44 protein-coding genes and 5 pseudogenes (1 of these 49 running past the window's edge) are annotated in these 57,121 nt (G+C 54.8%); 30 read left to right on the forward strand and 19 right to left on the reverse strand.

Going from position 1 to position 57,121, the window contains the following annotated elements; all coding sequences use genetic code 11:
• Window positions 1–1,100, reverse strand: the 5' portion of a protein-coding gene (locus Q5Y71_RS03510) for a TonB-dependent siderophore receptor (protein WP_306040136.1). It extends 1,021 nt beyond the left edge of the window; only the first 1,100 of its 2,121 coding nucleotides appear in the window; its start codon is at window positions 1,098–1,100; its stop codon lies beyond the left edge, outside the window.
• Window positions 1,101–1,772: 672 nt separating this feature from the next.
• Window positions 1,773–1,961 carry a carbon storage regulator CsrA gene (csrA, locus tag Q5Y71_RS03515; protein WP_306040138.1) on the reverse strand — a complete coding sequence of 63 codons (189 nt, stop codon included), beginning with the start codon at window positions 1,959–1,961 and terminating at the stop codon, window positions 1,773–1,775.
• Between the two features lie 636 nt (window positions 1,962–2,597).
• Between csrA and Q5Y71_RS03520 the strand changes: the two genes are divergently transcribed.
• From Q5Y71_RS03520 to typA, 4 genes are all read left to right on the forward strand, one after another.
• Window positions 2,598–2,867, forward strand: a complete 270-nt coding sequence (locus Q5Y71_RS03520) for a TfoX/Sxy family DNA transformation protein (protein ID WP_306040139.1) — start codon at window positions 2,598–2,600, stop codon at window positions 2,865–2,867.
• Window positions 2,868–3,389: 522 nt separating this feature from the next.
• Window positions 3,390–3,794: a DUF6632 domain-containing protein gene (locus Q5Y71_RS17495; RefSeq protein WP_371876990.1), complete on the forward strand. Its 405-nt coding sequence runs from the start codon at window positions 3,390–3,392 to the stop codon at window positions 3,792–3,794.
• A gap of 307 nt (window positions 3,795–4,101) precedes the next feature.
• Complete coding sequence (locus tag Q5Y71_RS03530; protein WP_306040142.1) at window positions 4,102–5,322, forward strand: bifunctional alpha/beta hydrolase/OsmC family protein; 1,221 nt, start codon at window positions 4,102–4,104, stop codon at window positions 5,320–5,322.
• Window positions 5,323–5,795: 473 nt separating this feature from the next.
• On the forward strand, window positions 5,796–7,604 hold the full coding sequence (gene typA / locus Q5Y71_RS03535; RefSeq protein ID WP_306040215.1) for a translational GTPase TypA: 1,809 nt from the start codon (window positions 5,796–5,798) through the stop codon (window positions 7,602–7,604).
• An 87-nt stretch (window positions 7,605–7,691) separates the two neighbouring features.
• Here typA and dtd read toward each other — a convergent pair whose 3' ends face one another.
• Entirely contained in the window at window positions 7,692–8,132 is a 441-nt protein-coding gene (gene dtd / locus Q5Y71_RS03540; protein ID WP_306040144.1) for a D-aminoacyl-tRNA deacylase, read from the reverse strand.
• An 85-nt stretch (window positions 8,133–8,217) separates the two neighbouring features.
• On the opposite strand from dtd, the gene Q5Y71_RS03545 reads away from it, so the two are divergent.
• From Q5Y71_RS03545 to Q5Y71_RS03565, 5 genes and pseudogenes are all read left to right on the forward strand, one after another.
• Window positions 8,218–10,326 (forward strand): prolyl oligopeptidase family protein, encoded by a 2,109-nt coding sequence (locus Q5Y71_RS03545; protein WP_306040146.1) that lies wholly within the window; start codon window positions 8,218–8,220, stop codon window positions 10,324–10,326.
• 191 nt (window positions 10,327–10,517) lie between these two features.
• Window positions 10,518–11,507 carry an SDR family oxidoreductase gene (locus tag Q5Y71_RS03550; RefSeq protein WP_306040148.1) on the forward strand — a complete coding sequence of 330 codons (990 nt, stop codon included), beginning with the start codon at window positions 10,518–10,520 and terminating at the stop codon, window positions 11,505–11,507.
• A 169-nt stretch (window positions 11,508–11,676) separates the two neighbouring features.
• Window positions 11,677–12,279 (forward strand): DNA-3-methyladenine glycosylase I, encoded by a 603-nt coding sequence (locus Q5Y71_RS03555; protein ID WP_306040150.1) that lies wholly within the window; start codon window positions 11,677–11,679, stop codon window positions 12,277–12,279.
• Window positions 12,280–12,618: 339 nt separating this feature from the next.
• Window positions 12,619–15,477, forward strand: coding sequence for a pitrilysin family protein (locus Q5Y71_RS03560; RefSeq protein WP_306040151.1), 2,859 nt, complete (start codon window positions 12,619–12,621; stop codon window positions 15,475–15,477).
• Between the two features lie 116 nt (window positions 15,478–15,593).
• Window positions 15,594–15,722: pseudogene (locus Q5Y71_RS03565) on the forward strand (helix-turn-helix domain-containing protein); the annotation flags it as partial.
• Between the two features lie 8 nt (window positions 15,723–15,730).
• Here Q5Y71_RS03565 and Q5Y71_RS17500 read toward each other — a convergent pair.
• From Q5Y71_RS17500 to Q5Y71_RS03585, 5 genes and pseudogenes are all read right to left on the reverse strand, one after another.
• Window positions 15,731–15,874: pseudogene (locus Q5Y71_RS17500) on the reverse strand (transposase domain-containing protein); the annotation flags it as partial.
• Between the two features lie 878 nt (window positions 15,875–16,752).
• Window positions 16,753–18,447: a flotillin family protein gene (locus Q5Y71_RS03570; RefSeq protein WP_306040153.1), complete on the reverse strand. Its 1,695-nt coding sequence runs from the start codon at window positions 18,445–18,447 to the stop codon at window positions 16,753–16,755.
• Window positions 18,448–18,462: 15 nt separating this feature from the next.
• Window positions 18,463–19,116, reverse strand: a complete 654-nt coding sequence (locus Q5Y71_RS03575) for a YqiJ family protein (RefSeq protein WP_306040155.1) — start codon at window positions 19,114–19,116, stop codon at window positions 18,463–18,465.
• On the reverse strand, window positions 19,116–19,766 hold the full coding sequence (locus Q5Y71_RS03580) for a PspA/IM30 family protein (RefSeq protein ID WP_306040157.1): 651 nt from the start codon (window positions 19,764–19,766) through the stop codon (window positions 19,116–19,118). Before Q5Y71_RS03580 ends, Q5Y71_RS03575 begins: the two co-directional genes overlap by 1 nt.
• Before the next feature lie 334 nt (window positions 19,767–20,100).
• On the reverse strand, window positions 20,101–20,556 hold the full coding sequence (locus Q5Y71_RS03585; RefSeq protein ID WP_306040159.1) for a hypothetical protein: 456 nt from the start codon (window positions 20,554–20,556) through the stop codon (window positions 20,101–20,103).
• Window positions 20,557–20,845: 289 nt separating this feature from the next.
• Between Q5Y71_RS03585 and Q5Y71_RS03590 the strand changes: the two genes are divergently transcribed.
• The 10 genes from Q5Y71_RS03590 to Q5Y71_RS03635 all read left to right on the forward strand — a co-directional run bounded on the left by Q5Y71_RS03590 (window position 20,846) and on the right by Q5Y71_RS03635 (window position 34,974).
• A complete protein-coding gene (locus Q5Y71_RS03590; protein ID WP_301415295.1) occupies window positions 20,846–22,228 on the forward strand; it encodes a nicotinate phosphoribosyltransferase in 1,383 nt (460 codons plus the stop codon).
• Window positions 22,229–22,457: 229 nt separating this feature from the next.
• On the forward strand, window positions 22,458–24,089 hold the full coding sequence (locus tag Q5Y71_RS03595) for a TldD/PmbA family protein (RefSeq protein WP_306040162.1): 1,632 nt from the start codon (window positions 22,458–22,460) through the stop codon (window positions 24,087–24,089).
• Between the two features lie 38 nt (window positions 24,090–24,127).
• Complete coding sequence (locus Q5Y71_RS03600) at window positions 24,128–25,459, forward strand: TldD/PmbA family protein (protein ID WP_306040164.1); 1,332 nt, start codon at window positions 24,128–24,130, stop codon at window positions 25,457–25,459.
• Between the two features lie 27 nt (window positions 25,460–25,486).
• The gene (locus Q5Y71_RS03605) at window positions 25,487–27,118 is read left to right on the forward strand and encodes a TldD/PmbA family protein (RefSeq protein ID WP_306040165.1); all 1,632 of its coding nucleotides are present in this window, start codon (window positions 25,487–25,489) and stop codon (window positions 27,116–27,118) included.
• A gap of 123 nt (window positions 27,119–27,241) precedes the next feature.
• On the forward strand, window positions 27,242–27,967 hold the full coding sequence (locus Q5Y71_RS03610) for a DUF4159 domain-containing protein (protein WP_306040166.1): 726 nt from the start codon (window positions 27,242–27,244) through the stop codon (window positions 27,965–27,967).
• 2 nt (window positions 27,968–27,969) lie between these two features.
• Window positions 27,970–28,968 (forward strand): MoxR family ATPase, encoded by a 999-nt coding sequence (locus tag Q5Y71_RS03615; RefSeq protein WP_306040168.1) that lies wholly within the window; start codon window positions 27,970–27,972, stop codon window positions 28,966–28,968.
• Window positions 28,969–28,973: 5 nt separating this feature from the next.
• A complete protein-coding gene (locus tag Q5Y71_RS03620; RefSeq protein ID WP_301415303.1) occupies window positions 28,974–29,876 on the forward strand; it encodes a DUF58 domain-containing protein in 903 nt (300 codons plus the stop codon).
• Window position 29,877: 1 nt separating this feature from the next.
• Complete coding sequence (locus Q5Y71_RS03625; protein ID WP_306040170.1) at window positions 29,878–31,080, forward strand: BatA domain-containing protein; 1,203 nt, start codon at window positions 29,878–29,880, stop codon at window positions 31,078–31,080.
• Window positions 31,061–33,283, forward strand: coding sequence for a hypothetical protein (locus Q5Y71_RS03630; protein ID WP_306040172.1), 2,223 nt, complete (start codon window positions 31,061–31,063; stop codon window positions 33,281–33,283). The genes Q5Y71_RS03625 and Q5Y71_RS03630 overlap by 20 nt, the downstream gene beginning before the upstream one ends.
• Window positions 33,280–34,974: a hypothetical protein gene (locus Q5Y71_RS03635; RefSeq protein ID WP_306040175.1), complete on the forward strand. Its 1,695-nt coding sequence runs from the start codon at window positions 33,280–33,282 to the stop codon at window positions 34,972–34,974. The genes Q5Y71_RS03630 and Q5Y71_RS03635 overlap by 4 nt, the downstream gene beginning before the upstream one ends.
• Here Q5Y71_RS03635 and Q5Y71_RS03640 read toward each other — a convergent pair.
• The gene (locus Q5Y71_RS03640) at window positions 34,963–35,514 is read right to left on the reverse strand and encodes a lipocalin family protein (RefSeq protein WP_306040177.1); all 552 of its coding nucleotides are present in this window, start codon (window positions 35,512–35,514) and stop codon (window positions 34,963–34,965) included. The two genes, Q5Y71_RS03635 and Q5Y71_RS03640, sit on opposite strands and share 12 nt — an antisense overlap.
• A gap of 135 nt (window positions 35,515–35,649) precedes the next feature.
• Window positions 35,650–36,426: a ferredoxin--NADP reductase gene (locus Q5Y71_RS03645; protein ID WP_306040179.1), complete on the reverse strand. Its 777-nt coding sequence runs from the start codon at window positions 36,424–36,426 to the stop codon at window positions 35,650–35,652.
• A 124-nt stretch (window positions 36,427–36,550) separates the two neighbouring features.
• Here Q5Y71_RS03645 and Q5Y71_RS03650 point away from each other — a divergent pair, with 124 nt between their 5' ends.
• Window positions 36,551–37,432: a LysR family transcriptional regulator gene (locus Q5Y71_RS03650; RefSeq protein ID WP_301415313.1), complete on the forward strand. Its 882-nt coding sequence runs from the start codon at window positions 36,551–36,553 to the stop codon at window positions 37,430–37,432.
• Window positions 37,433–37,976: 544 nt separating this feature from the next.
• Here Q5Y71_RS03650 and Q5Y71_RS03655 read toward each other — a convergent pair.
• Together Q5Y71_RS03655 and Q5Y71_RS03660 are read right to left on the reverse strand one after the other, a co-directional pair.
• Window positions 37,977–38,507 (reverse strand): PadR family transcriptional regulator, encoded by a 531-nt coding sequence (locus Q5Y71_RS03655; protein ID WP_306040182.1) that lies wholly within the window; start codon window positions 38,505–38,507, stop codon window positions 37,977–37,979.
• An 853-nt stretch (window positions 38,508–39,360) separates the two neighbouring features.
• Window positions 39,361–39,648, reverse strand: a complete 288-nt coding sequence (locus Q5Y71_RS03660; RefSeq protein ID WP_306040183.1) for a hypothetical protein — start codon at window positions 39,646–39,648, stop codon at window positions 39,361–39,363.
• Between the two features lie 309 nt (window positions 39,649–39,957).
• On the opposite strand from Q5Y71_RS03660, the gene Q5Y71_RS03665 reads away from it, so the two are divergent.
• The 9 genes and pseudogenes from Q5Y71_RS03665 to epmA all read left to right on the forward strand — a co-directional run bounded on the left by Q5Y71_RS03665 (window position 39,958) and on the right by epmA (window position 50,352).
• Window positions 39,958–40,221, forward strand: coding sequence for a helix-turn-helix transcriptional regulator (locus Q5Y71_RS03665; protein WP_306040185.1), 264 nt, complete (start codon window positions 39,958–39,960; stop codon window positions 40,219–40,221).
• 116 nt (window positions 40,222–40,337) lie between these two features.
• Window positions 40,338–40,893: pseudogene (locus tag Q5Y71_RS03670) on the forward strand (IS3 family transposase); the annotation flags it as partial.
• Window positions 40,894–41,553: 660 nt separating this feature from the next.
• Window positions 41,554–42,195: pseudogene (locus tag Q5Y71_RS03675) on the forward strand (reverse transcriptase domain-containing protein); the annotation flags it as partial.
• 86 nt (window positions 42,196–42,281) lie between these two features.
• The gene (locus tag Q5Y71_RS03680) at window positions 42,282–43,115 is read left to right on the forward strand and encodes a transposase (RefSeq protein ID WP_306040186.1); all 834 of its coding nucleotides are present in this window, start codon (window positions 42,282–42,284) and stop codon (window positions 43,113–43,115) included.
• Window positions 43,116–43,596: 481 nt separating this feature from the next.
• Window positions 43,597–45,048: a response regulator gene (locus Q5Y71_RS03685; protein WP_306040189.1), complete on the forward strand. Its 1,452-nt coding sequence runs from the start codon at window positions 43,597–43,599 to the stop codon at window positions 45,046–45,048.
• 54 nt (window positions 45,049–45,102) lie between these two features.
• On the forward strand, window positions 45,103–45,456 hold the full coding sequence (locus Q5Y71_RS03690; protein WP_306040191.1) for a hypothetical protein: 354 nt from the start codon (window positions 45,103–45,105) through the stop codon (window positions 45,454–45,456).
• Between the two features lie 359 nt (window positions 45,457–45,815).
• The gene (ppc, locus tag Q5Y71_RS03695) at window positions 45,816–48,479 is read left to right on the forward strand and encodes a phosphoenolpyruvate carboxylase (RefSeq protein WP_306040193.1); all 2,664 of its coding nucleotides are present in this window, start codon (window positions 45,816–45,818) and stop codon (window positions 48,477–48,479) included.
• Between the two features lie 298 nt (window positions 48,480–48,777).
• The gene (gene efp / locus Q5Y71_RS03700; protein WP_306040194.1) at window positions 48,778–49,350 is read left to right on the forward strand and encodes an elongation factor P; all 573 of its coding nucleotides are present in this window, start codon (window positions 48,778–48,780) and stop codon (window positions 49,348–49,350) included.
• 48 nt (window positions 49,351–49,398) lie between these two features.
• Window positions 49,399–50,352, forward strand: coding sequence for an EF-P lysine aminoacylase EpmA (epmA, locus tag Q5Y71_RS03705; protein ID WP_306040196.1), 954 nt, complete (start codon window positions 49,399–49,401; stop codon window positions 50,350–50,352).
• A gap of 12 nt (window positions 50,353–50,364) precedes the next feature.
• On the opposite strand, the gene Q5Y71_RS03710 is transcribed toward epmA, so the two are convergent.
• From Q5Y71_RS03710 to Q5Y71_RS03735, 6 genes are all read right to left on the reverse strand, one after another.
• On the reverse strand, window positions 50,365–51,165 hold the full coding sequence (locus tag Q5Y71_RS03710) for a GNAT family N-acetyltransferase (protein WP_306040198.1): 801 nt from the start codon (window positions 51,163–51,165) through the stop codon (window positions 50,365–50,367).
• Window positions 51,166–51,245: 80 nt separating this feature from the next.
• Window positions 51,246–52,073 (reverse strand): serine O-acetyltransferase, encoded by an 828-nt coding sequence (gene cysE / locus Q5Y71_RS03715; RefSeq protein ID WP_306040200.1) that lies wholly within the window; start codon window positions 52,071–52,073, stop codon window positions 51,246–51,248.
• A gap of 1 nt (window position 52,074) precedes the next feature.
• Window positions 52,075–53,061 (reverse strand): serine/threonine protein kinase, encoded by a 987-nt coding sequence (locus Q5Y71_RS03720; protein ID WP_306040201.1) that lies wholly within the window; start codon window positions 53,059–53,061, stop codon window positions 52,075–52,077.
• A 163-nt stretch (window positions 53,062–53,224) separates the two neighbouring features.
• On the reverse strand, window positions 53,225–53,698 hold the full coding sequence (locus tag Q5Y71_RS03725; protein WP_306040203.1) for an ankyrin repeat domain-containing protein: 474 nt from the start codon (window positions 53,696–53,698) through the stop codon (window positions 53,225–53,227).
• Window positions 53,699–53,750: 52 nt separating this feature from the next.
• Window positions 53,751–55,250, reverse strand: coding sequence for a catalase (locus Q5Y71_RS03730; protein ID WP_306040205.1), 1,500 nt, complete (start codon window positions 55,248–55,250; stop codon window positions 53,751–53,753).
• A gap of 136 nt (window positions 55,251–55,386) precedes the next feature.
• A complete protein-coding gene (locus Q5Y71_RS03735) occupies window positions 55,387–55,794 on the reverse strand; it encodes a DUF6632 domain-containing protein (RefSeq protein WP_306040207.1) in 408 nt (135 codons plus the stop codon).
• On the opposite strand from Q5Y71_RS03735, the gene Q5Y71_RS03740 reads away from it, so the two are divergent.
• A complete protein-coding gene (locus Q5Y71_RS03740; RefSeq protein ID WP_306040209.1) occupies window positions 55,784–56,050 on the forward strand; it encodes a hypothetical protein in 267 nt (88 codons plus the stop codon). The two genes, Q5Y71_RS03735 and Q5Y71_RS03740, sit on opposite strands and share 11 nt — an antisense overlap.
• A gap of 739 nt (window positions 56,051–56,789) precedes the next feature.
• On the opposite strand, the pseudogene Q5Y71_RS03745 reads toward Q5Y71_RS03740, so the two are convergent.
• Window positions 56,790–57,121, reverse strand: a pseudogene (locus Q5Y71_RS03745) (hypothetical protein); the annotation flags it as partial.

Genomic DNA, 57,121 nt, shown 5'->3' on the forward strand with positions numbered 1-57,121 from the left:
GTCAGGGTGTGCGCCTCGCTCACTATCAGGTTGTTGCGCCAGTCGAAGTAAAAGAGGTGGTCGGTCGCCGCATAGTCAAACCCCTCGTAAAAGGAATCCTGTCGGTGTTCAGACCAGGCCAGGGTGACCATGGCATTGTAGTGTTCACTGAATTCCCGCAGCCAGTTGGCGGAAACCTCGGTGCGCTCTGTATCGATCCACTCGGTGGTCTCCCAGGGTTTACCAGTGAACTTGGCGCGTACATCGTCATTTTCGAACAGGTGCTCGGATTCCACACCGTCAAAACCCCGCAGCACTGTGCCGATGCTATAGCCCTGGGGGCCGCCGAAGATGGTGGAGTCGGTGTAGGCCAGGCGCAGCACCAGGTTGTCGCGTTCAGTGAAATCATGGGAGACACGGCCAACGTAGCTGGTATTTTCCTGCAACGGGGCTTCGCTGACGCCGTTGTTATCGTTGTCCATCTGGTGATGCTTGTCACCCTGGTACACCAGGCTGGTGCGGGTGCGGTCATCGTCGCTGACATGGCTGCCCATCATACCGACGAAGAAGCTGTCGTTATCCTCCCAGGAAGCGTTGATATTGAAGCCGGTTTCCTGTGGCTCCTTGGAAATCACGTTGATGGTGCCGCCAATGGCCTCGGGGGCAAGCAGCGAAGCACCGGCGCCACGCGCCACTTCGATACGCTCCACCCCGGTAGTGGCGAGGGCGTCCACCGCATAGTAGCCGGCCATCATGGTGTGCAGGGGGATCCCATCGGTGAGGATGGTGGAATGCTCACCGCGCATCCCGTTGAGCATAATGCGCTTCACGCCGCACATGGAGCACTCGTTCGAGACCCGCACGCCGGGGGATTTCTCAATGGCCTGGGTCAGGTTGACCGCCTGCATGGCCTTTATGCGGGTTTCATCCACCACCTCGGTTTTCTGGATGGCGTCCAGCAGGGTACCGGCGTCGTACAGGCGTTGGCGCACGCCCACAACCACCGTTTCCTCGATAACGTCATTTAAGGACCCCTCGGCCAGGGGTTCGGCCGCGAAGGCGGTTGGCAGGGCTGCGGCAAAAATCGCCGATGACAGCAAAGTGCGATGATAAGCGGGCATGGCCTACTCCGGATTCCTGTTACGATACTTCTAATAAATACGAATGATAAACTTTCTCATTCTGAGTCGCAAACAATAATCGCGGAGTCAACGGGACTGTCCGGCACAGTCATCCACGGTTTGAATTTCTACAGGCAATGAATTTCATCAGCCCACCACGGCGGCCAGGCAGGCCGCCGCTACTTTCAGGGTTATGTTTGGAGGAAAATTTCCGGCTGGGCGCAGGTTTGGCAATTGATCCAAATCAATTTCAAGCAACCTCAGGTCCCTGTATAACGATACGTTCAACAGCCTGCCAGGGCATTGCCATCACTGATGGCTGTTATCCTTCCTTGGCGTTCAGCATTTCTGAATCCGGCACTATGGATTTCTTTGGACCCGGTCCAAGCAATTGGCAAATTTCTGTAAAAATAGCTTCCGCAGTTTGCCTGGTGGTTGGTTTTTTGAAGGTTTGTTTTTTCTCCAACCAAAACCAACGGATACCATTTTCTCCACCCGCAAGAGGATCACCCTTATGCGCCTATTCTGCATAGTCAGTGAAAATCATATCCGGCGCATCGCCCCACTCAATGAATAGCCCTGCATCGAAAGGCTATTTTTTCATGGAGCATTGTGGCTTCACCAGGCCATTGAGATCCCTGTCGGGTCGCCCCTACCGGAAAAATCCATTGCTCAGCGGTTGTCATTGTCCAGCGTCCGTTCCTTTTGGATGCGCAGATACACTTCCTCCCGGTGCACAGGCGTGGATTTGGGGGCCTCTATGCCCACTCTCACCTGGTTACCCGAAATACCCAATACGGTGACGGAAACATGGGTTCCAATTCTGAGGTTCTCGCCTGGCCGGCGCTTTACCACCAACATAAGCCTTTCCTTCCGGGTCGCAAATCCCGGGGTGATTTTTAGAGAGGGGGACACCTGGAAAAAAACGATTGAAGGCAAGGCAGGGGAGGTGCACGGGAACGGTAGGCGGTAAAGCAGAACCGGCGGACGCAACGCTCCCAAAGCCTGGGCAACCGCGCCAGGTACCTGCAGGGACTCCGCTTTATTGAAGACGAGCGGGCTTCTAGCGTATTATCCATATAGCCATTTTGATAGTTCACTTATCAATTTGGTTAGCTGGCCCTTGGTGTCCTACCACCTTGGGTCAGCGCCTTTTACTTACGCTTAGGTCACACTACCGTTCTCCTGTGGAAAGAATGGCGCTTTGAAAAAATGCCTGGGGGTTTGGGGCCTCTTGCGCTATTGGTGCGCAGAAACTGGCCCAAATATTCATCAATAACTATGGATTTTACGCCGCTTTACCCCTGAAGAAAACCGAATGCAATCCAATAAGATCATTTTGGTGCCTATATTTCCAGGCATGTACGCCTAGAAAAACCGCAGTTGCCCCTTTAAAAAATGCACATTCAGTTGGCACTTCTCAGTGCCACTCACATTCGAATGCAACTATAAAATGTGGCGATTCTTAGCGTGGTGAAACGGCACAAGGATAGGGCAATGTCAAACAGAACACTTTTAGAGTTAAAAAACATTGGAAAAACCGTGGCATCCAGGCTGTATCAAATTGGTATCACCAATGAAGCCGAATTGCGAAAGCTCGGTTCGGCCAAAGCCTATCGATGGCTCTCGGAGAAAAATACGGAAAAACAACTTCCCGTTTGTTATTATCTGTATTCCCTGGAGGGCGCAATCCAGGACAGACATTGGGATGTGTTTTCTGAAAGGGAGAAGACAGCGCTGAGGTTGTCGGCGAGACTCACGAAGTAAACAAGCTCCAAATCGAATGGAGTCACGGCAGGTTTCAGCTCCCCACACCCACAGACCTGTACCACCCAGGTCCTGATCACTCAATAAGTCCCTTCAGGATGGGCAAGCGTGCAGTGACCTGATATTTTCCCGGGCCCTTCCCAAAAAGCCCATGCCCCTGGTGTTTTATCCCTAGGGGCTGTCATTGATAATCCGTCCAGGGTAAACCACTGTCCGATGGACGATCAGAATTACTGACAGGAGGTCGGGATTGGGCATTCTAGATATTGTGTGATCCCGAAGCGGGAGACTATACACTAATCCCCGAGTTCGCTTTTAGTGCCCGTCATTAGCGCGTGCGGGGACATCCGTAGCTGCATGGTCAAATTCTAGGGTTTTACCGGGCGGGAATTCCATACACCGTCTTCTTGGTGATACCGGTGACAGGCGCATGAGCATATTGTGCATTCGCTGACTAACCCAGGAAGAAACTGCAGGTGTCATTGAAATACCCAGTCATTTTTACACTACACCGGAGAACGTATGGATGACCTAACCCGCATAAAGTATCTCCCAATTGCGTTGAAACTTATAGGCCTATTTTTTATTTTTGCCATTTACCCGATGATGGTATGGATATGGCCTGCTGGATGGGGATGGACACCACCGCAGCCTGAGTATGAGCAGATTTTGATGGGCATATTCGCAACACTGGGTGTTTTTCTGTTTCTCGCCGCGGAGAATCCTGCCGCCAATGTCAGCCTGATTTGGTTCACCATCTGGTTGAACCTGGTCTATGCCACCATTATGTTGTTAATGGTGTTGGCTGATCGAGCTGAACTGGCAAATCTGATCGGCAATATCCCTGTGCAATATTTAATAGCCGGCGTTCTCTGGTATTTGATGCCCGCACACAATTTCAAAAAGAAAAAGAATACTGATGACTAGAATACCCTCAAGATTTACACTGTATGGCGCCGTGGGATTCCGTGGGTGTTTTTGATGCCTATAAAACCCAGGTTTTATTTGCGCTATAGGCTGGCAGAGGGCGATGCGCATTCCAACCCTTTTGCAAAGCTGCCGAAAAAGTCCCTGCCACTATGCCCTACCGTCAAAGCACTCAGGACTACACCCTGTTGCCTCCCGGAATATCCGGCTCGATTGGAAGCCGCAGATGCGCCGTGCTGTTCTATAGTAAACATCAGCGGCGGTACTGTAGAATAGGATCTGCCAACAAATAAAGAGGGAAAGTACCATGGGCAGACGCATCAAACTGGAGTTTGCTGCTACGGATGGATTGATGGTGGCGGGCCTATTGGAGATGCCTGATGTCAACCCACATTCCTTTGCCCTGTTTGCCCATTGCTTTACCTGCGGTAAGGATGTGGTGTCGGCCTCACGCATTGCGCGTGCACTGGTCACCCGGGGCTGCGCCGTGTTGCGATTTGATTTTACCGGGCTCGGTGGCAGTGATGGTGACTTCGCCAATTCCAACTTTTCGTCGAACGTGAATGATCTGGTAATGGCTGCCAATTTCCTGCGCGATCACTACCGTGCCCCTTCTTTATTAATTGGCCATAGCCTGGGGGGCGCTGCGGCTCTGGCAGCCGCCCATTCGATGCCAGAGGTCAGAGGGGTGGTCACCATCGGTGCCCCGGCAGACCCGCACCATGTCGTGAAGCAGTTTGGCTGCAAGCTCGATGAGATCAATACCCGGGGTGTGGCGGAGGTAACATTGGCCGGCAGGCGCTTTACCATTAAAAAACAGTTTCTGGATGACCTGGATAACCACTACCAGTCAGAAAAAATTGCAAAATTGAAAAAACCCCTGCTGATATTTCATTCTCCAGTGGATGCCACAGTATCGATCCACGAAGCTGAAAAAATTTTCCGCAGCGCCAAACATCCCAAGAGTTTCATCAGCCTGGATAACGCCGATCATTTACTGACCAAGGCCAGGGATGCCGAGTATGTTGCAACTACATTGGCCGCCTGGGCAACACGATATATTGAGGAACCGGAGAATATTGAACAAAAAGACTCTGCCATACCCAGCGGACATGTGCTGGTTAAAGAAAAGAACAGGCAGTTTACCCGCACAGTGATCAGTGATTCCCATGTATGGCTGGCCGACGAACCCACGGCAATGGGTGGCAACGACCTTGGCCCCGATCCTTATGAACACTTATTGGCGGCACTCGGCACCTGCACATCAATGACAATTCGCATGTATGCCAGGCACAAAAAAATTCCCCTGCAGGACGTCTCGGTGCACTTGAGCCACAATCGCGAACATGCCCGTGACTGCGAGGATTGCGAATCCAGCCCACAGAAAATTGAAGTGATCAACAGAGTGGTCACCCTGGTCGGCGATTTGACCGATGAGGTACGGGATCGTCTATTACAAATTGCTGACCGGTGCCCGGTCCATCAGACCCTGCACAGCGACCTCAAAATCATCACGAAACGGGATTAACTTGCCGCAGTTTGACCCTGTTGTGGCAGTTATCTCTCCCCAAGGCGTGCGCTCTGGGTTCAGGCCCAATTATGTAGGGTGGTATAGGCAAATTTCCATTCTGCAATGCATAGCCTGTAACCTCATCCCCGTTACAAGAATCCCCTTTCCAGATCACAGGTCATGCATTGCTCACAGCCTGTATTGCACCTGCTCCAGGCCAGTGTGAACCCGGGATGGAGGAGGCATTACCGCTGCAGATAGCCACCTACCACAATACCATCCTCAACGCGCCCATTGACCGGGGGCCCCCGTGTTCTTCGTGCAGGAGCGAGACAGAATCGCGCTTGTAAGCCACCTCTTACGTTATCAAAAGTTGGGGCTATAATTGGCAACTTTTCCGTTTGGCTCCTGCAGGAGATAGCGTTACGAATGTGTACATTGCTGTGTACAAATTCTGTTTTATTTAAGGTGTTATGCAGTAAATGTCCAATATTATCAACAACTTAAGAAATGTGGCCATCATTGCCCATGTAGACCACGGCAAAACCACGCTGGTGGACAGGCTCTTGCAGCAGTCCGGCACACTGGATCGCCGCGACGCCGACGCAGAGCGGGTGATGGACTCCAACGATCAGGAGCGAGAGCGCGGCATTACCATACTGGCCAAAAATACTGCCATCCGCTGGCGTGATTACCGCATCAATATTGTTGACACCCCCGGGCATGCCGACTTCGGAGGCGAGGTGGAGCGCGTGCTGTCCATGGTGGACTCGGTTTTGCTACTGGTGGATGCCGTCGACGGCCCCATGCCACAGACCCGCTTTGTCACCCAGAAAGCGTTCGAGCAGGGTCTCAAGCCCATTGTGGTGATCAACAAAGTCGACCGCCCCGGCGCACGCCCCGACTGGGTGATGGACCAGGTTTTTGACCTGTTCGACAACCTCGGCGCCAGCGACGAGCAGCTCGACTTTCCCGTGGTTTACACCTCCGCCTTAAACGGCATTGCCGGCCTGGATGACACCGCTATGGCGGACGATATGGCCCCGCTGTTCCAGCTGATTCTGGATAAGGTACCCCCTCCCAAAGTGGACCTCAACGGCCCTTTCCAGATGCAGATCTCCGCGCTGGACTACTCCAGTTATGTGGGTGTGATCGGCGTGGGCCGTATTACCCGCGGCACCCTCAAGCCAAACCAGCCGGTGGTGGTACTGGACCGCGATGGCAAGGCGCGCAAGGCCAGGGTACTGCAGGTGATGGGTTATCTGGGGCTTGAGCGCACCGAAGTGGAGCAGGCCAGCGCCGGCGACATTGTGTGTATCACCGGTGTGGGCGCACTGAATATCTCCGACACCCTGTGTGACCCGGACACCCCGGAAGCCCTGCCCGCCCTGAGTGTGGACGAACCCACCGTGAGCATGACCTTTCAGGTGAACGACTCCCCCTTCTCCGGCCAGGACGGCAAGTTTGTCACCTCCCGCAACATCCGCGAGCGCCTGGAGCAGGAGCTGATCCACAACGTGGCCCTGCGTGTGGAACAAGGCGATTCCCCGGACAAGTTCAAGGTCTCCGGCCGTGGCGAACTGCACCTGTCCGTGCTGATCGAGACCATGCGTCGGGAGGGTTTTGAGCTGGGTGTGTCCCGCCCGGAAGTAGTGCAGAAGGCGGTGGACGGCGACATCCACGAGCCCTACGAGGCTGTGGTCATCGACGTTGAGGACCAGCACCAGGGTTCGATTATGGAAGAACTGGGCCTGCGCAAGGCGGAGCTGACCAATATGGAACCGGACGGTAAAGGCCGCGTGCGCCTGACGTTTATCGTGCCCTCCCGCGGTATGATTGGCTTTCGCAGCCAGTTCCTCACCCTCACCAGCGGCTCCGGCATTATGACCAGCATATTCGACCACTACGGCCCGGTAAAACAGGGTGAGGTAGGCAAACGCACCAATGGCGTGCTGGTCTCCATGGTCAACGGCAAAACCCTCGCCTATGCCCTTTACGCCCTACAGGATCGCGGCCGCCTGTTTCTTGGCCACGGAGAGGACATCTACGAGGGCCAGATCGTCGGCATCCACTCGCGCGGCAATGACCTGGCGGTAAACCCTACCAAGGCCAAGCAGCTTACCAATATCCGCGCCGCCGGCACAGACGAGGCCCTTACCCTTACCCCACCGATTCGCCACACACTGGAACAGGCTCTGGAGTTTATCGAAGAGGATGAACTGGTAGAGGTAACCCCCAACCATATCCGCCTGCGCAAGAAGATTCTGCAGGAGAATATGCGCAAGCGGGCGAAGAAGTAGGCAGGCACGTTGTGTTAGAAAAATGCTAGAGACCCCACAGCTCTTTTCACAGCCTGCTCGCGTGGTGTCCCGGCATTGCCAACCGGGTTAACCGGTTTCCAGCAGGAACGTCACGGGACCATCGTTGACCAGGGTAATCTGCATGTCCTCGGCAAACACACCACAGGCCACGGGCGCAAACCGGATTCGCGCCTGGGCAACAAAGTGGTTGTAGAGGACTTCGGCCTGCCCGGGGCTGGCGCCACGGCTGAAGCTGGGGCGCAGGCCGCGCCCGGTCTCCGCCACCAGGGTAAACTGGCTGACCACCAGCAGCCCCCCACCGGCCTGCTGCAGGTTACAGTTCATTCTGCCGCTTTTATCGGGGAATACCCGGTAGTTCAGCACCTTATGCAGCAGTTTGTCGGCATCCTCAGCAGTATCCCGGGCCTCTATGCCCAGCAGCAACAGTAGGCCGCGATCAATAGCACCGACCGACTCCCCGGCGACATCCACCCGAGCGTGACTCACCCGCTGAATCAATCCTTTCATCTCACACCTCTTCGCCCCTCTGGAACCCTGCGTATAAATGCCCTAGATTAGCGAACTGATTCGCAGAGAGAAACCGGGAGGGGGTATGAGAAAACAGTTGACTTTGCTACTGGCCGGAGCCGTGACCGCAGTGACTGTACAGGCAGCGGACCGCTATCCAGACAGTAAGACCGTCTCACAACAGGATATATACTTCGGCACCAAAGTGGAGGACCCCTATCGCTGGCTCGAAAACACGGCCACAGGGGATGTCAAAGACTGGGTAGCGGTACAGAACGCTTACGCCCTACCGCGCCTGAAGCAATTGCCGGGCTGGCAGAAAATCAATGACCGTCTCACCAAGCTGTGGCGCTATGAACGCTATGGGGTGCCGTACAAGAAAGAGGGCAGTTACTACTACAGCTACAACAGCGGTGACTGGGATCAGAATGTCTTTTACCGCACCGCAGATCTGGCCCGGGAAGGCAAACCCATCCTGGATCCACGCAGCCTGAGCGAGGACGGGACTATCGCGACCAAGCGCCTCACGGTCAGCCCCAAGGGCCGCTACCTGGCCTATGGAACCTCCGATGGCGGGACCGACTGGACCGACTACCACATTCGCGATTTGCGCACCGGCAAAGACCTTGAGGACCGGCTGACCGGCATCAAGTTCAGCGGCGCCAGTTGGGCGGCCGATGAGTCCGGCTTTTATTACAGCCGCTACCCATTCAACAAAGCGGGCCGTGCCGATGACAGCAAACAGGTAGCGGTGTATTTCCACCGCCTGGGGGAACCGCAGAAACACGACCGGCTGGTATATCAGATTACCGACCACCCCACGCGCAACCCTGATGCCATGGTAAGCGACGACGGCCATTACCTACTGTTGAACATCTTTGACGGTTACGATTCTAACGGCTTCTATTATCGGGATCTGCGCGACGACAGTCACAAGGTGGTAAAGTTGCTGGACGAATGGGATGGCCTCTACCAGTTTCTCGGTAACAAGGGTAAAACCTTTTTCTTCGAGACCAGCGCGGGGGCGCCTTTGGGGCGGGTGATCGCCATCGACCTCGATAAGCCACAGCGCAAAAACTGGCGCGAGCTGGTACCGGAAAGTGACAGCGTGCTGCAGAGCGCAAGTTTTATCGGCGACCGCTTCGTATTACATTACCTGGAAGATGCCAAATCACGGGTGCTGGTGACCGACACCAATGGCAAGCAGCAGTACGAGTTGAAACTGCCCGGCGTGGGTTCGGTGACCGGCTTCTATGGTGAACCGGATGAAGTGGAAACCTTCTTCTCGTTCAGCAACTTTATTACTCCGCCGAGCATTTATCACCTGAATGTGCAGAACGGGGAAACCGAGCTGTTCAAACAGCCCGAGTATGCCGCTGATTTCTCCGACCTGACGGTAAGCCAGCACTTTTTCAAGAGCAAAGACGGCACCCGTGTGCCCCTGTTTTTGGTACACAAAAAGGGCATGAAACGCGATGGTGCCAACCCGACACTACTGTACGGGTATGGCGGCTTTAACGTCTCAATTCTGCCGCGTTTCTACAACCATTTCGCCGGCTGGTTGGATATGGGGGGCACCCTCGCCCTGGTGAATTTGCGTGGTGGCAGCGAGTACGGCGAAGCCTGGCACCAAGCGGGCACCAAGACGCAAAAGCAAAATGTTTTTAACGACTTTATCGCCGCGGCGGAATGGCTGATCGCAGAAAAAATCACGTCACCTGCAAAGCTCGGAATCAATGGCCGCTCGAACGGTGGCCTGCTTGTGGGCGCTACCCTGGTACAGCGCCCGGATTTATTTGCTGCGGCTCTGCCGGCAGTGGGCGTATTGGATATGCTGCGCTACCACACCGCCTCCGCGAACGCGCGACAATGGTCCAGCGACTACGGCTTGAGTGAAAACCGCGAAGAATTTAGCGCCCTCCACGCCTACTCCCCGGTGCACAATACCCGTGAGGGCACCTGCTACCCAGCCACCCTGATTACCACGGCGGACCGCGATGACCGGGTGGTACCCTGGCACAGTTACAAGTTTGCCGCCGCACTGCAGCAAGACCAGGGTTGCGACAACCCCGCCTGGCTGGCTGTGGAAACCCGCGCGGGCCACGGCGCCGGTAAGCCCGTGTGGATGCAGGTGGAAGATTATGCCAATCAATGGAGCTTCCTCGCCGATCGACTGGGTATGGAGATCAAGTAATCTGATGTTGCAGGTGGCTGCCGGCTGTGGCCGGCGGCACCTGTCGCGGATTGCGCTTGTTTTGCTCGAGCGATACACCCGGCCTGTATACGGGCAGGTAGGACTACCGGGTGATTCCAGCCGTGTTGGACAGGGCCAACCACAGAGACTGTGAGTGGTAAGGCTCATCTTCAGTTACGTTCGGTGGGAACATGAATCATGCATTCGTAACCGGTGCTAACGGTTTTCTCGGCACCAATCTGGTTGAACAGCTCTGTGCTGATGGCTGGCAGGTGACCGCCATGCACCGGCACACCTCCGATATCCGCAAGCTTCGCTCCATGGGGGTGGCTCTGGTGGAGGGCTCTCTGGATGATCCCGATGCACTGCGTAGCGCGATTCCAGGCAATATCGACGCTCTTTTCCATGTCGCCGCCAATACCAGTATGTGGCGCGGTGGCAATGCCCAGCAGTGGCGAGACAATGTAGTGGGCTCGGCCAACATTGCCCGGGTAGCCAGGGAGAAAGGCGTTGGGCGCATGATTGTTACCAGTTCCATCTCCGCTTACGGCTACCATAGGGAAACCATCACCGAAGAGAGTGAAAAACGGGCAGATAACCCCCACCACCACTATCTGTACACCAAGAAGCGCGGGGAACTCGCCGTGCAGAGGGAGATTGCGCAGGGGCTGGATGCCGTATTCTTGAATCCCTGCGCTATTGTGGGGAAATACGATACCCACAACTGGGCGCAAACCTTTTTTTTAATTGATCAAGGCCGGTTGCCGGGTGTACCGCCCGGTTACGGGTCTTTTTGCCACGCCGGTGCTGTGGCGCGGGCACATATTGAGGCCGTAGAGAAGGGCCGCTGTGGCGAGAACTATATCCTTGCCGGCATTGATGCCAGTTTCCTGGAGTTCTTCGGGAAAATAGCTGAACTGCGGCACAAGCCGATGCCCAAGCGCACCACACCGGCGTTTGTGATACAGTCAGTCGCCTGGTGCTCTGATCTCTGGTCGCGGGTGAGCAAACGCGAACCCGTGATTACCCCGCAAAAAGCCACTCTGGTGACGGGTCAGGTTGTGGCGAGCAGTGCCAAGGCGGAGCGGGAACTGAATTACCAATCGGGTGTGGCACTGGAGACTATGTTGTGCGAATGTCACGACTGGTTGGTACAACAAAAATTATTGGAGCCAAAGTGAATCGCAGTCATATCGTTTTTATCCTGGTTGCCCTCCTATTGATTCTGCAATTGATCCAACACTATTTCTTTTCCGGTGCGCCGTAAATGATTTGCAAGCCCTCAAGCCAAGTGGCCCTGGCCGGCACCGCCACACCACTGTGACCTGAACGCTTTCCAAGGAGTCATCAATGCACGAGAAACGCTGCGGCTGGTGCCTGTCTACACCGCTTTACCGCCGTTATCATGACGAGGAGTGGGGACGCCCGGTCACAGATGACAAAACCCTGTTTGAGTTTCTATTGCTGGAGGGAGCCCAGGCGGGCCTGTCCTGGATTACTGTGTTGAACAAACGGGAAAATTACCGGCGTCTGTTCAATGATTTTTCGGTGGAAAAGATCGCACGCTATACACCAAAAAAAGTGGAAAAACTGCTGCAGAATCCGGGCATTATCCGCAACCGTCTCAAGGTGGAGTCCGCGGTAAAAAATGCCCGCGCCACCCTGGCCCTGCGGGATAAGGGGACTTCGCTGTCGCAGTTTCTCTGGCAGTTTACCGATGGCCGGATAATCGTAAACCGCCCCGCTTCTCTCGCACAGGTGCCAGCCAGTACACCCGAGTCCGATGCCATGAGCAAGGCGTTGAAAAAGGCCGGCTTTAGCTTTGTTGGCTCAACCATAATGTATGCCCATATGCAGGCCACCGGGATGGTGAATGACCATTTGCACAGCTGCCCGGCCCACCAGCACTGTGTGGATACGGCGCGGGCGGCGGGCCTGGCAACGAGTCGATGAAGCGACTCATGATCAGAAAAACCTTCACCAGGAGTATTCGGGAAGACTGAAAAAAGTGATCGACTCAGGCATCATCAGCCTAAAAATTGGGGATTTGATTAGTAAACAGCCTCAGGAATTTCGAGTAGAATATTTCAAATCAAAAAAATAGATAGTTGTTAATTCCTGTACTCCAGTTATCATAAAAATAGAAGATATTTTGAGCCTATTACAAAATTGATTATAAACAAGAGCACCAGATACTTTACTACCAAAGCCTAATCGCGGGTGTATCTTGCGCTTTTTAGTAAACCTGGGCCATGAAAGGCCATTCGTAATCTTTGTTGTGAGGAAACTACGTTGAAAAAAGTTCTTGCTATCGGGCTAGCAGCGTCATTAGCTGCTTGTCAAAATAATTACTTGAGCGGTGATACGTCTGCTCACTCTGTGCTGCCTCAAGGGGTTAACTTAATTGAAGAGGTAAAACGTCAAGGTGACGAAATAGTTATTCCTTATAAAAAGTACCAATTGGCCAATGGATTAACAGTTATTATCCATGAGGATAAATCAGATCCATTGGCACATGTTGATGTAACTTATCATGTTGGTTCAGCCCGTGAGCAAATTGGAAACTCAGGCTTTGCCCATTTTTTCGAACATATGATGTTTCAGGGCTCAGAAAATGTTGGGGATGAAGAACACTTTAAAATCGTTTCAGAATCAGGCGGCACTTTAAACGGAACCACCAATACTGACAGAACCAACTATTTCCAAACGGTTCCCGTAAATCAGCTTGAAAAAATGCTCTGGCTGGAAGCTGATCGTATGGGGTTCTTACTGGACGCCGTGACGCAAGAAAAATTTGAAGTGCAGCGTGAAACTGTTAAGAACGAGCGTGGGCAACGAATTGATAACAGACCCTACGGGCGTTTATCTGAGACAATGTCAGCGGCACTTTATCCCGAGGGCCACCCATATTCTTGGCCAGTAATTGGCTACACCGAAGATTTGAACCGTGTTGATGTTAACGACTTGAAGAAATTTTTCTTACGCTGGTATGGTCCAAATAATGCAACGCTTACAATTGGCGGTGCGGTGGACCCAATAAAAACAATGACCCTGGTAAACAAGTATTTTGGTTCGATTCCCAGAGGCCCTGAAGTCATTGATGCAAAGAAGCCTTCGGTTACATTGAATGATGATCGTTATGTATCTTTTGAAGACAACGTTACTTTGCCACTAGTGTTCATGACTTTCCCTACGGTACATGCACGTCATGAAGATGAACCTGCTTTGGACATTTTGGCTGAAATCCTAGGTGGCGGTAAAACCTCTATCTTGTATAAAAATCTGGTAAAGAATGGCTTAGCCGTTGAATCTCAAGTCTATCACCGTTGCCAGGAGCTGGCATGTACTTTCAATATGCTGGCATTGCCCAATCCGGCTGCCGGGAAGTCTTTGGCTGATTTAGAGTCTGTGATTCGAGCCTCTTTCTCAGAGTTTGAGCAGCGTGGAGTGAGAGAAGATGACCTGTTAAAAGTTAAAGCAAAATTAGAATCTAGTGCAATTTTTGGGTTGCAATCTGTTGAAGGTAAAGTAAGTCAACTGGCCTTCTTTGAAACCTTTGCAGGTACGCCTAACTATATCGGGAAGAACATTAAGCGGTACAATGATGTAACTAAGGAAGATGTTGTTCGTGCTTACAATCAATACTTAAAAAATAAACACGCTGTCATTGTCAGCGTGGTTCCCAAAGGGCAGCCTGACGCCGTTGCGAAAACTGATAATTTTAGCATCCCACAAAGAAACATACCTGAAAGAACCCAAGTTAAAATGTCGAATTTGGATACACGACGTGCAACTGACAGCTTTGATCGTTCGGAACAACCCATTGCGGACGCCAATCCGCTTGTCAATGTGCCAGCGTATTGGGAAACACAGCTCAGCAATGGTATTAAGGTTTTAGGTTCGCAAAGTCAGGAAACACCAACGACAAGTATATTAATCAAAATACAAGGCGGTCACTTCGCTGAACCTGTTGATAAAGCTGGATTGGCAAACCTCACAGCTGACTTGTTGAACGAATCAACGACTGCTCGCACTAACGAAGATATGAGTCTTGAATTACAAAAGCTAGGTAGTGATGTAAGGATCTATGCTCGCGACGAAACAATAAATATATTAGTCAGTAGCTTGAGCAAGAATCTAGATGAAACATTGGCATTAGTAGAGGAAAAACTTGTTAAACCAGCATTTAATGATATTGATTTCAATCGCCTCAAGTCTCAAATCATCCAAGGTATTCAGCATGCTCGCAAGGATGACAATGCACTAGCTAATGAAGCCTGGAGTAAGCTTTTGTATGGGGATAGTATTGCAGGTATACCAGCGACTGGCAGCGTGGATAGTGTTAGCAAGCTAACTGTTGCTGATGTAAGGGATTTCTATAACAACTATGTAAAACCTCAGGATGCTGAGTTGATTGTTGTGAGCGATTTACCGCAATCAGAGATTAACAAATCCTTAAATAGGCTGACTTATTGGACGGGTAAAGGAAAGTCATTCAATCGTACTTTTAAGCCCGTGAGCTTTGATCCGCAATCGGTATATATTGTCAACAAAGATAAGGCCGCACAGTCTGTTATTCGCATTGGCAAACCTAGCCTGAAGCGAGATTTCACAGGAGAATTCTATAAATCCGACTTGATGAACTTTAATCTTGGCGGTGCGTTTAACAGCCGTATAAACCTTAATCTTCGCGAAGACAAAGGTTATACCTATGGCGCTCGCAGTCAATTTAGGGCGAGTAAAAACAGTGGCCACTATCAAGTTGGTGCCAATGTAAGAGCAGATGCAACTGACAAATCATTTATTGAATTTGAAAAGGAGCTTAGAGCCTATCGTAACCACGGCATGACTAATGAAGAGCTGGAATTCATGCGCAAAGCGGTTGGACAACGTGATGCAAGAAGCTATGAAACACCCAATCAGAAACTACGGTTTTTAGGTAACATATTGGAATACGATTTACCAGCCAACTTCACTCAAAAGCAAGCCGAAATTATCCAAAATACCAGCCTTGCTGAGCTCAACTCATTGGCTGAAAAGCATTTGGATATTGATACAATGGCAAAATTGGTTGTCGGCGATGTTGAAAGCCTGAAACCACAATTCGAGGAACTTGGCTATAAAGTCAAAGTTATTGATTTAGACAAATAACTGTTTATTTAGGTGTATTAGTTCAGACCAAATCTGACACATCTCCTTGAAAAGGGGGGGTTTACCGGTTTTGATGAAGGTGACGAAACCTGAAACCAAAACCAAGGATAAACCCCATGATTCATACTAACGATCGCATCATTAAACACAAGACCGGTCTGCTCAATCTGGCGGAAGAACTCGGAAATATCCCCAAAGCCTGCAAGATGCTCGGCGTATCGCGAGACACCTTCTATCGTTACAAAGTAAGCGATCAAGTAACCTCGCCCTTTGGTTCATTCGGCAGGTCTGCTTCCGTTGCGCTCTGAAGATTCCATGGCAACAGGGCTTCAATTTCTCCGACGGTCTGTGCTCGCGGTAAGTCGGTGTAAACTCGGCGCAGGTAATCGTAGGGCTGTAAGCGATCAAGTCTGAACTACTACACTTAAAGCTCTGCTGACAGAATGAACGATTTGGATTTCAATATCGAAATCGCACACTGGAAGATACATCCAACTCCATTGATACGCACAGCCTGTACTGCCCCTATACAAACGGGAAATAGGACATAAGTATCAATAAGGGTTTGTAACGCTAAAGGAATGACTTACAAATCTTATCGTTAGCGCCGACTATTGCATCGGCGCCAACTACACAGACTAAAAACCGGTTTCGTAATGCATACTGGCCTCCACATACTCGATAGTGCCATCGTCGTAGTGGATATAGGCTTCCGCCAGGTTCGGTGTATAGGCATGCACAGTCACATTACATGACAATCCTGAATTACAGCCTTTTATCCAGTTGATTCGATCAATCGACTTGGTAATGTTGGTAATTGCCCAGCTTCCCGAAGTGGAATTGCCAAAACTGAAATCTATTCCTTCACAATGGGAAGTCCCATTACCAAAGACATTCCCGCCTGGTTGCACATTGAGTGTGCATACAAGATCCGCAGAGAGCGCGGGGAGTACTGTCAATGAACCAATTATAACCAATGATGCTAATAGCAATTTTTTAGTAAACATTATCCTAACCTTATTATTTCCAATCCGTTGATATCGCCATATAATTGACGACAACTGCGAGCTTATCACTGGCGTAATCTATTTCCCACCTGTTAAAAAACCCGAGCACAATAAAATGTGGTCGGGTTAACAAAAAATCCATTTTTAGAAATCAGGTGTTTGACCTAGTCAAGCCACCAGGATACCTGTCAATCACTCAATTCCTCCAGCACCAATCATTACGATAACTCTGCGGTTTTTTCTCAATTAAAAATGATCGCTACCGTCCTCACGTTTTTGTCTCAACAGTCTGGCTAAGATCTCCGACACCGGCTTCTTTCAGCAGGGAGTCCACCAGGGGCGCCATGGCGCGGTGTTTGAGCGCACTGCCTACCAGGGCTTCCGGCAGGCTTTGTCCCTTGGCTTGCACATCACTGTCGAGAATACCGCTACCATTACGACCATCCACGCCGTTCAGCCCTTCCACAGAGATTATCTTCATCCCCTCTATGGCCTCCAGTGGCTTGACACTTTCGCGGATAATATTTGGTAGATTTTCGTGCAAACTGAGTACTTTCTTGAGGGCAACCTGTGCTTCGCTGAGACTGTTGAGGGCCTCGTTCATCAGGTGTTGACCCTCGGCATCCACGGCGTACTTCTCACGGTCCGCGGCCACCTTGATACGCACGGACTCCGCTTCGGCTCCGGCTTGTAGCCGCAGAGCCTCGGCGCGGTCTTCCGCCGCGGCTTTCTCAGCCTCAGCCGCCACCTTGATCGCGGTGGCCTGACGCTCGGCAACTTTTTGCGCCTCAATAATCTCGATACGCTTGTCCCGCTCCGCCACTTCCACATTCTTGGCCGTGTGCACCTGCTCCTCGGCTTTTACCGCCTCGGCCAGGGCTACGTTGGCCTGCTGGTCGGCAAGGGACTGCTCCTTGGATTTTTCCGCGATGGCAATGGCGCGTTCCTGCTCGGCAATCTCCACAGATTTCTGCTTGGAAATACGCTGCTCTTCCAGAAACCGCTCGCGCTCAATCTCCTGTTCCTGCAGGCACCGCTCTTTCTCAATTTCCAGCAGCTTGGTGGCCTGTTCGGCAGCGATCTGCGACTGGCTCACCTCGCGCTGGGCTTCGATCTCAGCCTGGCGGGCGGCGCGTTCCTGCGCCGCCTGCTCGCGGGCAATATCGGCCTGTTGTGCGGCCTCCCGGTTTTCCAGCTCACGCTGCTGCTCCAAATGGGCATAGCGTTTTTCCTTATCGATCTCCAGCTTCTGGCGCTCTGCCTCGAGATTTTTCTTCTCGATCTGCACCATGGTTTCCTGCTCGACATCATTGACTTCTTTGCGGCGCGCTTCGATAGAGCGGGTCATGCTGGCGAGACCCTCTGCGTCGAACACATTGTCCTGGTTGAAAAACTCCTTGTGGGTCTGGTCCAGGCCGGTCAGCGATACCGATTCAAGCTCAAGGCCGTTTTTCAACAGATCCTCAGAAACCACCTGCTGTACTTTTTGCACAAACTGGCTGCGCTGCTCGTGCAGTTCGGCCATTTCCATCTCTGCGGCCACAGAGCGCAGGGCATCCACAAACTTACCTTCGATCATGTCCTTCAGCGCTTCGGGGTCGAGGGTGCGCAAACCCAGGGTCTGTGCGGCATTGGCAATGGCATCGGTATCCGGCTTCACCCGCAGATAAAATTCGGCGAGCACATCTACGCGCATGCGGTCCTTGGTAATCAGAGCCTGCTGCTCCTTGCGCGATACCGCAAGCCGCAGGGTGTTCATATTGACCGGGATAATTTCATGCAGTACCGGCAGTACTAGGGCTCCGCCGTTCATAATGACTTTTTGCCCGCTCAAACCAGTGCGTACAAAAGAGCGCTCTTTGGAAGCGCGGGTGTAAAGGCGTGCAAAAATCGTTCCGATAACAATCAGGGCTACCAGCACTGCACCGGCAATAAAAATCATGCTGGAAAGGTTTTCAATCACTGAGTAATTCTCCATTTAATTGTTGTTAATGAGATGCTGGCTGGCAGGGCGTGTCACTCGGAAGTGCGCTCCATGTGACTCTACCAGCAACACCTTTTCCCCTTGTTGAAAGGTTTCATGTTCGTCCGGCTCCACCATCACATAATGGGTCGTGCCATATTCATCCCTGAAGCGCGCTTCAGCAGGGGAGCCCGCCTCGGCCACACCAATCGTGATGGTCGCCACCCGGCCCACGAAGGTACCGCGTTCCAGCGCCTCACTCTCGTCACCGAGGGCAAAGCGTCGCAACAAGTTCCCCACAAAGCGCACCTGTGGCAGCGCCAGGAAGAAGACTCCCAGCGCTGCCGGGCCACCGGGTAGAAGCCAACCAAAAGTGGACTCGAAAAATCTCTGTATCAGTAGGCCTGTTGCACCAAAGCCAGCCAGAAAGGTCACCAGTAGGATTAATGCTGGCACTTCACCAAAGCGCAACCAGCCGAGGACCTTGGTCAGCCCGCCGGACAAACCGGTATCCGGTACCTCTATATCAACGTTCGGCAGCAGGTTATCGAGCAAATCCGAAATACCAACACCGATCAGTGTCATCACACCCTCGAGCAGCGCGATCATTAGCATCAATATCAGTGCGCCGGTAAAGATCAGATTCTGGTCCTGTAACAGAAATACCATCAGGCCCCCGACTTGAGTTTGGCCAGGCGCTCCTGTATGCGGTTATTGCGTGCCAGTTCCTCGAGTTCCGCCAGCTTGTTTGCATCCGCACAGGATCTGGAAGCAGGCACACCCGCCCGCTCCAGCACCCGGTTAAAGGCTTCGGTGGCCTGCTCCACCTGATTTTCCGTGCGACGGCTGCTACCGAGGCCATCCCCGATGACACCATTGGCACTATGCTCACTGGCCTTGGCATACTCTCTGAGCTGCTCGCGCATTTCACGTTTCTTGCCCTGCAGGGCACTGATATAAGCATTCAGCTCCTGCATCTCCGCATCATTCTCTACAATCGCTTTTTCCAGCACTGGCAGTTGTGCCTCGATATCCATCTGTTTGGCAATGGCGGCCTCTGCGAGGTCATCACGCCCGGACTTGACCGCAATATCAATCTGCTCCACTAGGGCACTGTGACGGCTGTTCTCATCATTAAGTGCCTTGGCATTGAGGTATTTGGCAGCTTCCACCTTCCCCAGTTGCTCCCGCACATCGGCAATGGCCTCATCTATTTCACGGGTTGCCTGTTCCATCACCAGCTGCGGTGTTGCGTTTTCCACCGTATCCACCACTGCATTGGCGGATGCCGAAATCAATCGCGAAATTCGCTTGATCAATCCTTCTCTCATGAATATTACCCTCTGCTGTTTTTTCGTTTCCCAAAGCCAGATGCGATCCATCAACACCCGGCCGGCTGTTGCCCACAAGTCCTGCCCAAGCGATCGGGTTCGACTATCTGTAAATTTTTCCGGCATCAGGCCGGCTGCAACACATGCCTTTGTCGCCATAGTGAAATGACCGGCAGTCAGACCAACCCTGCATACCCTGAATGGTTACTACCCCCCGGAAATAACAGCTACCCGTGTGCAATTGCTTTTATTCAAGCTCCCGGCCATGCCTACCTTGAAAACCTGCTATGGGTAACTTGCTAAAAAATCAATACACCTCGGTTTATTCGGACAGGGCCCCCTCCAACCGCTGGCGAATGGTTTGTGCCGACTCGCGGTGAAGACTGCGCGGATTCTGCTGTTGTGCCAGCAGCAGTATTTTTTCTAAAAAGGTATCCACAACCGGCACCAGACCCTGCTCCAAGGATGGTGCCATAGGTTCACTGGCAGCGCTGCTCTGTACCATCGCCGCACTTTCTGCCAGCAATTCCAGCACGGCTTCCACCAATAAACTGCGCTGGTTTTCCTCTATATAGCGAGCCTTCACCGCAAGTATGGCGCCTGCCGAAGCGAGGTAAGAACGCGCCAAGCTCTGCACCCCCACCGACTCCCTCGCCATGGCAATCACCTCACGAACTTTTTCACTTTGGGTCACTGCGCCATTGCGATCGATGGACATCAGGTACGCATAGTCATCCGCTGATAAACGCGCCGAAATAGACTGAGATTTATTGAGCATGTTGTTCCCTTGCTTGCATGTATACAAAAGTACACATCTAGCTACAAAAGATCAACTGACAGGGATCCGATTTATTTGGACAGACGAACCAAATGACAGGCGAGTAATACAGCACAATGGTGTGCTATCTATTATTCAGGCGTGTTTTCGCCGGGATTGTGCATCCCAAGTGTCGCCCAGAGAGAAATTACACGCACTGACACTGGACGTTTCTCCATGGAAAAGGGGCGCTCGAACGAGCATTTTGCGACACAGACCATACCTCCATCCAAACTCAGTTGAAAGGGCCATGCCAACAGAAAACCCGATCCTCAATGTGGACAGCTACAAGGCGAGTCACTACCTGCAATACCCGCCAGGCACAGAATATGTCAGCAGCTATATTGAGTGCCGCGGGGGAGAATTCGCCGAAACTGTCGTGTTTGGATTGCAAGCATTCCTCAAGGAATATCTGTGCAAACCGGTGACGCGAGAGAATATCGAGGAAGCGGCGGACATACTGCATTGCCACGGCCTGCCTTTCCACCACGCGGGCTGGGAACATATCGTACTGAGACACGGAGGCCTGTTGCCGCTGGAAATCAGCGCTGTCGAAGAGGGGTCCGTCATTCCCCTGCACAATGTCACGACACAGATCGTCAACACCTGCCCCGCCTGTTTCTGGCTGACCAGTTATATTGAAACCGCGCTGGTGCGCGCTATCTGGTATCCCTCCACAGTGGCCACTCAGAGCAGGGAAATCAAAAAAATCATCGCCCACTATTTGAGTGAAACCGCGGATTCCCAGGACGGTCTGCCCTTTAAATTACATGACTTTGGTGCCCGCGGTACCAGCAGTCTCGAAAGTGCCATGCTCGGTGGCATGGCGCACCTGGTGAATTTTCAAGGAACCGATACGCTTTCCGGGATTATGGCAGCAAGGAAATTTTACCGTGCAAGGATGCCGGGATTTTCCATACCTGCCGCGGAGCATAGCACCATGACTGCCTGGGGTCGCGAAAACGAAGTATCCGCCTACCAGAATATGATGACACGGTTTTCTGGCAAGCATAAACGCTTTGCGGTGGTGAGCGACAGCTATGATTTGTGGAATGCGGTAGAACATATCTGGGGCGAAACACTGAGAGATTCTGTTATCAATACCCCCGGCACTGTGGTAATTCGTCCAGATTCCGGCAATCCGGTACAGATTGTGGTCGAGTGTATCGAACGGTTAATGACAATTTTCGGCGCTGAGATCAATCGCAAAGGTTATCGGGTGCTACCGGATTATATCCGCCTGATCCAGGGCGACAGTATATCGCGCTTTTCTATCCCCAAAATTCTGCAGGCAATGAAGGAGCAGCACCAAAGCGCTGACAATATCACCTTTGGGATGGGGGGAGAGCTGTTGCAGAAAGTCGATCGCGACCTGATGAGCTTTGCCATGAAAGCCAGTGCCGTGCGTATCTCCGGCACCTGGAAGGATGTGTACAAAAACCCGCGCACCGGCCCAGAGAAGGCATCCAGGCGCGGGCGACTGGCCTTGGTGCGGCAGGACAACGGCGCACTGAATACCATTCGCCTGGAAGCACTTGGCCAGCGCCGCAACCTGCTGAAACCGGTATATCGCAACGGTGAGCTGCTGATCGACACCACCATTGACCAGGTACGCCAGCGCGCATCAATTTAAGTGGCTTCCCTCTGTCGGCTCCCCGCCACCGATCCGCCTGCCCCCACCAGGCCTCCATTCACCGAGGAGCCACTTTACAAGAGGGCGTGAAGCCTGATAGTTGTGCATCTTTCAAGGTGAGTACCTGGTACGGACTCTATGCCCGGCAGACCCCGCGCAGTAGTCGGGCCCATAACAATAAACACACCCCAAGCGGACAAGCCGCTGCGCTGGGGATACAAGGTAGCCAATGGAAAGAAGACAATTCCTCAAACTCGCCGGCCTCGGCACCGGCGGTATCGTATTGCCCCTACGGGGGATCGAGGTCAGTGCCGAGCAACTGCTCGATGAGGGCATACACACCTCAGGCAAGAAACAGCTGGCGGATGTGGTCCTGAACACAGCACGCAAAGCCGGTGCCGATTATACCGATGTACGCATCGGCCGCTATCTCAACCAGTATGTACTGACCCGAGAGACCAATGTCGAGAATATCGTCAATACGGAATCCCTCGGCGCCGGCATCCGCGTGATTGCCAACGGCACCTGGGGTTTCGCCGCCACCAATGATCTGACTCCCGATGGTGTCTCCAGAGCAGCGCGCCAGGCCGTGGCCGTGGCCAAGGCCAACGCTAAGTACCAGACAGAACCCGTGCACCTGGCACCGGTGAAAGGGGTGGGCGAGATCTCCTGGCAAACACCCATCCAAAAAAATGCCCTGGCAGTGCCCATCAGCGAGAAGGTCGACTACCTGATGGCCGTCAACAACGGCGCACTCAAGGCCGGCGCCAGCTATATCCGCTCTTCCCTGTACCTGGTGAACGAGCAGAAGTACTTCGCTTCCAGTGACGGCTCCTATATCGACCAGGATATCCACCGCCTGTGGGCGCCCATGCAGGTAACGGCTGTGGACAAAAAAAGCGGTGCTTTTAAAACCCGCAACGGCCTCAGCGATCCAGTGGGCAGAGGCTATGAATATCTGGCTGGTCACGACAAGGACAAAATTCGCGGTCAGACCACGCTCTACAAATCTTCCTACGATATGGCCGAGGATGCCCTGCTGGCTGCCGAGCAGGCCCAGGCAAAACTCTCGGCCAAGTCCATCCAGCCCGGCAAGTACGACCTGGTGCTGGAACCGTCTCACCTGTGCCTGACCATCCACGAATCCGTCGGCCACCCGCTGGAGCTGGATCGCGTTCTCGGCTACGAGGCCAACTACGCCGGCACTTCCTTCGCCACCCTGGATAAGTGGCGCAGCGGTAAGTTCCGCTACGGCAGCGATAAGGTCACCCTGTTCGCCGACAAGCTACAACCCGGCTCTCTCGGCGCAGTTGCCTTTGACGACGAGGGGGTGAAAACCAAGCGCTGGGACCTGGTGAAAGACGGCATTCTGGTAAATTACCAGGCCACCCGCGACCAGGTGCATATGATCGACCAGAAGGAGTCCCACGGCTGCAGTTACGGTGATAGCTGGTCCAGCGTGCAATTCCAGCGCATGCCCAACGTCTCCCTGGCACCAGGTGAGAAACAATACTCCGCTAAAGAGATGATCCGCGACGTGGAAAAGGGGATTTATATCGTCGGACGCGGCTCCTATTCCATCGACCAGCAGCGATACAATTTCCAGTTCGGCGGCCAGCTGTTTTACGAAATCAAGAATGGTGAAATTGTCGGCCAGGTGGAGGACGTCGCCTACCAGTCCAACACCCAGGAATTCTGGAACGCCTGTTCGGCCATTTGTGACGGCAGCGACTACCGACTGGGCGGCACCTTCTTTGACGGCAAGGGCCAACCCAGCCAGGTAAGTGCGGTATCCCACGGCTGTTCCACTACTCGGTTCGACAAAATCAACGTTATCAATACCAAGCGCAAGATTGCCTGACCGGCTGCGCACAAGAATAAGTAATTGGAGAAAAGGCAATGGCAATTCTCAGCAGAAGTGAAGCGAAGCGTATTCTCGATAAAGTTTTAAAGTACAGCCGCGCCGAGGAGGCCAGCGCACAGCTGGCCGGCGGCGAGACCGGCAATATTCGCTATGCGCGCAACAGTGTCTCCACCAGTGGTATCGTCAATAACACCGAACTAGCAGTGGAAGCCCGCTTCGGCAAGAAATCCGGTGTAGCCACCATCAACGAATTCAGCGATGCCTCCCTGAAAAAGGTGATGCGTCGCGCCGAGGAACTGGCCAGGCTCTCACCGGAAAATCCGGAATCCATGCCTATGCTGGGCCCGCAGAAATATGTAAGTGTGGACGGCTTCTCCAAGTCCACCGCGGATATCACCCCTGACCAGCGCGCCAGGGCTGCAGCGGACTCCATTATCGCTGCAAAAGAAAAGAAAGTGGTTGCCGCCGGCTACCTGGAAGATGAGCGCGCCTTTACCGCAGTCGCCACCTCCCAGGGCCTGTTTGGCTACCACGCCTTTACTGCCGCCAATTTCACCGTCACCATGCGCACGGAGAATGGCCTGGGTTCCGGCTGGGCCGAGAGCGATGTCACCGACTTCGCCGCCATGAATACTGGCAGCACCTCCTCCGTGGCCATCGACAAGGCGCTGATGTCACAGAAAGCCCGTGCCCTGGAACCGGGTAAATATACCGTCATCCTGGAACCCAATGCAGTATCCGGACTGATGGGCTATATGCTGGGCGGCTTCAACGCGCGCAGTGCCGACGAGGGCCGCAGCTTTATGAGCAAGAAAGGCGGCGGCAATCGCATTGGCGAGAAGATGTTCGACAAACGCGTTCACATCTACTCAGACCCCGCCAACCTCAATGTCCCCGCACAACCCTGGACCGACTCTGACTTTATGCCGCAAGAGCGCATCGACTGGGTCAAAGACGGGGTGGTAAAAAACCTGACGCGCAGCCGCTACTGGGCCAAACAGAGCAAAGACAAAGCCGTACCGGGACCCAACAACCTGATTATGGTTGGCGGCGACAAATCCACCGAGCAGCTGATCAAGAAAACCCGCCGCGGCATCCTGGTAACCCGCACCTGGTATATCCGTATGGTCGACCCACAGTCTCTGCTACTCACCGGTCTCACTCGCGATGGCACTTTCTATATCGAGAACGGCAAGATCCAATACCCCGTGAAGAACTTCCGCTTCAACGAGAGCCCGGTAATCATGCTCAACAATATCGAGGATATGGGTATACCGGAGCGGGTGGGCATGTGGGGCATGTCCGCAATGGTGCCCGCACTGAAAGTACGTGACTTTACCTTCAGCAGCCTTTCCGACGCCGTGTAACGGCCCGCACCCATTGAGGATAATGAAATGGACAGAAGAAAATTTCTCCAGCTCAGCGGTGCCGGTCTGGGCGTCTCTATGTTGCCACTGTCCGGCAGACTGGTGGCCGAGAGCAAACTCACCCAAAGTGGCCTGGATCTCACAGTTAAAAAGGAGTTTGCAGATGTAGCCCTGAACACCGCCAACAAACTCGGCGCCCGTTATGCGGATGTGCGTATTGGCCGTTACCTGAACCAATACGTGGTCACCCGCGAAATGAAGGTGCAAAATGTAGTGAATACCGAATCGATCGGTATGGGTATCCGGGTGATCGCCAACGGCACCTGGGGCTTTGCCGCCACCAACAATCTCACCGCTGATGGCGTTGTCCGCGCTACCCGCCAGGCGGTAGCCACCGCCAAAGCCAATTCAAAATACCAGCAGACACCGGTACAGCTGGCCCCGGTGAAAGGCCACGGCGAGGTTAGCTGGCAGACGCCAATTCAAAAAAATGCCATGCAAATCCCCATCGCAGAGAAGGTAGACCTGCTGATGGAGGTGAATCAGTCTGCACTGGATGCCGGGGCCAGCTACATCAACTCCATGTTGTACCTGGTGAACGAGCAGAAATACTTTGCTTCCACGGACGGCTCTTATATCGACCAGGATATCCACCGACTGTGGGCACCCTTCTCGGTCACTGCCGTAGACAAGAAAACCGGCGCCTTTCGCACCCGCGAGGGCCTGAGCCAACCGGTGGGGCGCGGCTTTGAATACCTGGATGGCCGCGCTGCTGACAAGATCCAGTCGCAGACTGTGCTCTACCGCGACTCCTATGATATGGCCGAAGACGCGCGCCTGGCAGCGCAGCAGGCCCAGGAAAAGCTGACGGCCAAGTCGGTAAAGCCGGGCAAATACGATCTGGTGCTGGACCCCAGCCACCTCTGGCTCACTATCCACGAATCCGTCGGCCACCCGCTGGAGCTGGATCGCGTACTCGGCTACGAGGCCAACTTTGCCGGTACCTCTTTCGCCACCCTGGATAAATGGCGCAGCGGTAAATTCCAATACGGCAGCGACAAGGTCAATCTGTTTGCCGATAAGGTACAGCCCGGCTCACTGGGGGCGGTTGGCTATGACGACGAGGGCGTGAAAACCGGTAACTGGGATCTGGTAAAAGACGGCGTTCTGGTAAATTACCAGGCTATTCGCGATCAGGTGCACATGCTGGGACAGAAGGAATCCCAGGGGTGCTGCTATGCCGCCAGCTGGTCCAGCGTGCAATTCCAGCGCATGCCCAATGTCTCTCTGCGCCCCGGCCGCAAAACGCTGGGGGTTGACGATATGATCAAGGATGTGGAGAAAGGCATTTATATTGTTGGGGACGGTTCCTTCTCAATCGACCAGCAGCGCTACAATTTCCAGTTCGGCGGCCAGCTGTTCTACGAAATCGAAAATGGCAAGATCACCGGCATGGTGGAAGATGTGGCTTACCAGTCCAACACCCAGGAGTTCTGGAACGCCTGCTCACAAGTGTGCGACAAGCACGACTACCGACTGGGAGGCTCGTTCTTTGATGGTAAGGGGCAGCCCAGCCAGGTAAGTGCCGTGTCTCACGGTAGTTCCACCGCGCGCTTTGACGGCATCAATGTGATCAACACCAAGCGCAAACTGGGCTGATTATTGATCAGTGCAGGGGCCTTACCGGTGAACTTGCTGATTGTGTAACCGGGGAGGCCCCTTGCGTCAATTTTCCCAACAGCAAATACCTAAAAACTGGCAACGCAGTCATAGAGTTATCCCGTGCCCCTGACCCGCAAGGCTTTTCTCCAGCACCTGATCCTGGGCAGTTGTGCCGCAGCACTGCCATTGGGCGCGCGTGCGCAACATACAGAAGCAGGTAACGCACGGGAAGATTACGATTTTTATTTCACGCGCCTGATGTACGAGTCCGGTGACTGGGATGTGGATCAGCGTATGCCCTCCAATCTGCTCAACTCCCTGGTGGAATACACTAATCTCAAAGTCGATCCCAAAGAGCACATAGTGCCACTGGCTGATAGGAAAATGCTGCTGGCTCCATTTTGTTACCTGGCAGGACACAAGCTGGTACAGTTCACTGCGGAGGAGGCGAGAAATTTTCGCGACTATGTGAACCGCGGTGGTTTTGTGTTTGTGGACGATTGTAACCACGATATCGACGGTCTCTTTGCCAAGTCCTTCGAGGCGCAAATGGCCCAGCTGTTTGGCAATGACTGCCTGCAAAAACCGCCTCACGATCACGACCTCTACCGTTGTTTTTTCCAGTTCGACGAGCTGCCGGTGACCAGCTTTGAGTTAAATGGCTGGGGGGACGACCTGGTACACGATTATCTGAAAGCCCTCGTAATTAACGGGCGCATCGCGATACTTTACAGCAACAAGGATTTTGGCTGTGAATGGGACTACGACTACCGCAACAAACGCTGGCTCGCCATCGATAATACAAAATTTGCGGTGAACATTGTTATTTACGCACTGACGAGCTGACTATGTTGAAGAGTCTGGAAAACACCATCGAAGAACAACTGCACAGTCTGAACAACCTGCAACAGGAGATTGCACGGGTGATCGTCGGCCAGCAGCCCGTGGTAGAGCAGATGCTGATCTGCCTGCTTGCCGGTGGCCACGCCCTGCTGGAAGGAGTACCGGGGCTGGGTAAAACCCTGTTGGTAAAAACCCTCGCCGATGCCAGCGCATTGGATTTCAAGCGGGTACAGTTCACTCCGGATCTGATGCCCGGGGATATTCTCGGCAGCGAGATACTGGAGGAGGATCACAGCACCGGCAAGCGCTTTTTTAAATTCCAGCGCGGCCCGGTATTTACCCACATTCTGCTGGCGGATGAAATTAACCGCACGCCACCGAAAACCCAGGCGGCCCTGCTGGAATCCATGCAGGAAGGCTCGGTCACCGTGGGCGGTAAAACGCTGGTATTGCCCGATCCCTATTTCGTGCTGGCGACACAAAACCCCATTGAGCAGGCCGGTACCTACCCACTGCCGGAGGCACAGCTGGACCGCTTCCTGCTGAATATCCAGATCGATTACCCGGATGCACGGGATGAAGTGGAAATCCTGCGCTCCACCACCGGCGTCGCCAGGATCAAACCCCGCCCCATCCTGGGTGCAGAGCAACTGCTTGAAATGCAGAAACTGGTGCGGGAAATTCATGTAAGCGACGATTTGTACCGCTACGTGGCGACACTGGTGCGCGCCACCCGCGCCGACACCAGCGCTAGCGATATCCTGCGACAGTGGATCAAGTGGGGCGCCGGCCCCCGTGCGGGCCAGGCACTGATTCTCGCCAGCAAGGCCCGCGCCCTGTTGCAGCGACGCCTCGCCGTTACCCGCGAGGATATCCGCTGCCTGCTGCTGCCAGTACTGCGCCACCGGGTGCTCCTCAGCTTCCAGGCCCTGGCGGATGGTATCCAGATGCCACAACTGATCAACGAATTGGTATCCGCGGTGCCGGAGCCCGGCCGGGACTGAGTGCCGTGGTATTGATACCCCCCAAAACTCTGGCCAGCTGTCGCGATCTGGTATGGCTGTCACGGCATATCGCCGAGGGCGTGATGCTCGGCGTTCAGCACAGTCAGCGCCGCGGCACCGGTCTGGTGTTTCACCAGTACCGCGGCTATCAAGCAGGTGATTCGATCCGACATATCGACTGGAAACTGTTTGCCCGCAGCGATCGCTACTATGTGCGCGAGACCGAGCAGGAGAGCCGCATGCATGTGTGCTTTGTGCTCGATACCAGCGCCTCCCTGGGTCAGGCGAGCTTTGTCGAACCCAGTCTCAATAAACTGCATTACGCCAAATGCTGGATTGCCAGCCTGTGCTGGCTGCTCGACGCCCAGGGTGACAGTTTTTCCCTGTTGGCCATCAACAATCAACAAACCCGGTATATACCCGAAGGACAAGGCGAAAGTCACCAACGTCAGATCGCATTGCAGTTACAGCAGCTCGATGCCAGTCATCACTGGCCGGATCAATCCCAACTGGCTCCGCTATGGCAGCATTTCGAGCGCCCCTGCCAAGTAGTGCTACTGAGTGATTTTTTCGAACAGGATAATGAGATCAGCAATTTCGCAGCCCGCCTGCACGCCGCCGGCCGCCCCTGTCTGCCACTGCAGTTGTTGGTGGAAGCGGAACAGACTTTCCCTTTTAAGGGGGAGCTGAAGCTACTCAACCCGGAAGCAAATTCCACTGGCCCGGTCGCTTTGGAGGTAGATGCCGAGCGGCAGCGTCATTCCTACCTGACCGCTTTTGCCCGAGCACAAGGTGAGCTAAAAGCGCGCTTTGCTGCTAAAGCGTGTGTATTGCAGACCGATTTTATCGAACAGCCTGTGGAAAAATCCCTGCGCCAGTTTATCCAGCACCACGGCAGGTTGTGCTGAGATGTTGGGGATAAACCCCTTTTTCCAGTCCCCACAGTGGTTATGGCTTTTTGCTGCCCTGGCTATTCCCATTGCCATCCACCTACTGCGACGTAGTAACCCACAGCAGATCTCCTTTGCTGCGGTGCAGTGGATACAAAGATATGCACAGAGTCGCGCGCGCCGCCCTGTGGTGGATAACAAATGGCTGCTGTTGTTGCGCCTGTTACTTGTTGCCCTACTGGTCCTTTTGCTGGCTCAGCCGTTGATCAAGCGGGCACTGTACCCCCAAGAGGCGGTGATTCTGGTAGACCCCGGGCTTGCAGCAGCAGACGCGAATGCATTTATCCATAGTTCCCTGCCACAGCTGGCAGAAGTCAAGCATAAAGTGCTGTGGTTATCCCCCGAAACAGCTGAGATAACCTCACCCCCACCACAATATACGGACCTGTGGAAAACCCTATCCCGGTTGTCCCATCGCGCCGATTTGCGTCGCGCCCATATCCTGTTGGCAAACGATACCTTCCCGGCATCCCATCGTGCACTTCAAATCAGCCCCCACTGGCAGTGGCACAGCTTGCATAGGCCCTCCAGAGTACAGAGCCCGATATTGCCGCGGATCGCAGTGATGGGCAAAGCACCCAGCTGGTGGACACCAGTATTGGAGGACTGGCGGGATACCATGCCGCAGTTATCAGTAAAAACCCTGGAACCGGAAGCAGCGCCCAAGGCCCAACAAACGGATTGGCTGATTTACACGGGCTCTACGCCGCTACCACAGACAGTGATGGATTTTGTATCCAGCGGCGGCTTGCTGATCACCGATAAGCACACTCAGGGCCCTGACAACTTCAACTTTGCCACCGTGGATAAAAACCCCCTTGTGCAAGCTGCTCCCGTCGGCCGGGGAAGCTGGCTGCGCTATGGAAGCGATTGGCACAACGCAGAATTTTATCGCCGCGCAGACCTGCCTGACGTTTTATGGCAACAATGGTCTGCTCAGGATTGGCCACTGCAACACCGCAACCGCAGCCAGTGGTCGGGCAATACCGCGATAGGCATCCCTGTGACGGACAGCGCTGTCGAACGTCACCGCAGCGAACCACTGCAATCCTGGTTGATAGCCGCCCTGCTGATATTGCTGACCCTTGAACGCCTGCTTGCCCTGACGCAGCCTCCGGCGCATGCGGCAGACAGAAACAGCGGTGAAACACACCATGGGTAAGGGCCTGCAAACCATTAACGCTGTATACAGGCGCTGGCAACTGGCAGCCCTGCAGCCTTACCTCTGGCTGGGCACTGTACTCGGCCTGCTGGCCGGCGTGGGAGTTTTCGTACTCAATTGGCCCCAGTGGCTGTTGCCCGCCTGGTTCAGCATTGTGCTGGGGGCACTGTTGATAGATCGCTGCTGGCACCCTGCCCAGGCACAGTTATGCCGCCAGTTGGATCGACAATTACCCCAACTGCAGGACAGCAGCCAGTTGCTTTGGCAACCGAAATCTGACCTGAGCCCAGTTCAGCAGCTGCAACGCGAGCGTATTGATAAGCAGCTGCAGCAAATATTGCGAGACAAAGATAAAACACCATTCGGTCCACCACGCTTGCGCAGCCCCCTGGCTCATGCCGTTGGTGCCTGCCTGGGATTGTTGTTATTTATTCTCAGTGACACCGTTTTCACAACGAACAAACTCAACCCGGCTCAACAACACGCAACCCGTACTGCGACGGAAAAACTGGCCATCGCGCGCGCAGAAACCCATATTCAACCGCCCGCCTACACCGGCCTCGCTATACACAGTCAATCTCTGCAAATCAACGTCCCGGAGCAGGCCCGGGTACAGTGGCATATTGAATTCAACAGACCAATAGACAGCCTGGAAATGCTGGCGGAATCGGAGCACTTTGTCTTTCTCCCAAAAGGGGAAGTGCCTGGCAAACAATGGCAGTTACAGCGCACTGTGAATAAGACAGACTTTTACCAGCTCTCTGTGCAGCTATCGGGTACTCGAAAACTCTTGCCGGAAATTTACAACATTCAGGTGCAAAAAGACAAAGCCCCTGAGTTTGCCTTTGAAGCGCCGAGCCTGCGTATTGACAAGATTCACGGGAGTGGCAGCAACATTCCCGTGAAAGTCCTGATTAAAGACGATTACCAGGTAAGTTCAGTGGATCTATTCGTCACCCTTGCCAGTGGCACCGGGGAAAATTTACGCTTTCGCGAGAAGCGCATTCCGCTTGCCAGTTTGCAGCCAAATATTTCAACCAATGGTCAAGAGGCTCTCTACGATTTCACACTGCCCATTGAGCAATTTTCCATGCAGGCCGGCGATGAACTCTACTGGTACCTGGAAGCCAGAGATAACCGTGAGCCCAGTGCCAATGCAGCCAAGAGCCAGCATTTTATCCTGCGCTGGCCGCAGGCAGAAATTTTTGGTCTGAGCGACAGCGAAGGTATGGCAATCAAGGTATTGCCGGAATATTTTCGCAGCCAGCGCCAGCTGATTATTGATACCAAAGCCCTGCTCGCCGAGCGGGAGCAGCTAAAGCAGGAGGTATTTCGCAAACGCTCAGAAGGGCTGGCCTATGAACAAAACCTGCTGCGCATGCGCTACGGTCGCTTTCTCGGTGAGGAGGATTCGGAAGCGGAACATGTTGAGCACACCAGCGAACAACACGGTGAAGAAGAAGCCGCACACAATGATGTTCACCATCACCCTGAACACGACGAGCACCAGGCTCACAGCGAGGAAACCGCCGCACCCTTCCCACAGCGCGATTCCCACTTCGAACAGGCAGAACGGATAGCGGCCTCGGTCGGTCACCTCCACGATAACTCTGAGCATGCCACCCTGTTTGATCCACAAACCAAGGAGCTGCTGCGCAGTGCGCTGAATGCCATGTGGAGCTCCTGGCGCGACCTGTCGGTGATCGAACCCCAGGCCTCCCTGCCCCATCAACACCGGGCCCTGCGCTTTATCAAGGAAGTGCAGCAGGCCTCTCGTATTTATTTGCAGAGAGTCGGCTTTGAGGCACCGCCGTTAGACGAGAATCGCCGCCTCAGTGGCGATCGGTCAGAAGCCGTCCCGGAGGCCGTCAGTCATGAATTCGAACAAGCACAAAGAGCGCAGGTACTCGCATTGATGGCGCAGGTACGCGTTAGTGCCAGCCTTGACACCGATCTGTTGCAACAGGTAAACGAACTTGCCACAACACAGGCGGCAGACATCGGGCTGGAGTTCTCCAAACAACTGCGTTTATACCAGCAGCGACACCAGCAACCGGAGTGTACCGACTGCCGACATTCTCTTATCCGGCTGCTCTATCGGCTGTTACCTGAGCCCAAGGCGGCCCCTTCGCTGCCTTTGCAGGCTGAAGAAAATAATTATTTCAGCCGCTGGCTGCACAAGCAAGGGGAGCACAAACAGTGATAGCGTTTGTAATACCCGGCCTGTGCCTGCTGGCTTGTACCGCGTCAATTTTCCTGTTGCAACGCCGTCGCCGCGCCAAGCCATTGGATTATGGCCTGCAACTGGCCATCTGGCTCAGTGCCTGGATGCTCTGGCAACCCCCCGCATTAGTTACAGCCGGGCGCCATATAGAGCTCGACAGTGAGGATCTGGCTGGTGCGTTACCGGTCACTTTCGCCGGAGTGAAAAATATCTCGCTGAGTGGTGTGCCGCCAGGTCGCGACGCCCTGCGCGACCTGGCCCCGGTGCGCCTGGATCTGTCGAATTTGCAGGTTTCCAATACAGGCTGGGGGTTCCACTGGCCACGACAAATCGCCCTGGGTGAAGCCCTGCAATTGCAAATTCACAGCGAACAACCACTGGCTGAAAGCGCACGACTTGCCCTGGTGAATCCCTACGGCGATATCGAAGAGAGCCTTGAGTTAAAAGCTGGGGAGAAAGTGCAGGCACAACTCAGTGCCACCCCTAAACTCACCGGTCCCCAGCTCTTTCGGGTGCAAATTGAAAACGCTGCGGGCGAAAGCCGCTTCGATCCACTGCCAATCGTGGTACAGGAGCCGCGCCAACCCAGGGTATTGCTATGGCTTGCCCGCCCCGCTTTCGAGTCGGCCGCACTGTCCCGCTGGCTGCGCCAATCCGGTGTTGCGGCACAGGTGGTGACCCAGTTGGCCCCTGAGATAGTCAGAGAGGAGACCCTAAACGGGTTGCAATCTATCGGATCACAGGAACTAATGGCTGTGACAAGCCCCTTCCACCTGCTGATTCTCGATAGCGACTTGTGGCCACAATTGAGTCCGCAGCAAAAGCAACAGCTTAGCGCATTAGCCTCACAAAAATCGCTCTTGTGGTTAGTCCGCAGCGATGCCTCTGAGGACTTTCTCCACTACAGCGCCGCCCAGTCCATGCCACTGCAAAAGGCGGAAAATACAAAGCCGGATACAGACGGTTTCACCGACCTTAACGATCAAAATACGGACAACCCGGCTACCCCCTCTCTGCGTCCGCTGGGCTTTCAGGCAATGCAGTCAGGTCCCGGTGATTTTTTACTGGGTGATCGGGAAAATCCGCTCTTCTGGGGCCGCTCTACCGACACGCAGCACCTGGGATTTATCCTGTTCAGCGACAGTCACCGCTGGCTCACCAGTGGCTTTGCCACAGAGTTCACCAGTCTGTGGAAATCCATCTTCGATTACCAGCTCAAGCACCTGGGAACACAGCAGCCGATAACACTCTCCAGTGCATTACCGCGCGCGCAGGAGCGCATCACCCTGTGTAGCCCACAATTTATTGAAAAGCACCCACTGCTGTTTGATTCTCAGGATAAGCCCCTATCTGTCGGCGGAATTGCTGCAAATGGCAGTCCCCAGGGCCAGTGCCATAACTTCTGGGCTCGAAATTCTGGTTGGCACCAGCTAAAGACTAAAAATAGCCGAGAACCGCCATTCGATTTTTATATCTTTGCCAAAGACGACTGGCCTCTCTGGCAGCAATCCCTGAGTGCAATAGAGACCCGACAGATGGCTGCCGCGCGCCTGGGGCCGATAGATAATACCCATTCCGCCAGGGTGCCTATCGCGCGACATTGGCCGGCCCTGATTCTGCTGGTACTGGTGTGCTTAAGCTGGTGGCGGGAGCGCGCCTTATTGCGCTGAGGGCCTGTTGCCCGGTTGGGCTTCCTGCTTGGGGAAAATCAGTTGCTCAACAGGGTAACCCATCGCCCGGGCCTTTTGTAAAAACTGTTCCAGCACATCCTGAGGCATGGTCGGGGTGCGGGACAATATCCACAGGTAAGACTTGTTATAGCCGGACACCATCGCGTAGTCATAGTCACCCGCCAGCGCAATCACGATATAAGAGGAATAGAAAGGCCCGAGGAAAGAGACTTTCAAATGGCCCACATCCCTGGGCCCGACAAACTCGGCCCGCCCCTCTGCCAGTTGCCAGGCATCGCGTCCTTTCGAATAGCCGGTATTGACCACGGCCACAGAACCGTCGAGGTTGAGGCTGTAGTCCGCCGTTACCAGAGTCAGCCCCCGTTCAAAGGCGTGGTCCAGGCGGGCAATCTCATACCAGTGGCCCAGATAGCGCTGCAGCTGGAAATCTTCTACCGGCTCTACCCCCTCTGGCACCCGCGTACAGGCACCCAGCCAGAGAATGGAAAACAGTAACACTGCCAACGAAAACCACTTCACCTCAATACTCCCGGCAATAGCGCATCCCAGCCAGAATGGAAGGGGACGCTACAAGGTCAGGATAGTTTCCACAATGGCTATTTCACTGATAAAAAACCGCTGTGAAGGGGGCTTTTCTGTAGTCAGTCTAGCAACTTATTTTTCTACGAACGCACGTTCAATCACATACTCGTGGGGCACACCCGCGCGGGTTTCCTTGAATCCCCAGTCATTGAGGATTTTGGTGAGGTCTTTCAGCATTCCCGGGCTGCCGCACAGCATAAAGCGGTCTTCCTCAACCTTGGGCTTGGGTACTCCCAGATCCGAAAACAACTTGCCGGTTAGCATCAGTTCCGTCAAACGGCCATTATTGCGGTAGGGCTCGCGGGTCACTGTCGGGTAATAGAGCAACTGCTCACGCACCATATCCCCAAAGTATTCGTGCTCGGGCAGCTCATGCTCAATCTGCTCCTGATAAGCCAGTTCGGAAACATAGCGAACGCCATGTGTCAGGATCACCTGGTCGAACCGCTCATAGACGGAGGGATCTTTAATAATGCTCAGAAAGGGGGCCAGGCCGGTTCCCGTGGACAACAGCCACAGACGCTTGCCAGGCAGCAGGTGATCCGCCACCAGAGTACCGGTGGGCTTCTGCCGCACAAAGATCTCATCGCCCGGCTGGATCTTTTGTAACCGGGAAGTCAGGGGACCATCTGGCACCTTGATACTGAAGAACTCGAGTTCATCCTCATAGTTGGCACTGGCGATGGAGTAGGCACGCAGCAGTGGGCGACCGTTGTCCTGCTGCAGACCGATCATCGTAAAATGTCCATTCTCAAAGCGGAAACCCGAATCCCGGGTGGTCTTGAAGCTAAATAGTGTGTCGTTCCAGTGATGGACATCCAACACCTTCTCTATATTCAATTTGGACATAAACTTAAAACCAGTTATTCCATGAGTATCTTGGTAGTTGAATTTTAGCCCTGGAAGATCTATTGGCAAAGTGGGATATTTCGATATTCCTTATCTAATTTAACGATTAACCGGAGATGCCCCTGTGCGCTATACGCTGCGCCAGCTGGAAGTGTTCCTCGCCTGTGCCCACCATGAAAATGTGAGCCGCGCAGCGGCGAGCCTGAGTATGTCGCAGTCCGCCGCCTCCACCGCTCTCAAGGAGTTTGAGCAGCAGTTTGCCCTGCGCCTGTTTGAGCGTACGGGCAAGCGCCTGCGCCTCAACGAATTGGGCCGCCAACTCTGGCCCAGGGCCGAGCAGCTGTTGGAACGGGCTCGGGAATTGGAACAGACTCTCGCTAGCCATCGCGATCTGGGGCGCCTGAAAATAGGCGCCACCCTGACCATTGGCAACTACCTGGCAGCCAGTGTGATGGCGCGCTATATGGAGGAGCAGCCGGGCACACGCGTGGAGCTGGAAGTCGCCAACACCTCGGTAATCACCGAGCGGGTTCTCAGCTTTGAGCTGGATCTGGGACTGATCGAAGGGGAGTTCAACCACCCGGATCTGGAAATGATCCCCTGGCGCAGCGACGAACTGGTCGTGTTTTGTGCGCCCTCCCACCCCCTGACCCAGCGCAAACGCCTGACGGACAAAGATCTGCTCAAAGCTACCTGGATCACCCGAGAACCCGGCTCCGGCACCCGCCAGACTTTTGAGCGGGCAATGGCGGGGTTACTTCCCCACCTCCATATTCTGTTGGAATTGCAACACACAGAAGCCATCAAGCGGGCTGTGGAAACCGGCCTCGGAATCAGCTGCCTGTCCAGGGTTTCATTGACGGATGCGTTTAAGCGTGGTTCCCTGGTGGAGCTGCCGGTGCCCCAGCGGGACCTCGGCCGGGAATTCTATTTTGCCCTGCACCGGCAGAAATACCGCAGCACAGGTATTGAGCGCTGGTTGGAGCTGTGCCGACAGGTTCCGTAAGGCAAAGCATAGGCCGCACCTGCCACTGCCCAGCCTAAAATAACCCTCAACTGCCGGGGCACCCATACCGGCCCGCACCCCTGATACATTCCCGCTCTCCGTTGAAACCAATGGGAGACAATATTCATCACGACAGCCATAGCGTTGTTACAGCAATACCCTGGCCAATTGTATTTCGTAGCCAACTAGCTAAGCTCGCATTACCCCCGGTCTTTTTGGACAAATGTGCGCACAGCGTATTGGTCTAATAACCTTATGCGGCTTAAAGACTTTTTATCTGTATTTTGCGAATATGACAATCGTTATTTGATGTGTTAAGCACTGGTGCCTGTGGTGTGTAATGATAAACAGGGGCGTGGGACAACGTGTAATACACTTGGTCCCAGGGCCCGGTCATCGTAATCAGGAAAAACAATACTTCCGGGCAGCGTTCTGACCTGGCAATCTTTTGCTGCAAGTTTTCAAAAAACTGTTTTTACCCCGTTGGCTGTGGAATTCCTTTTCTTCGGATTTAAATTTCTATAAGACGGCTGTTGGTATTCGTTCATTCCAGCTCTTCACTCAGGTTCTCCAGCCAGGTGATCCAGGTCTTTTCTGCCTCAATCCCCAACAGCAAAGTCCTGTGGGCGAGCCAGTAGCGCTTTTGCAGGGCAGCGTCACTGTTTAACACCTTTTCATTTTGCTCCTGGTAATTCCTCAGCACCTCCCTGTGCAGCTGCAGTTGGGAGTTCAGCGCACTGCGTAAATCGTCGCGATCCAGGTGGTGGCCTGCAAACATCCGCACCAGAAAAGGTTCGCGAATTTTTTGCGGTGCGGTCGGTTGGGTTACCCAATGGCGTAACTCGGCGCACCCCTTATCGGTAAGACTGTAAAGCTTTTTATCCGGCTTCCCCTCCTGGGGCTGTTCAACACAATCCAGCAAGCCTTCCTGGTGCAGCTTGTGCAACTCCCGGTACATCTGCTGGTGACTGGCATTCCAAAAGTGCGACACACTGCGCTCAAAGCGGCGCTTCAGATCGTAACCACTACCCGGCTCAATGTCCAAAAGCGTGAGGACAGCATAACGCAGAGACATAGACACTCCGATTGCTGTTAGGCAGAACAGTGCATCATAGGGGCTCCGCAGCCCGCTGACCAAACGCTGCCAAAATACATAACCAGATATTTATATCAAGAAATACGCCTCTTTAGGACATTCTACTTTAAACATGCACGAGCCCGATAGGTCAGACTGGATTTTAAGCAAAATAGAGATATAATCACCCGCCTGTGTGCCGGGCCTCTGCGCGCTTCCTGTTTTGCCTGTCCGCCCCTACACCCACACCACAGGCGCCGGCATCGCCGCTGCACCGTAGCCCCTAAGTGCCCTGTTATCAGAGCTCCGGGGGACGGGCAAAAAAGTCCGTTCCCATTATTGAGGAGTAGCTTGTAGACAGTGATGAAAAATGGCGATGTCGGAGTGCGGTATCAAAACCCGAACAGCCCCTGCGATGCACACTGGCCGGTTCCGGACAACAGGCGCATTCGTGCAGCAGTGCGCCACATAGCCAAAATGAAAGCCACAGAAAAGAGGTGACTTTTCTGAATGGGCGCCCTGTTCCTTATTGTTCAAACTGCCTGATCTGAACCGGGCGGGTAATAGCCATGTGCATTTTTTCCAGGGAGAAACCTGGCCCAATACCATTGAGGAGTGTTTATTTACGTGGCAGCCCCGAGGGGGTTTTGCGATTCACAAGCAGGACTATGCCCGACCGGTGGCCACTCTATCTGGTGCCATTTACAGAATCGGGCCGTCCATTCAGCGACAGAGGTCATTCGATAAAATACGGCCGCACAGTGATCAGGCAAACAGGGGCCCGGCGTGGACAGCATACCGCACAAGTAAAATTGCATTTTGTGCAAGACGATCGCAGAAGGCCTTGAATCCCTCAATCCTTCTGGTGTGCCGCACCCACTTCCAGTGCTTCGATCAGGTGCCGGTAATCCTGCCACAGATGGCGCACATAGAGCCGCCATTCAATATCCAGGTGCTCCCACGCCTCAACCACATCGCACCCCTGGGGCAAAAGCTCCACACGCGCCAACACAAATGCAGCCGCTATCTGCTCGTTGGTGGGGGGACCTGTGACTCCGGCACTGAGCAGGTCCTTGGCGACAAGTAAAATTTTGTCCAGCGGGTATGGCAATTGCTCAATTTGTCGAGCAATGGATTGCATAGTATGCCTCCTTGGCGCCCCTGCTGCCCCGCCCCGGGCGGGGTCATTCAGAGCTTGTCCATGCACAAACCGGTTCGTGCTGCTCCGTCACCGGTCTCCCAAGCCTGAGCCAACGCCCCCTTGTGTGTTATCCGTCTCTTTCACGGCTGAGCCCGGTTAAAGTGCCTGCACAACCACAAGGGAAACGGTGGCAAGGTCCCGAGACTCACCGCGCTTTTCAGCCCCTGTCACAGCGCTTGAGTGTCGGCGCTATCACACTGTTCGTCTCGAAATTCGCGACACTCTATCATTATCTCTACTATCGAGACAATGAAAGCCTCTGTCTACTCACCCGCTTACGACCAACTCCGTAGCTGGTTAAAAAACCAGCGGGAACAACGGGGTCTCTCTCTGCGCGCTACGGCAAAAATCATGGGCCGGCACCATTCAGTTCTGGGAAAAATGGAGCAGGATCGCAAAATTGATCTGGTGGAGTTTGTCGAATACTGCCTGGCACTGGGAGCAGATCCCCACGAAGGGCTAAAAATTCTGACCAACTGTCTGAACCGCGAGGAAATGAAAGAAAGGCGGTGAATTTGCCAGGTTAAACCGTGCGTTGACGGCAAGGCAATTGCACAGACAGCTCTCAAAGTGCATACATGAATCCCCCCGGGTTTCTCGGAGGCTAACTTTCTTGAGAGAATTAGCCAATGAGCAAGCGACCTGGATACTCTCCCGAGGTACGGGAACGCGCAGTTCGCATGGTGTTGACCGGCGAGCACGAGCACCAATCACGCTGGGCAGCGATTACATCTATCGCTTCCAAGATCGGCTGCACACCCGAGACCCTACGATCATGGGTCAACAAGATGGAGGTCGACAATGGTACTAAGCCCGGCACCACCAGCAGTGACGCAGCCCGCCTTAAAGAGCTGGAGCGCACTAACGAGATCTTGCGCAAGACTGCCGCTTTTTTCGCCCAGGCGGAGCTCGACCGCAAACCGAAGTAATGGTGGCATTTCTACGAAGAAAACCACCGCGTCTATGGTGCACACAAGGTCTGGAAGCAGCTTAACCGTGAAGACGTAAAGGTCGCCCGCTGCAGTTGAACGGCTGATGAAGGTACTGCAGCTGTAAGGCGTTCGAAGAGGCAAACGTTGCGTTACGACTATCCCGGATGAGCTGGCCGATAAGCCGCTGGATCTGGTGAACCGCGAGTTTACGGCAGAACACCCCAACCAGCTTTGGGTGGCCGACAGAACCTATGGTGTGCCCGGAGCTCAGGGCGAGTATGGATGCTCAAATGAGCCACGAGTCTATCTGGAATGTTGGCGAGTCGCTTCAGGATGAAGCAACTAACCAACCCCGCCCACTGTGAGGGTGGAGAGCCTGAGCGGCAGTGACCTGTGGTATGCCCACAGGGTGATGTAACCCGCTGACAACGGGGATTGAGGCGAGGTCACTAAGTCAAGATGATCCTCAAGACTGAGTGTTGAAAGGTTGAAGAACATGAACCCATTAATCCGCCTCTGAGGGTTGAAATGTCACCACGGCCTACGTGACCTATTAGGCCGTACAGGAAGGTGAGGCAGTCTGAAATATAAGCGCTGCCGAACAAAGGAACCCGAACAAGAAGGTCGGGAACCGGGCCAGCAGTATCCATTACAGAGCGGGCTGCTGCTTCCTGTCAACTTGCGGAAAGCAAGGGTAAAGAGTGCGATGGGCAACCTCCTCAACATGCTCGAGTCCAGATAGATAAACCGGGGAAGGTCGATGACGGATGCCAAGGGGGCATGACCCCGAAGCCGTATTGACTGGCGGAGCTCCCGTAGTAGTCCGAGATGGGGAAAGCCCATTACATGGCGAAGGGGAGCAGTTTAAACGTGTTTGCCAAGCAAACTACCTGACCAAGTAAGGTGAAGACCTTTGATAATCAGCGAAATGCAACGCAAACTTGCCACTTGGACAGCAGCCGACTCAGCCCGCCGGGTAGATCGGCTGCTGCGCCTGATAGCACAGCCCGACTGGCTGGCAGAAGCGACTCGAATCACCCTAACTTCCAAAGGCGCCAATACGCCCGGTGTGGATGGGGAAACCAAGTCGACTCTGCGGCCCAAGGTGCCAAGCATTCTGAAGCAGATCAGGGATGAGCTACTCACGGATACGTACCAGCCGCAGCCAGCCCGACGGGTCTACATCCCCAAAGCCGGAGGCAAGCAACGACCACTGGGTATCCCAACTCTGCGCGACCGTATTGTCCAGCGAGCCCTGTTAATGGCTATGGAGCCGATCTGGGAAAGTGACTTCCATTCACTCTCCTATGGCTTCCGCCCAGAGCGCAGCGTTCACCATGCGATTCGCACGGTGAAACTGCAACTGACGGATAACCGGGAAACTCGAGGACGATGGGTCATAGAGGGGGATCTTTCCAGTTACTTTGACACCGTGCATCATCGGCTGCTTATAAAGGCAGTGCGCCGCAGGATCTCAGACAAGCGATTCCTGAATCTTCTGTGGCGATTTATAAAGGCTGGTCACATTGATGCCGGACTCTTCCGGGCGGCTAGCCCGGATTTTGCACCATTTCAGATACAAGAACGGCGGAAAACCTTATCATTACTGGTGTCTAAGTCAGGCCGATAAGAAATTCCGCCGTGACAGAATGCTACCAGCCTGAACTCCGCTTTTCATCCCTTTCCCGCCGCAAAATCACCGCAGATTTCATTGGTGGTGATTTGACCTCCAACGCCGGCCTGTTGCTGTTGCGGGAATGCGACCAGCGACTCGGCCTGTCTCGCTCTGTGGCCAAGGTCGTGAATGACCCTCGCCGCAAAGCCTGTGTCGAGCATGGTACTGAACAACTGGTGCAGCAACGATTGCTGGCCATTGCCGCTGGCTACGAGGACCTGAACGATCACGACCAGCTGCGCTTCGATACCGCTCTCCAGGCCGGCAGCCAGCGGCTGGTTCTGGACTTCGACGCCACGGATATCCCAGTATACGGAGAGCAGGAACAGCGCTTCTTCCACGGTTACTACGACAGCTATTGCTTCCTGCCACTCTACGTCTTCTGTGGGCGCCACCTGCTGGTGAGCTATCTGCGCCACTCCCGACAGGATGCCGCTAAACACAGTTGGGCCATCCTCGCCCTGCTGGTAAAAGCACTACGTCAAGAATGGCCCAAGGTGGAGATTGTCTTCCGGGGAGATAGCGGTTTCTGCCGCCATCGCATACTGGACTGGTGCAGGCGCAACAACGTGAAGTACATTGTTGGTATTGCACGCAATAAGCGGCTCGAGCGCAAGCTAAGCGGCTACCTTGAGTTGGCAAGGCGTTGGTCCAACAATGGTGCGTTCAAGTTCAGCTTGTTCAAGAGTTTCCAGTATGCTGCTGGCACCTGGAAGCAGGAGCAACGGATTATTGGCAAGGCAGAATATACCCGCGGCGGCCCCAACCCTCGTTTCATCACCACCAACATTGCACGATAGTGCACTCTTCAGGGCGCGGCAGGACGCTGACTAAAAGTCATTTTATATGCCAATATTCCATGGATAGCGCCCATCCCCGAACACTTCTCCCCACGCTCAGGGTCTGATCATGCCAATCGATAAAAAACTACACTGCTCGACCGCAATGTATCAGTCCCCTTCAGAACTTTCTTTTGTGTCATCCCTGCAATAACCACAGAACTGACATCGTCGCCGAGGTAGAGGCGATACCTATCCCTGCCCAGTCAACGACTCAAGGATCTGTGCTCAGGACACAACTCTGAGCAGCTCACAGCACATGTATTGCGAAAGCCTGTTTTTTTGGCACTGCGCTTCTTACTATAAAAAATTTTCTTGTGCTAGGCACTATATTACAGTATGTAGCAGTCTGGTGTTTTTTGGCATGTTGATCAAACTGTTTCGAGAAAAATAGCTTTCGAGCTGCAGGATTTGGCTCGCCCTGACAAAAGTGATTACAAGGATGCAACAAACTGTTTCTCACCGGGGGCCGTTCTCCCGGCATTTTTTACTGCACACTCTGTGGGTTGGCTTAACAGCCTGCGGCCTGGTATTGACCTCGGACGGCGCACAGGCCTATGAGCTGCCCACCCTTGATCAACGGGTGCCCATTCTCTGGCTTGCCGCACTGGCAGTGGCACTGTTACTAGTTTCTGTTATTGCAATCTTCAGGGCATTAAGACTGCGCAGTTTGCAGCGAAAAAACCGCAAACACATCGCCAAACTCAACACTCAAAACCGTCAGCTTTCACAGCAAGTCCGCAGTCGCAAAAGCGAATCTACCGCCCTGAAAAGACATCTGGCAGAAGCGCGCGAAGACGTGGAATTACTGCACCAGGAAAAATCCGACCTACTCACCATTATTCGCCACCAGTTACTGCATCCGCTGGACACCTTACAGGGCACCCTGAACCTGTTGGCAACCAGTGAGGACCACAATACCAAAGCCCTGGTGCAGATCAGCAGACGGCAGTTGGCTAGCGCACTCAAATCCCTGGATGACTTGCGCAAGCTGGGCAAGGTTGAAACAGTAGAACTCGCATTGCCGAGAAAAGCCCCTGACAGTGCCAACACATGCCTGTCCGTGCTGTTGTTGGAAAACAGTCGGCACGAATCCCTGCAGGCCACGCTGGTGGCCATGGGCCACTGTGTACAACGGGAGTGCAATGGCCTCGATGGCAGTACCGCCGCGCGGCAGAAAAAATTTGACCTGATCTTCATCGATATCCATCTGCCAGTGGTGGACGGGGTGGAGGCCGTGAAGGAAATCCGTCGGGATTGCGGTACTACACTGCCTATTTTTGCCCTGCTGGAAAGTGCCAACTCCGGTGATAAGGAGCATTACCAGGCGCGCGGCTTTACCGATGCACTGACCCACCCAGTCACCCACAGCCAGCTGGTACAATTAACCAAGTTGGCTCAGCAATACTATCAGTCCTCGGAGTTGAAGCGGGCACCTCAGCCAGCGCGGTTGCTTAACACCAATCGCCTGTACCGTCACCGGGACACTCTGGACCCTGTCACTTTTGGCGAGTTGCTCAGTGAGCATTCAGCTGCCCTGCCCAAGCGCATCACATCCCTGACCAGTGCACTGACCGGGCGCCGCTGGCCCGATGCGGAAAAACAGGCCCAGGATTTGGCGCAGGCAGCCGCCGAGGTGGGTCTGGACCGTGTAGCCGCGCACCTGCGCGGCCTCGCCGCGAAACTGTCTATCGACAGTGAGCGCGAACACTGCCGCCAGCAGCGCACCGAGCTGTTACAACTGATGCGCGAATCTGTGCGCCAGCTGAAGGCCTGGCGAGAGCGCAATACACGCCCTGAGCAGGCCCTGAATAGACCACTTGTGCAGGTTGCTCCAGAGCAGAGCGGCATCCGGCCATCGCGCAAAAATGCCACTCCGGCGCAGCCCGGTTGAAATGTCCCACGCAAGCCGCACTATGCTTTTTTGAACCCCAAAGAGAACAATGTCATGTCCGAGCAGTACCCAACACGCTCCCAGGAGGCCCGCGAGCAGAGTGGCCGCGATCTCGCCATTATGGTGTATCTGATCCAGGCCATCAGCCTGTTTACTGCCGTACCAATATTTATCGGCGTATTGATCAATTACTTTAAACGTAGCGACGTGCGCGGTACCCTGGCGGAGTCACACTTCCGCTGGCAGATTCGCACCTTCTGGTTCTGGCTGCTGTGGACCATTGTCGGCGTTTGTACCCTGTGGGTGCTGGGTCTTGGCTACGTCATTCTCGCCATTAACTGGATCTGGGTATTCTACCGTGTGATCCGCGGCTGGCTGGTGTTGGTGGACCGCCGTCCGGCCTATTGATCCCAACCCTGCAGGTATTGGCCCGGCAACCGCACAGGCAGCTGGGCCATTGCGTCCCTTTGAACAAATCGTGTGACACCCTTGCTCCCGCTTTGCAAACCCTGCAATCGGCAGAAGCCAGGCACTACTGGTACCGATAAAAGTCACAGAGCCAATGCCGCCTATTGGCTATAGCCCCGCACCACTCCATCCTGATCCCGGAGCAGTTTTGTTACCGGTGTCTGCAATGAGAAACTCTTGGTAGGCAGAATCCGTGGGATTACAGACCGCAACCGTTCCCACCGGATTGCCCGGCCCGGCGATTTAAGGCCAAAGTATGCGAAGATATCCAGCATATTTCGCCAGGGAGAAACACACTTGTGAACCAGGATCAAAATAGCCCACTGCGGGAGGACGTCCGTCTGCTGGGAGAAGAGCTCGGCAGGGTGCTGCGGGAACAGGCGGGCGAGGCGTTGTTTGAGACCGTGGAAACGATTCGACAGGCGGCGGTAGAAAGCCGCAGCACAGGAGAAATGCAGGTCGACCATTTGCGCCAACTGCTGGATTCCCTTGACGACGAAACCCTGCTGGAAGTGGCCCGCGCGTTCAGTCAATTCCTGAACCTGGCCAATATCGCCGAGCAGCGCCACCGCGAGCGCCTGCACCGGCAGCACCAGCGTTTCTCCGGTGACCCGGATTCCGACCAGAGCTTGCGCCAGGTGTTGGCAGAACTGAAAGGCGCCGGCATCGCCCAAAAGGATATTTACAGCACACTGCAAGGGCTCTCTGTCGAGTTGGTCCTCACCGCTCACCCCACAGAAGTTACCCGTCGCACCCTGATTCGCAAGTATGACCATATTGCACACCTGCTCGCTGCCCTGGACCGGCCAGATCTCACCCAAACAGAAATACAGGAGCTCCGCCGCCACCTCTATGAACAAATTCTCTCCGCCTGGAACACAGATGAAATTCGCCGCGCAAGACCCACACCGGTGGACGAGGCCAAATGGGGCTTTGCCACTATCGAACAATCCCTTTGGCAGGCGGTTCCACAGGCTATGCGCACCATTGACGAGGAATTGGCCCTGGCGGGTCTGACGCCCATGCCGGTTGACTGGGTGCCCCTCAGCCTCGCTTCCTGGATGGGGGGGGATCGCGACGGCAATCCCAACGTCACCGCAGCCGTGACCCGGGAAGTGCTGCTACTGTCCCGCTGGATGGCCGCCGACCTGTATCTGCGGGACGTGGAAAACCTGCTCGCCGATCTGTCGATGCACAAGGCCAGCGCAGAGTTGCTCACCCACACCGGCCCCAGCCACGAACCCTACCGCCTGGTGCTGCGCCGGGTGCGCAACCGCTTGCGCACCACCCGGGCACAGCTGGAGGCCCGCATTAAACACCGCCCGCAACCTGGGGGGGAGGGCTTCGACAACAGCCGGCAACTGTTTGAAGTACTGAGTCTGATCGACCGCTCCCTGCGCTCAGTGGGTCTCTCCGCTATCGCCGACGGGCAGCTTAGGGATACCCTGCGCCGTCTCAACTGCTTCGGTATCACCCTCTTGCGCCTGGACATCCGCCAGGAATCCACTCGCCACGGGGATGCACTGGATGCAGTCACCCGCTATCTAGGCATAGGCAACTACGCCAATTGGGAGGAAGCACGCAAAGTAGAGTTCCTGCTCTGCGAGCTGGACAACCGCCGACCACTGGTGGACGAGGCCTTCTATCACACGGATTTCTGTGACGAAAGTGTGCGTGAAGTGCTGGATACCTGCAAAGTGATAGCCGAGCAGGGACCGGAGGGGCTCGGTGCCTATGTGATTTCCATGGCGAAAATGCCCTCGGACATCCTGGCGGTGATGCTGTTGCAGAAGATTGCCAATGTGCACCGGCCGATGCGCGTCGTGCCCCTGTTTGAAACCCTCGACGACCTCAACAACGCCGCTGCCACCATGGGCACCCTGCTCAATATTGCGCAGTACAAACAGCGCGTGCTCAAGGGACAGGAAGTGATGATCGGCTACTCCGACTCCGCCAAGGATGCCGGTTTTCTGGGTGCGGCCTGGGCGCAGTTTCGCGCCCAGGCCGCCCTCAGCGGTATTTTCCGCAACCACGGCATCCCCCTGACTTTGTTCCACGGTCGCGGCGGTTCCATTTCCCGCGGCGGCTCTCCCACCCGCACAGCATTGCTATCCCAGCCACCGGGCTCAGTGGCCGGACGCATCCGTGTCACCGAACAGGGCGAGATGATCCGCTTTAAGTACGGCCGCCCATCCGTGGCGGCCTACAATCTGGAGCAGTATGTAGCCGCCACCCTGGAAGCCACCCTGATGCCACCGGCGGAGCCGCGTCCGGAGTGGCGCGGGCAAATGGATCGCCTGACAAAGGTTTCCGTGCGCAGCTACCGCGAGGTGGTGCGCGATGACCCCGCACTGGTGGCCTATCTGCGCACTGTCACTCCGGAAACCGAGCTCAGCCGCCTGGCACTGGGCAGCCGGCCGGCACGGCGCAAACCGGACGGCGGGGTAGAAACCCTGCGCGCTATTCCCTGGGTCTTCGCCTGGACCCAGATACGCCTGATGTTGCCGGCCTGGCTGGGCACCGGCGCGGCCCTGGAGCAGGCGCTGAAACACGCCGACGAAACGGACCTGCTGCGCGCCATGAGCCGGCAATGGCCCTTCTTCCAGGGCGTGGTGGACATGTTGGAAATGGTACTGGCCAAATCTGACATCCGCGTCGCCTGCTGGTACGAGGAGCGCCTCACGCAGGAGGCGGCGCTGGTCCGCCTCGGGAAAACACTGCGCGAACGCCTGTCCCGCACCGTCAGTGCCCTGCAACAACTCACCGGCCATGAGAGTCTGCTGGACAACAACCCGGTAATGCGCTGGTCGATTCGCGTGCGCGACCCCTATACAGATCCGCTGCACCTGTTGCAGGCGGAATTGATGGCCCGCCTGCGCAATCGCGAAAGCGACCCGGTACTGGAGAGTGCGCTGATGGTCACCATCGCCGGCATCGCAGCGGGAATGCGCAATACCGGATAGCTGGCCACCACGGCAAGCACCCCGTTGAGAGCACGGCGCACAGCCCGCTGTGCGCACCGAGTACAGAAAACCATTGGCCTTGCGGCCTAATGGATTCGTTCAACGTCTATCCCTGCTGTATAATCCCCGATCAACTACACGGGCAGACCCTGTCATATCCCTGCCCTGAATTGAAAAGTTTCCCCGACCGCGGTGAGCTGCCAGGGACTTGCAGCTACCCCGCTGACACAAGGCGAACGGATTACGGTTAAATCTCGGCAAAATTTTTCGCTATAGACTTTATAAGGCGCGATCATATATGGCTAGTTACTCCACCAACGAATTCAAGGGCGGTCTGAAGGTAATGCTGGACGGCGATCCCTGCTCTATTGTGGAAAACGAATTCGTCAAACCCGGTAAGGGCCAGGCATTCAACCGGGTAAAGCTGCGCAACCTGAAAACCGGCCGTGTGTGGGAGCGCACCTTCCGCTCCGGCGAAAGCCTGGAAGCCGCCGATGTCATGGACCGCGACATGGAATACCTGTACAACGATGGCGAATTCTTCTATTTCATGGAACCGGAAACCTTTGAGCAGCACCAGGCCAGCGGCGACGCTGTAGGCGACGCGGCCAAGTGGCTCAAGGAGCAGGACCTGTGCACCGTCACCCTGTACAACGGCGCGCCGCTGGCAGTCACCCCCCCCAACCATGTGATCCTTGAAATCACTGATACCGATCCGGGCGTGCGCGGCGACACCGCCCAGGGCGGTACCAAACCGGCCACCCTGGCGACTGGTGCCGTGGTCAAGGTGCCGCTTTTTCTGGAAATTGGCGAGACCATCAAGGTGGACACCCGTACCGGTGAATACCTGGGCCGCGCCAGGGAAGAGTGATCGCTCCCTGTCCTGCGAGTCCAACTGCTCGCTGTCAGAGCCCTTTATATGACTTCAGACCACTGGCACCCCAGCGCCACCGGTGCGGCTCTGCGCCAACGCGCCGCACTTCTGGCGAAAATCCGTCACTTTTTCAGCCAGCGTCAGGTGCTGGAGGTCGAAGTGCCGGTACTGTCCCACCGCGCCACCAGCGACCCCCATATCGAATCCATCCCCGCGGAATACTGCGGTAACACCTCTTACCTGGCCACCAGCCCGGAGTTTGGCCTGAAGCGCCTGCTGGCCGCAGGCATCGGCGACTGCTACTACCTGGGTAAGGCATTTCGCCAGGGCGAGTGCGGCCGTCGCCACAATCCCGAATTCACCCTGCTGGAATGGTACCGCTGCGGCTGGGATGATCGCAGGCTGATGCTTGAAGTGGCCGAGTTACTGGGCCTGGTACTGGACATATCCCAGGTACAATCCCTGAGCTATCGTGCGCTGTTTCTGCGCGAGTTACAGCTGGACCCCCACAGCGCCAGTGACACAGAACTGACTGCCTGTGTCAAGCGCACAATAGCGCTGTCTTTCACCCCGGGTAATCGGGCCGAATGCCTGGACCTGTTGATGAGCCACCGTCTGGAGCCCTCTATGGGCGAGGGCATCACCCTGTTATATGATTTTCCCGCGCACCAGGCCGCGCTGGCCAAGGTGGTTGCCGACGAACAGGGCACTCCTGTGGCACGGCGTTTCGAGGCCTATGTGGGTGGGGTGGAACTGGCCAATGGCTATTGGGAACTGACTGACAGCGCCGAGCAACTGCAGCGCTTTCAAGCAGACCTCCAGTACCGGCGCAGCCACAGCCGTCCCACCCCCCCATTTGACGAGCGCCTGTTGCTGGCCCTGCAGGCGGGGATGCCGGAGTGTGCCGGAGTCGCTCTCGGTGTGGATCGCCTGATGATGCTGGCGGGAGGCTACGGGTCTATCGAGGAAGTGATCGCCTTCCCCATAGGGCGCGCCTGATTTGTAAATGCACTAGGGCCTATACAAATAACACGCCACTTCCCCAACAGCAAAAAAACCACAGTCCAGCGGTAGCTGCTGCCGGTCGGCCGGCACCAGTGCCACCAGGCTGCGGTGGTGACTGGCCTGGGCCTGTTGCAACAGATGGCAGAAAAGCGCACGACCGATTCCCTGTCCCCGGTAGTCCTCCAGGGTAAACAGATCGTACAGACCCAGGGCATCGGCGGAGGCAAACAAGCAACCGGCCGCGGCTGCGCAGCCATCCAGTCGGGCCAAAAAAAACCGCAGACGCGCGCGCCTCTGCTCGGGAATATTGACCAGGGCCCCATAAAACTTGTTCAACTGGGCTGCCTCACGGGTGTTGCCGCATCCCGCTGCCTGCACCTGGGCATAGTCGGACAGATCTTCCTTTTTCGCCTGGGAAAAGGTTAACCGCCCGCGCAGCTCGGGCGCCAAAACCGAATCCGGGGTGAGAAACTGTACCTCCGCCGCCATCGCCACCTGAGACGGTTCTCTATGCAGACCCAGCTCTTCCAGCGCACGATCATCCAAGGGCTTGGTGGCACTGTGCCAGAGGGTGAAGGGGCTGTGGCGCTCGGCAAAGTAATCCACCGCAAAGCGCTGCAGGATACGCGGGGGCATCACCGTGTTGGAGACCACTTGGTTGAGGCTGCCCGACAACAATCCGCTGTCACTGCGCACTATGCCGGTAATTTCCCGGGTGTGGTCGGGACTGATCAGGCCCGCTTTATAGCTGGCATAGGTTTCGAGGTTTCGGCAGACAAGGTTTTTGGCGCTGAGACTGTATTTCATGGATACAAGGATAGTTCCAATTAGCCACTTCCCGAGGGGCTGGAAGCCCACTGCGCTCTGTGCAAACGGGAGTAAGCCCGCTATTTTTCCACTGCCGGGAGCGCACACTGATCCATCGACATGGCCGGCTGGGCGCAGGTTGCCGGTCCCACCACCTCGGCCGGCACACCGGCCACCAGAGTCTTCTCCGGTACCTGCTTGAGTACCACACTACCGGAGGCCACCTGGGCGCAAACCCCCACTTCGATATTACCGAGCACCTTGCTGCCGGCGCCAATCAGGACCCCGCAGCGGATTTTTGGGTGGCGGTCACCGGTCTCCTTTCCGGTACCCCCCAGGGTCACTGACTGCATGATGGAGACATTGTCCTCCACCACCGCGGTTTCTCCGATAACAATGCCGGTGGCGTGATCCAGCAGTATGCCCTCGCCCAACTGTGCGGCCGGGTGAATATCGACACCGAAAACCACGGACACCCGGTGCTGCAGGAACATCGCCAGCGAGCGGCGTTGTTGTTGCCACAACCAGTGGGCTACCCGATACACCTGCAGGGCGTGAAATCCCTTAAAATACAGTAACGGTTCGCAGGGAGAGTGGCACGCGGAATCGCGCAGATAGGTGGCTTCCAGGTCTGCGCGCGCAGCCGTGCCGATACCGGGATCTGCGGCCAGGGCCTCATCGATCACCTCGCGGACCAACAGCGCCGGCGCCACGGTATTATCCAGCTTGTTGGCCAGATGAAAGCTGAGTGCAGCCTCCAGGGTAGTGTGATTTAAAATGGTGGCGTGCAGGAAGCTGGCCAGAATCGGTTCCCGCTCGACCTGCTGTGCCACCTCGGTGCGAATTCTCTCCCACATCAGATCCATGTCAGTCCCGGTTCGAATAGCGCCCATAGTGGATTTTTCCATATTATACCGTGCCCAGTGTTAGTGGCGGCTCCAGCAGTGCCGACTGCTGCTCCCGTAGCGCCAGAATATGTTCCGCCCAGTAGCGGGGGGTATTAAACCAGGGGAAGGCCCGGGGAAACGCCGGGTCCCGCCAGCGCCGTGCGAGCCAGGCGGCGTGGTGCATCTGGCGCAGGCAGCGCAGCGGCTCCACCAGTTGTAATTGCTTGGGATCAAAAGGGTAAAAGGTTTCATAGCCTTCCAGCACCGCATCCAGGTAGGCGGTCTGCTCCGCGCGATTACCCGAGATCAGCATCCAGATATCCTGGATGGCCGGGCCCATCAGGCAATCATCCAGATCCACAAACCAGGGGGTGTCATCGCGCCACAGGAAGTTGCCGCTGTGGCAGTCACCGTGCAGGCGCAACAGGTCCCAGTCGCGCTCAAACAACGGCGCCACCTGCTCAATGATATGACCGGTCACAGTGGCGTAGGCCTCGCGGTTTTCCGGCGGTAAAAAATCACCATCCAGAATAAATTCACGGCTGTCAATGGCGAAATGTTGCAGGGTCAGGGCCGGGCGATGGGTAAATGGCTTCGCAGCAGCAATGGCATGGATGCGCCCGAGCATGGTCCCCACCTGCACCAGGTGATCGAAGTTGTCCAGCTCCAACTGGCGCCCTCCGCGGCGGGGGAACAGGGCGAAGCGGAATCCGGCGGACTCCAGCAGGGTGCGCCCTTCAAATTGTAGCGGCGCCACTACAGGAATCTCCGCTGCCGCCAGCTCCAGGGTGAACTGGTGCTCCTCCAGTATCTGTGCATCGCTCCAGCGACCGGGGCGGTAGAACTTGGCAATGCGTGGTTCACCCCCCTCAATACCCACCGAGTAAACGCGGTTCTCATAGCTGTTGAGAGGGAATATACGCGCATCGGAAATCAACCCGCTGCTCTCCACACAGTCTATAACCACATCCGGTGTCAGGGCTTCGTAAGGATGGGGGTTCTGGGGCATAGCGGGTACCAGCTGGATTACAGTTGACTATGCTAACGCGGTCGCGGGGGCGGGGACAAACACTGATTGAGCGGTCACCGGTTGATGCGGCAGGCTCCATTGAATTCCCCCGGGGAGACTTTTTTGTCGCCTTCGCAGACTACCCAGGTCGGCGTGTAATGGATCAACCCTCTGCTGCCATGCGCCGCTGTTGCAGTAACTGCACCACCCGCTCGCGCCCAAACACCCGGGCAAAATCCTCTGCGCTATGACCGGCCTTATTGGTTCGTGCGGCATCGCAGTCCTGTTTAAGCAGGGTGCGAGCAATCGAGAACTCCCCGCGAAAGATTGCGGCCATCAGGGCAGTGTTGCCTCGGCGGTCCTCCACGCAGGCGTCTGCACCCCGTTCCAGAAGGTAATCCACCGCCGGCTCATTGCCGTTATAGGTGGCGATCATCAATGCCGTGTAGCCTTTGGGGTTTTTAAGATCCAGAGGGAAGCCCGCCTGGGAAAATTCACGCAGTACCTCTGTATCGCCGATTCGGGCCGCGGCAAAGTAGTAGCGGGAAAGCTCGGCAAAGCCAGCATCTTTATCAGCCGGTTCCTGCGCAAAAGCCCCCACAGCGACAAAGAGTGCGGTGAGAAAAACATACCTCATGGTTCCACCTCTGGAAAATCCCGGGCGGCAGTTGCCGCCCCTTGACAGAAGCCTACCGGGCCAGTTTCTTGACCCGGTTCAAGTCCCCACCTACAGCCTTGGTCAGACGCTCGCCATAGTCCTTATCGGCCCGGTAGAAATAACTCAGCATAATGTGCCTGGTATTGTCATCGCGCACTTTGCCGAGATCACCCGCGAGGTTTTCAATCAGGCTTTGGCGCTCCTCTGAGCTTAGGCCGCGATAAAAAACCCCGGCCTGGGCAAAGGGGAGCTTTTTCTCGATCGCTCTTTGCTGTGTGCTCCCGGTCAATGGCTTGCTGCTGTAAAGGCCCTTGGGATCTTCATTACGCGGGTCAATACGGCTCGGCTGATAATTCACATCCGAAGTTTGCTGACCGTAATTACCTGCACCATCCTGATTCCAATTCTGTACTGCAACACGGGGGCGGTTAATCGGTAGCTGTTGATGATTTGCCCCGAGTCGATACATCTGCGTGTCAGAATAGGAGAAGATACGTCCCTGCAACAAGCGATCTTCCGAAGGCTCGATACCCGGTACTATATTCGCTGGTGCAAAAGCGGATTGCTCTGTTTCCTGAAAGAAATTTGCCGGCATCCGGTCCAGGGTCATGGTGCCAATTTGAGTTTCTGGCACATCCAACCACATCTTGGTGGCATCCAGCGGGTTGTAAGCAAAGCCATTCAGCTGCGACGGTTTCAGAACTTTGATATACAGGTCCCACTTGGGGTAGTCCCCTTTTTCAATCGCCGCATACATATCGCGAGTTGCGTTACTGAAATCTTTCGCCTGGATTTCCGCTGCTTCCTCAGCAGTCAGGTTGTTGATACCCTGACGAGATTTCCAATGGAATTTTACATAATTTACATCGCCCTCCTCATTGATAAGCTTGTAAGCGTGCACGCCCCAGCCGTCCATCTGACGCAGATTCGCCGGCGTTCCATAATCAGAATATACCCAGCTCAGCATATGAGTGGCTTCTGGCACATGACTGAAAAAATCAAAAAACCGATTGGGGTCCTGCTGGTTGGTTACCGGTGAAGGTTTCAACGAGTGCACCATATCCGGGAATTTAATTGCGTCGCGTATAAAAAATACTGGCAGATTATTACCAACCAGATCCCAGTTTCCTTCTTCTGTATAAAATTTGGTGGCAAAGCCGCGCGGGTCACGCAGGGTTTCCGGGGACCCTTTGGAGTGGATAACCGTGGAAAAGCGTACAAACACCGGTGTCTTGCTACCGGGCTCAAATACTGCTGCGCGAGTCAGGTTACTGATATCCGCCGTGGGTACAAACTCTCCATGGACCCCGGTTCCGCGCGCATGCACAACCCGCTCGGGAATTCGTTCACGGGAAAAACGCTGCAATTTTTGTAGAAGCTGCACATCCTGTAGCATGTTGCCGCCATTTTCTCCCGCTGTCTGCGCGTTCTGGTTATCGCCTACAGGCGCGCCATTATCACGGGTGAGTGTTTCAGCATTGGCACTGCCTATCAGACCGATAGTAAATGCAAATAAAGGAAGATATTTCATTGGTTTGTTTACCCCGCCACTAGTCTCTGTTACGAAAAAAAATAGTAATGGGGTATACCGTCAACGGGAAATTAGACCTTGTTATCGGCCTTATAGCGCAGGCCAATTGTCGCGTAGAATCAAGAGGCCACTGTTCTCAAGAATTATCGCTGAGCTGTTGATTTTTAAAGCTGCGGCTGGGCATCAGATACCAGAGAACTCCCGCCATCAAATAAAAACTCGGGATACTCCCGATCAGATGGGCGCGCTCAGTCGGGTCGGCCAGCACCTGCAACAGCATAATGGTGGCGTGCACCAGGCTGGACCAGATCGTGAACCAGATCAGGCTCGCATGGACAATGGGATTTTTTGCAGCGCGAATCAGGAATATGCCCAGCGTTGCGTAGGTTCCCATTAGAATCTGTTCATATTCAGGTTGTGGTGGCATCCAACGCCAACCCGAGGGTGATACCCATGTCATCATGGGGTAGACGGCGAAGATAAAAATCAGACCAATTACCACCAGGGCAATGGGAAGGTATTTGGCGCGTGCCATGTCATTCATCTTTTTCTCCGCTGTCAAACCAGTGGCACTGACTGTTAGGCTCTCCCTGTGGCCCATCGGACAGGGTACAGGCCCGTTTGGTGTTGCTGCTGTCTGGCTTGGAAAGTGGTGCCGCAAGGTATTCGTGATGCCTATAGACACCTGCCACGCCGCCGCCCGGGCCAGCAGCCCGCGCAGCAGACAGGTCATGTCGGCACAGCAACGCACGGTGATTGACGAAAAAAGCAGTCAATGTCTGTGTACTGGCTGTTGGTGATACCCTGTTTCACTCCGCCGCACCGCACTGTAGCTGCAAATCGGCAGTGCCAGCCAGTAGTACACAATCTTCCCGCAGAGGAGCGGAGCTCCACTGTATTCTGCAAGATAGTACAGGGGATGGTATCCCGCTGCTCCCAGGCAGCAGAGAAACCCAATTTCCATCCAGCCAATGAGGTATCTAATTAATGAATTTAACGCCAACTGAATACTGCCAGTGCAGTTCAAGCTGCATCGCGGCATACAGACACAGAATCGGCGGATAGCAACAGCGACTGCATGCAAAACCCCAGCCGGCGGCCTTTTTTATCCTGCCGAGTGTTCTGTAAAGAGAAGCGGGACTGGGTATTATCAATCTGATGCGCGCATCGATCCTGGCAGGTCAAATCCTGGATGCGCACAAATACGCAAAGTCCCTGTGGTAGAATCATATATTTCTTATAAATCAATAAGTTATGTATATTTTGGTGCAAATTTGGTGCAACACATTTCAGATCTTCACTATCACAACAAACTGAGTCGACTCATCTTCAGTTAGAGCCAACCCATACTTCTCAACTATTGCCATAAACCACGGCATAGGCGGCCTGGACTGGCTCATAAGGCGGCATCCACTCATCAGGGCCTTTGTCTCCTTTACTCTGGTTCCGCTCATCATCAACATGCCATAGATTCTCAGGGTCTTCTGCAAACTGCCGCTTCAACTCTACAGTCCAGTCTGCACCACCATGCTCGTGAGCTCATGAAAGTGGGACGATATGTTCAATATCCAGATCAGAGGCCAGGGTGAAGAATTGGCCGGTGTAGGGATCTAGCCACAGGCCAGTATTCACTGTACAGCTCTTGGCATTGGTAAAAGTCACTGGGGCCAGGCTGAACTGGATCAGCAGCTCGTGACGGGTGCTCTGGCAGTCACCATCAGAGTCAGACCAACGGGGGAGCCACTCGTGGCGGTCGTAATCTTGAGTTTCTGCTTCAACTTCCAAGCAACCCACAAGCAGCATGGATAACAAAATAGGTATAATCAGGCGCATGGCTATCTCTTTTTTTATTTGAAGGGGAAAGATGTGAA

Origin of the sequence: Microbulbifer sp. 2205BS26-8, from assembly GCF_030731025.1 — a bacterium.
Lineage (GTDB): Bacteria > Pseudomonadota > Gammaproteobacteria > Pseudomonadales > Cellvibrionaceae > Microbulbifer > Microbulbifer spongiae.

Excerpts from the sequence above, each read along its gene's own strand:
- Q5Y71_RS03665 (WP_306040185.1), top strand. The coding sequence starts at position 39,958 with ATGAAAGCCTCTGTCTACTCACCCGCTTACGACCAACTCCGTAGCTGG.
- Q5Y71_RS03720 (WP_306040201.1), bottom strand. The coding sequence starts at position 53,061 with ATGCCCCAGAACCCCCATCCTTACGAAGCCCTGACACCGGATGTGGTT.
- Q5Y71_RS03615 (WP_306040168.1), top strand. The coding sequence starts at position 27,970 with ATGTTGAAGAGTCTGGAAAACACCATCGAAGAACAACTGCACAGTCTG.
- Q5Y71_RS03730 (WP_306040205.1), bottom strand. The coding sequence starts at position 55,250 with ATGAAATATCTTCCTTTATTTGCATTTACTATCGGTCTGATAGGCAGT.
- Q5Y71_RS03685 (WP_306040189.1), top strand. The coding sequence starts at position 43,597 with ATGCAACAAACTGTTTCTCACCGGGGGCCGTTCTCCCGGCATTTTTTA.
- csrA (WP_306040138.1), bottom strand. The coding sequence starts at position 1,961 with ATGTTGGTGGTAAAGCGCCGGCCAGGCGAGAACCTCAGAATTGGAACC.
- Q5Y71_RS03725 (WP_306040203.1), bottom strand. The coding sequence starts at position 53,698 with ATGAGGTATGTTTTTCTCACCGCACTCTTTGTCGCTGTGGGGGCTTTT.
- Q5Y71_RS03600 (WP_306040164.1), top strand. The coding sequence starts at position 24,128 with ATGGCAATTCTCAGCAGAAGTGAAGCGAAGCGTATTCTCGATAAAGTT.
- Q5Y71_RS03590 (WP_301415295.1), top strand. The coding sequence starts at position 20,846 with ATGCCAACAGAAAACCCGATCCTCAATGTGGACAGCTACAAGGCGAGT.
- Q5Y71_RS03555 (WP_306040150.1), top strand. The coding sequence starts at position 11,677 with ATGCACGAGAAACGCTGCGGCTGGTGCCTGTCTACACCGCTTTACCGC.
- efp (WP_306040194.1), top strand. The coding sequence starts at position 48,778 with ATGGCTAGTTACTCCACCAACGAATTCAAGGGCGGTCTGAAGGTAATG.
- Q5Y71_RS03740 (WP_306040209.1), top strand. The coding sequence starts at position 55,784 with ATGTCATTCATCTTTTTCTCCGCTGTCAAACCAGTGGCACTGACTGTT.
- Q5Y71_RS03690 (WP_306040191.1), top strand. The coding sequence starts at position 45,103 with ATGTCCGAGCAGTACCCAACACGCTCCCAGGAGGCCCGCGAGCAGAGT.
- Q5Y71_RS03530 (WP_306040142.1), top strand. The coding sequence starts at position 4,102 with ATGGGCAGACGCATCAAACTGGAGTTTGCTGCTACGGATGGATTGATG.
- Q5Y71_RS03735 (WP_306040207.1), bottom strand. The coding sequence starts at position 55,794 with ATGAATGACATGGCACGCGCCAAATACCTTCCCATTGCCCTGGTGGTA.
- Q5Y71_RS03645 (WP_306040179.1), bottom strand. The coding sequence starts at position 36,426 with ATGTCCAAATTGAATATAGAGAAGGTGTTGGATGTCCATCACTGGAAC.
- dtd (WP_306040144.1), bottom strand. The coding sequence starts at position 8,132 with ATGAAAGGATTGATTCAGCGGGTGAGTCACGCTCGGGTGGATGTCGCC.
- cysE (WP_306040200.1), bottom strand. The coding sequence starts at position 52,073 with ATGGAAAAATCCACTATGGGCGCTATTCGAACCGGGACTGACATGGAT.
- Q5Y71_RS03710 (WP_306040198.1), bottom strand. The coding sequence starts at position 51,165 with ATGAAATACAGTCTCAGCGCCAAAAACCTTGTCTGCCGAAACCTCGAA.
- Q5Y71_RS03625 (WP_306040170.1), top strand. The coding sequence starts at position 29,878 with ATGTTGGGGATAAACCCCTTTTTCCAGTCCCCACAGTGGTTATGGCTT.
- Q5Y71_RS03585 (WP_306040159.1), bottom strand. The coding sequence starts at position 20,556 with ATGCTCAATAAATCTCAGTCTATTTCGGCGCGTTTATCAGCGGATGAC.
- epmA (WP_306040196.1), top strand. The coding sequence starts at position 49,399 with ATGACTTCAGACCACTGGCACCCCAGCGCCACCGGTGCGGCTCTGCGC.
- Q5Y71_RS03550 (WP_306040148.1), top strand. The coding sequence starts at position 10,518 with ATGAATCATGCATTCGTAACCGGTGCTAACGGTTTTCTCGGCACCAAT.
- Q5Y71_RS03520 (WP_306040139.1), top strand. The coding sequence starts at position 2,598 with ATGTCAAACAGAACACTTTTAGAGTTAAAAAACATTGGAAAAACCGTG.
- Q5Y71_RS17495 (WP_371876990.1), top strand. The coding sequence starts at position 3,390 with ATGGATGACCTAACCCGCATAAAGTATCTCCCAATTGCGTTGAAACTT.
- Q5Y71_RS03545 (WP_306040146.1), top strand. The coding sequence starts at position 8,218 with ATGAGAAAACAGTTGACTTTGCTACTGGCCGGAGCCGTGACCGCAGTG.
- Q5Y71_RS03595 (WP_306040162.1), top strand. The coding sequence starts at position 22,458 with ATGGAAAGAAGACAATTCCTCAAACTCGCCGGCCTCGGCACCGGCGGT.
- Q5Y71_RS03605 (WP_306040165.1), top strand. The coding sequence starts at position 25,487 with ATGGACAGAAGAAAATTTCTCCAGCTCAGCGGTGCCGGTCTGGGCGTC.
- Q5Y71_RS03575 (WP_306040155.1), bottom strand. The coding sequence starts at position 19,116 with ATGGTATTTCTGTTACAGGACCAGAATCTGATCTTTACCGGCGCACTG.
- Q5Y71_RS03660 (WP_306040183.1), bottom strand. The coding sequence starts at position 39,648 with ATGCAATCCATTGCTCGACAAATTGAGCAATTGCCATACCCGCTGGAC.
- Q5Y71_RS03655 (WP_306040182.1), bottom strand. The coding sequence starts at position 38,507 with ATGTCTCTGCGTTATGCTGTCCTCACGCTTTTGGACATTGAGCCGGGT.